Raw genomic sequence first — 57,671 nt, 5'->3', positions numbered from 1 at the left:
TCACCTTGATGCCCAGCGGGGCGACCTCGGCGGCGAGGGATTCGGACAGGCCCTCCACGGCGAACTTGGTGGCGTGGTAGTAGCCGGTGGCGCCGAAGGCGGCCAGGCCGCCGAGGGAGGAGATGTTCACGATGTGGCCGGCGCGGCGGGCGCGCATGCCCGGCAGCACCGCCCGGGTGACGTCCACCAGGCCGAAGACATTGGTGTCGAACAGGGCCCGGACCTCCTCGTCCTCACCCTCCTCGAGCGCGGCGAGGTAGCCGTAGCCCGCGTTGTTGACGAGCACGTCGACGCGGCCGAAGGCGGTTTCCGCCTCCTGCACCGCCTCCGCCACCCGGTCCTTGTCGGTGACGTCGAGCGCGAGGGCCAGCGCGCGCTCCCCGTGCCCGGCGACGATGTCGGCCACCTGTCGGGGGTCGCGGGCGGTGACCACCGCGCGGTGGCCGTGGCCGAGGACAGCGGTGGCCAGTGCCCGGCCCAGACCGGTGGAACAGCCGGTGATGAACCAGACGGGCGAGTCGTTGAGGGTCATGCGGAAGAGTCCTTCGTCGTGGTGCTCATGGAGTCGTGGGGCGCCTCCACCACATCGGCGGTGAGGCTGCCCAGCAGGGCCAGCGCCTGCTCGGACGGGCTGCCCGGCTCGGCCTGGTAGACGATGAGCTGCTGACCGGGGGCGCTGTTCACGGTCAGGGCCTCGTACTCGAGCGTCAGCTCACCGACCAGGCGGTGCCGGAAGCGCTTGGTCTCGTGGGTTTTCTGGCGGATGTCATGGCGGGCCCACAGCCGCCGGAACGTCTCGCTCTTGAGCGACAACTCACCGACGACGGCGATCAGTTCGGGGTCCTCCGCGTCGATTCCGGCCGCCGCGCGGAGCCCGGCGACGGTGTTGACCGCCACCCGGTCCCAGTCGGGGTAGAACTCCCGCGCGTCCGGGTCGAGGAAAACCAGCCGCACCAGATCCCGGCTGTGGGTGTGCCCGTCGAACAGGGCCCCGCCCAGGGTGTTGTGGGCCAGTACGGTCAGACAGCGCCCCAGGACCACGGCCGGGGTCCGCGGCCAGCCCTCCATCATCCGCAGCAGGGTCGGGCTCACCCGCTCCCGCCGCGCGGCCGGGCGGCGCCGGCCGGGGGTCGGACGGGCCAGCCGGTGCAGATGGGCGACCGCGTCCTCCTCCAGCACCAGCGCCCGGGCCAGCGCCTCGACCACCTGCGCCGAGGGATGCCGCTCCCGGCCCTGCTCCAGCCGTACGTAGTAGTCGGAGCTGACACCGGCCAGCAGGGCGACCTCCTCGCGGCGCAGCCCCGCCACCCGGCGCCGGCCGGCGGGCAGGATGTCCACGTCCTCGGGCCGCACCCGTTCACGGCGGGCGCGCAGAAAGCGCCCCAGAGGGTTCTCGCTGTCCATGAATGCAAGCGTAGGCCGGGGAAAGCACGGTCAGGGCCTCGTAAGGTGGCCGCGCTACTCCTAGTCTGGGCCGGGAGGTGCCCATGGACCACTACGGGGAGCGCAGGGTCGACCGGGGACCGGACGGAGGCGGCTGCCCGGTGCGGCGGGGGCCCGACGGGGTCTGGCAGGTGTCCGGCTACGTGGAGGCCCGCGCCGTGCTGCGCGCCACCGCCACCGTGCAGGCCGGGCTCGGCGTCGAGACGGTGGAGAAGCTGCCGTCCCGGTTCCGGCGCCCGGTGCTCTACCGGGACGGTCCGGAACACCGCGAGGACCGGCGGCAGACCGCCCGGTTCTTCACCCCGCGCCGGGTCGACGAGCACTATCGCGAGGTGATGGTCAGGGTGGCGGAGGCACAGCTCGACACGGTCCGGGAGACCGGCCGTGGCCACCTCGCCTGCTTGAGTTTCCATCTGGCCATCGAGGTGGCCGGCGCCGTGATCGGCCTGACGGAGAGCCGGCCCGGGATCCGGGGGCGGCTGGAGCGCTTCTTCCCCGAGAAGTTCGGCACGCCGGGGCTGACCAGCCTCGATGGGATCCGCTGGCTGGTGCGGCAGAACGCCAACTGGCTGCGGGTCTACTGGGGCGATGTCCGCCCGGCCGTACGGGCCCGGCGGCGACGGCGGCGCGACGACCTGATCTCCCATCTGCTGGACGAGGGGTGTTCGTCCGGCGAGATCCTGGGGGAATGCCTCACCTTCGCCGCCGCGGGCATGGTCACCACCCGGGAGTTCGTGAATGTGGCCGCGTGGCATCTGTTCGGCGACGCCGCCCTGCTGGCGCGGTACAGGGCCGCCGACGAGCCCGGCCGGATCGCGATCCTCCAGGAGATCCTCCGGCTCGAACCGGTCATCGGCCGGCTCCGCCGCCGTACCACCGCACCGCTCCGGCTGCCCGGCGGCGGGCAGGACCCGGACGCTGAAGTGACGGTCCCGGCCGGGGAGTTGGTCGATGTCCTGCTGCACCGCGCCAATCTCGACGCCCGTACGGTGGGCGAGCGGCCGGAGCGGCTGTGCCCGGGCCGCCCGATGGCCGCGGGCGCGGGGGCGCCGGGGCTGTCGTTCGGGGACGGTGCGCACAAATGCCCCGGGGCCACCATCGCGCTCCTGGAGACGGATGTCTTCCTCAGCCGTCTGTTCGCCCTGCCCGGCATCCGTATGGCGGCCCCGCCCAGGGTCGGCTTCAAGGACGGAATCGACGGCTATGAGCTGCGCGGCTGCACGGTCGAGCTCACCGGCCGGGCGTGACCGGACCGTGCCGGGCGCGGGTCAGCGCGGGTACAGCCGCCGCCGTGCCGTGGTGAAGCGAGCCAGGGCGTCCGGGAGCGGGTCGATGCCGATGCCGGGCGCGGTGGGCACCGGGAGGTGGCCGTCCTGGAGGACGAACGGCTCGGTGATGTCCTCGGCGAAGTACCGGCCGGAGGCCGAGGTGTCACCGGGCAGGGTGCAGCCGGGCAGGGCGGCGAGGGCCAGGTTGGGGGCGCGGCCGATACCGGTCTCCAGCATGCCCCCGCACCACACCGGGACGCCGTGGGCGGCGGCGAGGTCGTGGATGCGGCGGGCCTCCGGATAGCCGCCGACCCGGGCCGGTTTGATGTTGATGACCCGGCAGGCGTCCATCGCGATCGCGGACGCGGCGTCGCGCGCGTTGTGGATGGACTCGTCCAGGCAGACCGGGGTGGTCAGCCGCCGCTGCAGCCGGGCGTGGGCGTGGAGGTTGTTCTCCTCCAGCGGCTCCTCGATCAGCAGCAGCCCGAACTCGTCGAGTTTCCTCAGGTGTTCGGCGTCGGCGAGGGTGTACGCGGTGTTGGCGTCGACCTGGAGCGGCAGCGCCGCGCCGAACCGTTCCCGTACGGCACGCACCGGCTCGACGTCCCAGCCCGGCTCGATCTTCAGCTTGATGCGCACATAGCCCTCGGCGAGATAGCGCTCGACGTCGTCGATCAGCTCGGGGAGGGAGTCCTTGATGCCCACGGACACCCCGGCGGGCACCCGCTCGTAGACCGAGCCGAGGAAGGTGGCGAGCGGCATGCCGTGGGCGCGGAGTTCGGCGTCGAGCAGCGCGGTCTCCAGGGCCGCCTTGGCCAGCTCATGGCCCTTGACGGCGGCCATGGCGGGGGCGAGGGCCGCGGTCGTGGGCGTGCGGAGGGCGGCCACCCGGGGCAGCAGGAAGTCGCGGATCACGATCTCGGCGCCGGCGATGAACTCCGCGCAGTACAGCGGCTCCGGGTCGGCGGCGAACTCCGACCAGCCCTCTGCCTGATCGGTGACGATATGCAGCAGAAAGGTGTCCTTGCTGGTCATCGTCCCGAAGGAGGTGCGGAAGGGGGTGATCAGCGGAAGGGCGACATGGAGCAGTTCGGCGCGTTCGAGCCTCATGGCCGCGGGTCCTCTCCGGGGGTGGTCGGGGTGGGGTTCCGGATGAGCCGGTACCAGCCGTCGCGGGACATCCCGGTCGCCCGGAAGCCCTCGGCGTACGCCTCGGTGAAGACCTCGCGCACGGCGTGTCGCCAGCGCAGTGCCAGGGCCGGGTCGGCGGTGCGCAGCGCGACGATGTCCCCGGGCACCCTGCACCACAGCCGGTCCGCGTGGCGGGCGGCGAGCGGGCCGCCGTCGGGGGCGTGGCGGACGACCGGGGCGGCTGCCCGGTCCTCGGTGTCATCGGCGGGTGCGGGTGCGGGTGCCGGTGCGGGTCGCGCGAGGAGGTCCCAGCGGGCGGTGAGCCGGTCGCTCTCGTCGCCGTCGTTCACCCCGTCGTTCATGGGGCCGTAGAGGTCGACCAGGTACTCGGCCCCGACGGCACCCAGTTTGACCAGGTTGAAGCGGGCGTTACGGGCGACCAGCGGGTCGAAGGTCCAGCGCATGGTGTGGGCCCCGCGCGCCAGGGCCCAGCCGCGCTGGGCCTGTTTGACGGCGTGGCCGACGCCCCGGTCGGAGGCGGTGGCGGCGGCCACGAGCGAGTACACCTCACGGTCGGCCGGCGGGCCGAAGACCGCGACCGCGGCGCCGGAGAGCCGCTCGCCGCCGGGCCCGGTCGAGTACGCGGCGTGCACCGCGCCGCCCGCGTGGACGATGCTGTGCAGCACTTCGGCCGGGTAGGGCGGGTTGGTGCGCGGCAGCCGCCACACCTCGGCGAAGAAGTCGGCCACCGCCTGGACACCGGCCACGTCGTGGACGGTGCGGACGGCGACCCCGGCGGCGCGGGCGGCGGCGGTGGCCAGCGCCTCGGCGTCCATCGTCACTGATGTCATGGGTCCGAGTCTCCCGGCGGGTGCTCGCGCTCGGCTTGTCCGGACGCACAAGCACGGCCTAGGGTCCTGTTGCGATCAGCCAATCGCCGCGCGCGTCAGCCCCCCTGGAAGGCCCGGTACCACCCATGGACACCCGCACCCTCGGGGAGCTTCTGGACACCCTGGGCGAGCCCGCGCTGCGGCTGCTCACCGCCCCGTCCGGGCTCACCACACCCGTCACCGAGGTGCTGCTGTACGACGCCCACGCCCCGTTCCCGGACCGGGCGCCCGGCGCCCTGCTGCTGGCGGTCGGGGTGCGGGCGGACGCGGCCGGGGCGCTGGTGGACGAGGCGGCGGCCGCGCGGATGGCCGGTCTCGTCGTACGCGGCGGGGACGGGCCCTCATCCGGACAGGGACCCTCGTCCGGGCGGGGATCCTCATCCGGGCACGGGCTCGCGTCCGGGCACGGGCTCGCGGACGCCGTCGCCCGGGCGCGGGAGCGGGGGCTGGCCCTGCTCACCGTGGACGAGGACGCCGCCTGGCACCATGTCCATCTGCTGCTGGCCGGGGCGGTCGGGGCCCGGCCCTCCCCCGCGGGCGACGCCGCGCTCGGCGATCTGTTCTCGCTCGCGGGCGCCGTGGCCACGGCCGTGGGCGGCGCCACCGTGATCGAGGATCCGCGCCAGCGCGTCCTCGCCCACTCCACCATCCCCGGGCAGCCCGTGGACGAGCCCCGGCGCCAGGGCATCCTGGGCCGTCAGGTGCCGGGCAGCCCGGAGAACACCGAGCAGTACCGGGTGCTGTTCGCGTCCCAAGGCCCGGTGCGCCTGCCCGCCCTCAGCGCCGAGGAACTGCCGCGGCTGGCCGTCGCCGTACGGGCGGGCGGTGAGACCCTCGGCTCGCTGTGGGTCGTCGACGACGGGACCCTCGCGCCGGACGCCGAGGAGGCGCTGGCCCAGGGCGCCTCCACGGCCGCCCTGCTCCTGTTGCGGGCGCGGGCGGCGCAGGAGCTGTCCCGCCATATGACCGGCGATCTGCTGCGCCGCCTCCTGGACGGCACCGCCGAGCCCGCCACCGCCGCCGAGCGCCTCGGGCTCGCCCCCGGCACACCGGTGCGGGTGGCCGCCTTCGCGCTGGAGGGCGCGGCGGGCGCGCCGGACGGGGAGCAGGCCGCACTGCGGCTGCTGGATCTCGTACGGCTGCAGTGCGAGGCGCGGTACGGGCGGCATGCCTGTGTGCTGGTCGACGGGGTGGTGTACGCACTGCTGCCGGGGACGTACGGGCGGGCCGGGGAGCGGCAGCGACGGCTCGCCGAGGACATCGTGCGCCGCGCAGGTCAGGCGCTGCGGGTGCCGGTGCGGGCCGGTCTCGGCGATGTGGTGCCGGAGGTGGCGGAGGTCCGCGGGTCACGGGAGGACGCCGATCTGGTGCTGCGGGTGCTCGGCCCGGACGAGACAGTGGCCGTCATGGAGGAGGTCCGGGCCCGCGCCGTGCTGCTCCGGCTCACCGAACTCCTCAGCGAGCGGCGGGAGTTGGCGGCCGGGGCCTGGCGGGACGTCGTGGCGTACGACGCCGGGCACGGCACGGACTACGCCCGGACGCTGGTGTGCTGGCTGGACGCCGGATGCGATATGGCGCGGGCGGCCCGGCTGCTGGCCGTCCACCCCAACACCTGCCGCTACCGGCTGCGGCAGGCGCGGACGCAGTTGGGCATCGACCTGGACGACCCGGACGAGCGGCTGGTGCTCTGGCTCCAGTTGCGCACGCTCGCCGGGCTGCGGGGCGCGGGCGCCTGAGCGCTCCGCTGGAAGTGCCCCGACCTGCCGTCGATCGTCCGCGGCGCCGTCGCGGCCTGGGGGGTGTCCTGTTGGATTCAGCCGAGCCAGCCCATGAGCCGCGCCTCGCACTCCCGCAACTGCTCCACCGGCACGTACTCGCCCGCGGTGTGGGCGAGGGACGGGTCACCGGGGCCGTAGTTGAGCGCCGGTGTGCCGAGCGCGGCGAAGCGGGCGACATCGGTCCAGCCCAGTTTGGGGCGGGGAGCGGTGCCGAGGTACGCCACGAGCGAGGCGGCCGCTTCCTGGTCCAGGCCGGGGAGGGCGCCCGGGATGTTCTCGGTGATCTCGACCTCGTACTCGGGGAAGAGGCCGCGTACGTACGCCTCGGCCTCCTGGGGTGAACGGCTGGGCGCGAACCGCAGGTTGACCGTGATCACGCACAGGTCGGGCACCACATTGTCGGCCACGCCCGCGCGCACGGCCACGGCGCTCAGCCCCTCGCGGTACTCCAGCCCGTCGATGGTGATCCGCTCGGCGGTGTGGTCGTCCAGGCGCCGCAGGACGGCGGCGGCGCGGTGGGCGGCGTTGACGCCCTTCCAGGCGCGGGCGGTGTGCGCCCGCTCGCCGCGTACGGCGATGTCCGCCATCAGCACGCCCTGGCACCCCGCCTCGACACCGGCGTCCGAGGGTTCCATGAGGATCGCCAGATCGGCCCCGATCAGCTCCGGGCGTTCCGCGGCGATCCTGGCCAGGCCATTGCGGTCGCCCGCCACTTCCTCGCATTCGTAGAAGACGTAGGTGATGTCGTGCGTGGGGGCGGGGAGTGCCGCCGCGAGCCGGAGGGCGACCGCGACACCGCCCTTCATGTCGCAGGCCCCGAGGCCGTACAGCAGTCCCCCGTCCAGCCGGGAGGGGAGGTTGTCCGCGGCCGGGACGGTGTCCAGGTGTCCGGCGATGACCACCCTCCGGTCGCGGCCCAGGTGGGTGCGGGCCACGACGGAGTGGCCGATCCGCTCGACGGTCAGCCATGGCAGGGCGCGCAGCGCGCTCTCGACGGCGTCGGCGAGCGGGGCCTCATGGCCGCTTTCCGAGGGGATGTCGACCAGGGCGCGGGTGAGCGCGAGCACATCGGCGGCGGGATCGAGCGGGGTCATGGGGTGATCTCCGGTTCGGGGGTGGGGCGGTTGAGGGTGGAGTGCCGGATGCCGTAGAGCCCGTAGATCACGAGTCCGACCGCCATCCAGGATCCGAAGGCGATCCAGGTGTCGGCCCCCAGCCCGTACATCACATACCCGCAGCAGGCCACTCCCAGCAGGGGTGTCACGGGCGCGAGCGGCACCCGGAAGCTGCGTGGCGCGTCCGGCTTGCGCCGGCGCAGGATCAGCACGGCCAGGTTGACCAGGGCGAAGGCGAAGAGAGTACCGATGCTGGTGGCGTCGGCGAGGTCGCCGAGCGGGACGAGCGCGGCGAGGACGGCCACGAAGGCGGAGACGATGACGGTGCCCGCGCGCGGCACCCCGGTGCGCCGGTGGACCCTGGAGAAGAGGCCGGGGACGAGCCCGTCGCGGGACATCGAGAACAGGATGCGGATCTGCCCGTACTGCACGGTGAGGACCACGCTGGTGGTGGCGACGACCGCGCCGATGGACAGCAGGATCGGCCACAGCTCGCCACCTCCGACAGAGCGGACGAGGACCTCGCTGAGCGTGGCCTCGGTGCCCTCGAACCGCTGCCAGGGCATCGCGCCGACCGCCGCCAGCGCGACCGCGCAGTACAGGGCGGTGACCAGACCGAGCGAGAGGACGATGGCGCGCGGCAGATCGCGCTGTGGGTGCTTGGCCTCCTCCCCCGCCGTGGAGGCGGCGTCGAACCCGATGTAGGAGAAGAAGAGCGAGGAGGCGCCCGCGGTCATCCCGGCCGCGCCGAGGGGGAAGAGCGGCCGGAAGTTCCCGGCGCGGAAGGCGGTGAAGGCCACCGCGCAGAAGATGACGAGCGCGGCCAGCTTCACCGCCACCATCACCGTGTTGACCACGGCGCTCTCCCGGGCGCCGCGCAGCAGCACCACCATGGCGAGGACGACGATGGCGGCGGCGGGGACGTTCAGCACCCCGCCGTCGCCCGGCGGGGCGGCGAGCGCGTCGGGCAGGGTCCGGCCGACGGTCAGCTGGAGCAGTTCATTGACGTACTGGCCCCAGCCGACCGCGACCGCGGCCACGGAGACGCCGTACTCGAGGATCAGACACCAGCCGCACACCCAGGCCACCAGCTCGCCCAAGGTGGCGTAGGTGTAGCTGTACGAGGACCCGGCGCCCGGGATCATGCCCGCGAGCTCGGCGTAGGACAGGGCGGAGAACAGCGCGGTGACCCCGGCGAGGACGAAGGAGAGCACCACCGCCGGGCCCGCCTGCGGCACCGCCTCGCCGAGCACCACGAAGATCCCGGTGCCGAGGGTGGCACCGACGCTGAGCAGGGTGAGCTGGGTCAGCCCCAGGGTGCGGCGGAGCGGACCGCCACCGGCCTCGGCGACGAGCTCCGCCACCTCCCGGCGGCGGGTCAGTCTGCCGACCGGGCCGGTGGCCTGTCCCGGGGCCCGCCGGCCGTGCGGTTGTGTTCGCACACCGTTCACATTGCCTCCCTTGTCCGCGCCGCCGCGCTGTACGGCCCCTGATGATGCGGAAGTGAGCGGGTGAGGAGGTGCACACATCGGCCAAAGACCCGTCCGTGGCTTTGACCGTTCGGCCAAGGCCCGGCGGTGGCTATGCCGTCCGCGAGCGGTTCAGCAGCGCCAGGGAGCAGATGAGGGACACGGCCACCAGCACCATCTGGTAGATGACGACCGGCACGATCGATCCGCCGGTCGAGTGCAGCAGCCACTCGCCGACCAGGGGTGCCGTGCCGCCGATGAGCGCCGAGCACAGCTGGTAGGAGAGGGAGATACCGGTGTAGCGCACCGAGATCGGGAAGGCGGCGGCGAGCAGTCCGGCCAGGATCGCGTAGTTCATCGCGCCGGTGATGCCCAGCAGACAGATGCCGAGCCCCACGACGACCGGCTGGGTCGTCGAGACGCAGGCGTACATCACCGGCACGAAGAGGAAGTTGAGGCCCAGCAGGGCCGCCACGGTGCGGCGTGGGCCGAACCGGCCGGCCAGCACCACTCCGAAGGGCTGGGTGACGAACTGCAGGACGCTGTAGACGAGCAGCACGTTCAGCATGGTGGAGCGCTCCATGCCGAGGCTGTCGGTGGACCAGGACAGGACGAAGGTGGTGATGAAGTAGGTGGCGGCGATGCCGATGGAGCTGGCGAGCACGCCGAGCACGAGGGATCCGGAGTGACCGGTGACCAGCTCCCGCAGGGGCACCTTCGCGACCCGCTTCTCGTCGCGCAGCCGGGCGAACTCCGGGGACTCCTCGACCTTGAGCCGCACCACCAGGCCGATGACCACCATCACGGCGGAGAAGAGGAACGGCACGCGCCAGCCCCAGGCGTCGAAGTCGTCGTCCGGAAGCTGGGTGAGCAGCGCGAACATCCCGGTGGCCAGGATCGATCCGGCCGGGGACCCCTGCTGGGCGAAGGCGCCGAAGGACAGCGCCTTCTCCTTGGGGGCGTGTTCGCTGGCGATGAGGACGGCGCCACCCCATTCGCCGCCGACCGCGATGCCCTGCACCATGCGCAGCAGCACCAGCGCGATGGGCGCGGCGACGCCGACCTCGTCGTAGCCGGGGAGCAGCCCGATCAGGGTGGTGGCGATGCCCATCATCAGCAACGTGGTGACCAGGGTCTTCTTCCGGCCGATCCGGTCGCCGAGGTGGCCGAAGACGATGCCGCCGATGGGCCGGGCGAGGAAGCCGAGCCAGAGGCTGCCGAACGCCTCCAGCGCGCCGGTGGTGTCACCGCCGCCGCCGAAGAAGATCTTGCCGAGGACGAGCGCGGAGGCGGTGGAGTAGATGTAGAAGTCGTACCACTCGACGGTGGTGCCGATGAACGAGGCGAGACCGGCCTTGCGGGCGGTCCGCTCGCGGTCGGTGGCCGGGGCGTGGTCCGTGGCCGCGGCGGTGGCGGTGGGCTTGCTCATGGTCAGCGTCCAGATATGCGATCGGCGAGACGGGCGATGGGCGATGTGGTGGTGCGGCCGGAGGACTCCGAACGGTCGGCGGCGCGGTACGCGGCGTACATGCCGTGCACCCCGATCCACCGGAACGGTTCGGGCTCCCAGCGCCGGGTGCGGTGGCCGACCCAGGGCAGCGCGGTCAGCTCGGTGGAGTGGCCGAGCAGCAGATCGCGCAGGGTGCGTCCGGCGAGGTTGGTGGCGGCCACGCCATGGCCGACGTATCCCCCGGCGAAGCCGACACCGGTGGCGGGGTCGTAGCCGATCGAGGCGCACCAGTCGCGGGGCACGGCCAGCACCCCCGACCAGGCGTGGTCGATGGCGGTCTCGGCGGTGTCCGGGAAGAGTCCGGTGAGGATCCGCCGCAGGGCGCGCACGGTGTCCGCGCTGGTCTGCCCCGCCCGGTCGGTGCGGGAGCCGAACTTGTAGGGCACTCCGCGGCCGCCGATGGCGATCCGGCCGTCCGCGGTGCGCTGTCCGTAGGTGTAGGCGTGGGTGGCGTCGCTGAGGAGTTCCTGCCCCTCCCAGCCGAGCCGCTTCCACAGCTCGTCGGGGAGCGGCTCGGTGACGATCATCGAGGAGTTCATCGGCAGCCAGGTGCGCCGCTCGCCCTCGATACCACTGGTGAAGCCCTCGGTGGCGCGGACGATCCGGCCCGCGCGGATGGTGCCGAACGGGGTGCTGACCCGGCCGGGGGCGATGGCGGTGACCGGGGTGGACTCCAGGATCCGCACGCCCCGCGCCTCCACCGCGCCGGCCAGGCCGCGCACCAGCTTGGCCGGGTGGACCCGGGCGCAGTGCGGATTGTGGTAGCCGGCCAGCGCCCCGTCCAGGCGCAGCCGCTCGGCGAGCCGGGGTGCGCTCAGCCACTCCAGGTCCTGTCCGCCCCAGTGCCGCAACTGGTCGTACGCGGCGCGCAGCCGGGGCAGTTGGGCGGCGCCGTGGGCGACGGTGAGATAGCCGCTCTTGACGATGTCGGCCTCGATGCCCTCGGTACGGGCCACCGAGATCACCTCGTCCACGGTGTGGATCATCTCCCGCTGGAGGGCGAGCACGGCCTCGCGCCCGCGCTTCCTCGCATAGGTCCCGGCCGATCCGGCGATCTTGCAGCTGAGCCAGCCGGCGTTCCGCCCCGAGGCGCCGAACCCGGCGAACTCCCGCTCCACGACGGTGATGTCGAGATCGGGGGCGGCCTGTTTGAGGTAGTACGCGGTCCACAGCCCGGTGAAGCCGCCGCCCACGACGCACACATCGGTGGCGAGGTCGCCGTCGAGCGGTGGACGCCGTTCGGGGAAGCCGGTCTGGCGGTACCAGAAGGACACATTTCCGTTCAGCACTGCGGAACTCAGCCAATCGTGGTCGAACGGCCGCTGGTCGGGCGGCCTGGGATGGCCCCGGTTTCGTCGCGGATGAGGAGAAGGCGGGTGGTGTGAGGTGGGGCGGGTCAGTAGCTGGGCGGGCTGATCACCCACAGCACCCGGGCGGCCGCCCCGGCCGTCTCCCTCAGCCGGTGCGGTACGGCCGAGGAGTAGCGGATGCTGTCCCCGGCGCCGAGGGTGAAGGAGCGCTCGCCGAGCTGGAGTCCGACCGTGCCCTCGAGGACATACAGGAACTCCTCCGAGTCGCCGTGGCTGTAGAGGGTCTCTCCCGTGGAGCCATGGGCGTCGAACTCCCCCAGGAACACCTCGAGATGGTGCTGTGGCCCCGGGGTCAGCCGGAACTTGCGCCCGCCGAGCACCCCGAGGGCGAGCCGGGGTGCCTCCTCGGCGCGCAGCACGCTCGGGCCGCTGGTGAAGTCGTCGCCGAACAGGTCGGCCACCTTCAGGCCAAGCGCGGCGGCGACCTGCTGGAGGGTGGCGATGCTGGGATTGGCCTGCCCGCGCTCTATCTGGCTGAGATAGCCCTCACTGATCCCGGCGGCCTCGGCGACGGTCCGCAGCGTCAGCCGGCGCGCCTTGCGCAGCGCGCGCAGCCGGTCGCCCACGGACTCGTCGCCGGTTCCCGCGGCTTGCTCCGTGGGGTGTTCGTTCTCCATGGCCGCACACGCTAAGAGCGCCGAGCGGGTGACCACAAGAGTCTGAACTGAAAACTCAGAAATCTTTACTGACTGGATCCGGCGCTGAGCCCGTCCAGGGTGAGGTCGAGGAGGCGGTCGGCCCGCTCCCGCTGTTCGGGCTTCCCCGAGGCGAGGGCGATGCCGGTGAGAGCGGCGAACATGTCGGTGGCACTGATGTCCGACCGGATCACACCGGCCGTGACGGCGGCGTCCATCAGCCGCGAGAGCGCGTCCTGGATCATCTCGTGGCTCTGGGCGTACGGATTGACGCCCGACGCGACCACGCCCCGCAGCGCGTCCGCCATGCCCAGCTTGGCGTTGGCGTAGTCCATGAAGCGGCCCAGCCACACCCGCAGGGCCTCGCGCGGGGGCAGGGCCGCCAGCAGCTCGGGGGCGGCGTCGCAGAGCCGGGCCAGCTCATTGCGGTAGGCGGCCTCGATCAGCAACTCGCGGGTCGGGAAGTTCCGGTAGAGGGTGCCGGTGCCCACGCCCGCCTCCTTGGCGATGCGCTCCAGGTGGGCGTCCAGCCCTTCCTCGGCGAACACCCGCACCGCGGCGGAGAGGATCTTCTCCCGGTTGCGCTGTGCGTCGGCCCGCAGCGGGCGCCCTGGATCCCTGGCCATCGACGGCTCCCCTCATTCCCCGGTTGCTAAGTGGAGGCGCACCCACTTAGTGTGGGGTGAAGTGGCGGCGCCTCCACTTCTCACTGTAGGCCATCGCCGCCCCTCCCTTTCCCCTGCCCTCTCGCAACGTTTCCCTGGAAGGAACCCCCATGACATCGGGTATCGAAGGCAAGGTCGTCGCCATTACGGGCGCGAGCAGCGGTATCGGCGAGGCGACCGCGCTGCTGCTGGCCGAGCGCGGCGCCAAGGTCGTCCTCGCGGCGCGGCGGTCGGACCGCATCGAGGCACTGGCGGCCCGGATCGCCGGGGCGGGCGGCGAGGCCGTCGCCGTCGTCACGGATGTGACGCGGCGCGCGGATCTGTCCCGTCTGGTCGCGACGGCACGCGAGCGGTACGGCACGCTCGATGCGCTGGTCAGCAACGCTGGTATCAGCCCGATCTCCGCCCTCGACGATCTGCGCGTCGAGGACTGGGAGGCGATGGTCGACGTCAACATCAAGGGGGTGCTGTACGGCATCGCCGAGGCCCTGCCCGTCTTCCGGGAGCAGGGCTCCGGGCATTTCGTGCACACCCTCTCTACCGCCGGGCTGACCATCGTCCCGACGATGTCGGTCTACGCCGGCACCAAGAACGCCGTGCGCGCCATCTCCGAAGGGCTGCGCCAGGAGGCCGGCGAGACGCTGCGGGTGACCACCGTCTCGCCGGGGTTCACCCGGACGGAGCTCGCGGGTTCCATCACCGACCCGGACGCGAGGAGCGCGATCGAGGACGGCATGGACAAGATCGCGATGCCGCCGGAGGCCATCGCCCGCGCGATCGCGTTCGCCATCGAGCAGCCGGCCGGTGTCGACGTCGGCGAGATCGTGGTCCGCCCCACCGCGCAGAGCTGAGCTCCGCGCCCGGGGATCAACCGGCGGGTGTGCGGCCGGTGTCCAGGAGCGCGGCATGGACGGCCGCGGTGAGCACCACCGCCGCGAGTGTCCAGGAGATCCAGTCCCCCGGGTCCGGCAGCCACTGCCGTCCGAGCGCGACCGGATAGATGGCCACCGCGTATCCGGCGGGTACGGTACGCGGCACGATCCCCTTTCGGGCGGCGCCGAGGAATAACAGCGGCGCCAGCAGCCCGGCCGAAAACACCACGCCCACCACCCACAGCACCCGGTGCCGCCGACTGCCGTACAGAGCGGGCCGCGCGAATGTTCCGGTGGAATATTCGTTCACGATCACCTTTCGTTCGGTGCGGAGTGCAGACGATTGAGTGCGTGACGTACGCTCACGGCACCGATACCGTCCAGATCACGAAGCTGGCGCGCGGAGAAACCGGATAGTAGTTCGAGATTATCGATACCGGCCCTGAGTAATGCATTGGCCAAACGATGTCCGATTCTGTCGTGTCCGAGGGCATCGAAGAGTTCGCCTCCCTCACAGGAACCGCAGCGCCGTCCCGGCGCGCTCGGCGCCATTTCCCGGGCGCCGCACCCACCGCAGATATCGATCACCCGGCCATCCCATCGCGCCCTCGACCATCTCATTTGGACGATGACTTCGCGGAGCGCGCCGACGCTGTCGGCCGCTGAGGAGGAATGAGTGGCGCCACAGATGTCACATCGAATGGTGATCGAATGGCTCATGTGAGCATGATGGCAGAGAGCCTTCCCACGAGCCTTCCCCGTCATCGCTTTGCGGCCGCTCGGCCGCCCATGGGGACATGCGTTTCTCACAGCCGCTTGATGACAAATGCGACTGTTATACCGCCCGGAGTGGTGAAAGCGTGAGCTAACAGTGGACAGCGAAGAGTCCGGGGGGAGTCCGCGCGAGCCGTTGTCAGCGGCTTGAATCCCATCCGCACGACGGGGAACGCACCAGCGACAATCCGGTATCCGGCCGAGTGCTGTCACCGCGAGCCCCACCGGGCTCACTTGACCGACAACGGGAACGGCTGGGTGATGACAGACAACGCGACGGACAAGGGTGCGGCCGATACCAGGGGGCGGCGTCACCGGAGATGGCGCGTATCCGCGGCGCTGGGTCTGACGGCGGTGCTGGCGGGCGGCGGGATCGCCGCCCTCCGGACGGCCGGATCGCCCGCGTCCGATGCCTCGGAGCCCGCGGCCGTCGTCGCCTCACACTCCGGCCGGCTGACATCCGAGGAATCGCGCGAGGCGTCCCGCATCGCCATCGACGCCGCCACCCGGCCCGGGGCCGCGAAGGACCGTCGGAAGGCGGAGAAAGACACCGGTGGCGGGGAGCGGAACGCCGCGGGCGGCTCCGGCGCCGAGCCGCTGGACACCCGCCGTGCGCCCCGGGCCAAGTCGGCGTCCTCCGCCACCGACAGCCGGGCCGAGGTCCAGCTCTACGACTACGCCTCGGACACCCTCATCACCAGGGTGGTCGATCTGCGCTCCAAGAAGGTCCTCGACTCCGCCCGCCGGCACGGCGTCCAGCCGCCTCCCACCCTGGCCGAGGCCCGCGAGGCGGTGAAGGTCGTCCTCGCCGACCGCCGGCTCGGCCCGGGACTGCGCGAGTCCTACGCCTCGCAGACCGGGAAGCGGCTGACCTCGCCCACCCAACTGCGCCTCCAGAGCATGTCGTTCCTCGGCTCCCGGGCCGAGGGGGTGGACGGGGCCCGGAAGGTGTCCCGGTGCGGTGAGCACCGGTGTGTGCAGCTGTTCGTGCGCATTCCGGGTGGCAAGTGGATCGACACCAGCCGGATCGTCATCGATCTGTCGGCCAGGCGCGCCGCCGTCATCGGCCTGTGAGGGGAGCCTTGTCCGTGTCCAGTCTGTTTCGGCGTGCCCGTGTGTCCCGGCGTGCGTTTCGGCACAGCCATGTGCTGATCGCCGTGGTGGGATTGCTGGCCCTGTGGGTGCCGGGCCCGGCCTCCGCCGCGCCCGCGGGGGCCGCGGCGGCCCCGTCCTGCCCCGCCGCGGATCGCATCGACACGACCCTCAAGAACGGTGCCCGGTGGCAGATGTGCTGGGACATCGACCGCGACACCGGTGCGGTCCTGAGCGATGTGACCTACACCCCGCACCGCGGCGCCCCCACCCGGGTCCTCAAGAGCGCCTCGCTGGCCGAGGTGCACGTGCCCTACGACAGCGGTCAGCCGCGCTTCTACGATGTCTCGGCGATCGGCTTCGGCGATCTGGAGCAGGGCACGCTCACCCGGCTCAGCGCCAAGGACTGCCCCGACGGGCGGCTGCGCGACTTCCGTGACACCCCGGTGCTCTGCGTCGAGGAGCAGCCCCGGCCGTTCGCCTACAAGAGCGCCGTGGAGAAGGGCGTGCTGCACGGCACCGATCTGGTCGTCTTCTCGGTCTCCGAGATCGGCTGGTACGACTACATCACCGAGTGGCGCTTCTCGGACGACGGCTCCATCACCCCCCGGTCGGGCGCCACCGGAAGCCTCTCGCCGTTCCAGTTCTCCGACGCGAGCAGCGGCTGGCCGACCGGGGTGGGCTCCACCCGGTTCAGCGAGAACCACTCGCACAACATCTTCTGGCGGCTGGACTTCGACGTCGACGGACAGTCGAAGAACACCGTGGAGCAGTACGACTACCTGGGCAGCGGTACGGCCACGCGCACCACCAAGCGCACGGTCCTCTCCCGTGAGACCGCGGCGGACCTCGCGCCCACCCGCTTCTGGCGGGTGGTGAACCCCGCCGCCGAGAACTCCGACGGCCACGCCAAGTCCTGGGAGATCGACAACCACCACAGCGATCAGTACCGGGGGCCGCGCGAGACCGAGGAGTTCACCCACCACGACATGTACTTCACGCAGTACCGGGAGTGCGAGCGGCTGGCCTACGGCAACACCGCCCCGGACTGCGCCACCTCGGTCGACAAGTACACCGGCGGCGAGAAGCTCACCGACCCGGTCGCCTGGGTCAGTGTCGACTTCCACCATGTGCCCAGGGACGAGGACCAGGACCCCATGCCCACCCACTGGCAGGGCTTCACGATCGTGCCCCGGGACGTCACGGCCACGAGCCAGCTGCCATGACCCGGCCCCCGTCGCCCGTCCCGTCCCCCGGCAAGGAGTGCACCGTGTTACGTCCGACCCCGCCCCCGTCCGTCGAGGAACGGTCGAAGATACGCCGCGTCCTCGAGGACCGGCTGACCGCCCTGGCCCGCGCCCATCAGGTGCCCGGAGCCCAACTCGCCGTGCACGGCGGCGGAATGACCCTCGCCGTGGAGACCGGCGTCCTGGACGCGGACACCGGCGAGCCGTGCACCGCCGACGCGGCGGTGCCCATCGGCTCCATCACCAAGGCGTACACCGCGACCGTGGTGATGCTCCTGGCGGCGGACGGCGATGTGGAGCTGGACGACCGGCTCGGCGACCATGTGCCGGAGCTGCGCCGGGCCGGTCCGCCGTGCACGGTGCGCCAGGTGCTCAGCCACACCGCGGGGCTTCCGTCCGGACCCGACTCCGACCAGGTGGCCTCGGTGACCGCCGCCCGCTATCTGCTGGACCACTGCACCGACCGCACCCTGGTGATGCCCCCGGGGACGGACTTCTCCTACTCCAACGCGGGCTATGTGGCCGCGGGCCGGCTGATCGAGACGGTCACCGGGATGAGCTGGCAGGAGGCCGTGCGGTCCGTTCTGCTCGATCCGCTGGGCACCGTGCCGTCCTTCATCGGCACGGCCGGCGCCCCGCACCGGCCCACGGCGCGCGGCCACTCGGCCAACAAGGCCACGGGCCGAACGCGGCCGGTGCGGCAAAACCTCGCCCCCGCCGAGGCCGCGGCAGGCGCTCTGCGGGCCAGTGCCCTCGATCTGGTGGCGCTGGGCCGGGCCCATCTCGGCGACGGGGCCGCGGAGTTGCTGCCCCGCGAGCTCGCGGAGGAGATGCGCCGCCCGGTGCCCGGCGCCGACCCCGGTGTGCTGGCCGACGGCTGGGGCCTGGGCTGGGGGCTCTTCCGGCACGGCGACACCCTGTGGTTCGGGCACGACGGCAACGCCCAGGGCACCTCCTGCTTCCTGCGGGCCGATCCCGCCACCGGGGCGGTGGTCGGCTTCACCGCCAACGCGGGCACCGGCACCGAGCTGTGGAACGAACTGACCGATGTCCTCGGCGAGATCACCGGCGTCCGGGTGCCCGCCGCACCCACCCCACGGCGCCTGGCCACCCCCATGGCCGCGACCTCGCAGTGCACCGGGATCTACCTCAACGGCGACATCGAGTACCAGGTGACCATCAGCGACGGCGGCGGCCTCGCCCTGTCCGTGGACGGCGACCTCCCCGCGCCGCTGGTCTGCCACGAGGACCTCACCTGCGATCTGGTGGACCCCTCCTCCGGGCGCCGGCTCCCCGGCGGGCGCTTCGTCCGCGATCCGCGGACCGGTGCCGTGGACCGGATCCAGCTCTCGGGCCGGATGGCCCGTAAGAGCGCCCTGGTCTGAGGTCCCCACCGCCCCGCACACGGCCGTTCTCCCCACATCTCCCCCGGCCGGGCGCGGGCGCCCCGGCTCGGCGCCGGCCGGCCCGAGCCGCCCCCCCCATCCGCCCGTTCAACCGCTCTGAAGGGCCACACCCCACCATGACGGACCACTACGAGACCTCATCGGTGTCCGCACCCCAACCCGTCCCGGACCCGCCTCCGGAGGCGTGGAACGCCACGGACCGCGCCGTCTCCCGCGCACCGCTCGGCGAGCTCTTCGCCGTCTGGGCGGAGCGCACTCCCAAGGCGCCGGCCCTGGTGGCGGACGGGCGCGAGTGGTCCTTCGGGGAGGTCGAGCGCTGGGCGAACCGGCTGGCCCACCACCTCATCGGGCAGGGCGTGGGACCGGAGCGCGTGGTGGCGCTGGTGCTGCCCCGCTCGGCGGAACTGGTGGTGGCCGAGCTGGCGGTGGCGAAGGCCGGCGGCGCGTACCTCCCGATCGACCCCGCGCATCCCGAGGAGCGCCGGGCCATGATGCTGGCCGACGCCCGGCCGGTGGCCGTGCTGGACGACCCGGCGCGGATCCGGGAGGTGGGGGCCGGGGCGGGCCCGGATCACGCACCCGGCCGCGGGGAGCTGCTCGGCCCGCTGCGCCCCGAGCATCCCGCGTATGTCATCTACACCTCCGGCTCCACGGGCGTGCCCAAGGGCGTGCTGGTGCCGCACGCCGGTCTGGGGAACTTCTCGGCCGCGACGGCGGCGCACTACCGGGTCCGGCCGGGCGACCGGGTGCTGCAGTTCTCCTCGCCGAGCTTCGACGCCTCCGTCCTGGAGCTGTGCTCCTCCCTGCTGGCCGGGGCGGCCCTGGTGGTCCCCCCGGAGGGGCCCCTGCTGGGCGCCGAGCTGGCCTCGGTCCTGCGGGAGCGGCGGGTGACCCATGCCCTGATCCCTCCGGCGGCGCTCGCCACCGTGCCCCCGGAGGAGCTCCACGACGGGCTGCCCGACTTCCGCACCCTGATCGTGGGCGCGGAGGCGTGCCCCGCCGATCTGGTGGACCTGTGGGCGCCCGGGCGGCGGATGGTGAACTCCTACGGCCCGACGGAGGCCACCGTCGTTGCCTCCTGGACCGACGCCCTGGCGGCGGGCTCCGGCGCCCCGCCGATCGGCCGTCCGCTGCCGGGCACCCGGGTGTTCGTGGTGGACGAGGCCGCGCGGCAGGTGCCGGTGGGCGTCACGGGAGAGCTGTGCATCAGCGGCGCGGGCCTGGCCCGCGGCTATCTCGGCCGGCCGGGGCTGACCGCCGAGCGGTTCACCGCCTGCCCCTTCGGCCCGCCCGGCTCGCGGATGTACCGCACCGGTGACCTGGTCCGCTGGAACGCCGACGGTGAACTGGAATTCCTCGGCCGGGCCGACCACCAGGTGAAGATCCGCGGCTTCCGCATCGAACTGGGCGAGGTGGAGGCCGCGGTGGCCCGCCACCCCCGGGTGGGATCCGCCGTGGTCACCGTGCGGGAGGACGAGCCCGGGAGGAAGCGGCTGGTCGCCTACGTGGTGCCGCCGAGCGGCGGGACCCCGCCGAAGGCCGCGGAGGTGCGCGCCGCGGTGGCCCGGGTGCTGCCGGCGCATATGGTGCCGTCCGCCTACGTCGTACTGGACGCGTTCCCCCTCACCCCGCACCGCAAGATCGACCGGCAGGCGCTGCCCGCCCCGCGCTCCGCGCCGGACGGCGACGCGCGCCACACCGCCCCGCGCACCCCCGCCGAGGAGGCCCTGGCCCGCATCTGGTCCGAGGTGCTCCCGGTGGACACCGTGGGCGTGGAGGACGACTTCCTGGGCCTGGGCGGCGACTCCATCCTCGGAGTGCGGCTGCTGACCCGGATCCGGGCCGAACTGGGCGTGGAGCTCTCGCTGCGCGATCTGCTCGACGCCAGGACGGTGGCGCGGCTGGCCGGCAAGCTGCCCGCCGAGGCGGCCGACACGCCCGAGGCGCCGATCCCGCCCGCGCCGCGCGACCGTCCGCTGCCGCTGTCCTCCGCCCAGCGGCGGCTGTGGTTCCTGGACGATCTGACCTCCGGCGGAACCGAGTACAACACCGGGGCCGGGCTGCGGCTCGACGGCCCGCTGGACGCGGCCGCGCTGGGCCGGGCGCTGGACCGGCTCGCCGCCCGCCACGACGCCCTGCGCACCACCTTCGCCACCGTGGACGGGCACGGGGTGCAGCAGGTGGCCGCGCACGGGACCGTAACCCTCGATCGGCTCGACCTCGGCGGGCATCCGGCGCGGCGGCGCGCCGAGGCGCTCGACGCCACGCTGACCGCCGAGCTGAACCGCCCCTACGACCTGAGACGGGGCCCGCTGACCAGGGCGCTGCTGATCCGGCTCGCCGACGAGGAGCACATCCTGCTGCTGGCGCAGCACCACATCGTCACCGACGGCTGGTCGGTCGGGCTGCTGGTGCGCGAACTGGCCGCGCTCTACGCCGCCGAGGTGTCCGGCACCGAGGCCGCGCTCCCCGAACCGGCGTTGCAGTACCCGGACTTCGCGCTGTGGGAGCGGAGCCGTCCCGCCACCGCCGGTGAGGACGCCGATCTGGAGTACTGGCGGGGCCGGCTGGCCGGGATGCGGACGCTGGAGCTGCCCACCGACCGCCCGCGCCCGCCGGTGCGCACCACGGCGGGCGCGGTGCACCGCCGTGAGCTGCCCGCCGAGCTGGTGGCGGGGCTGGCCCGGCTCGGCAGGGAGCGGGACACCACGCAGTTCACGCTGCTCGCGGCCGCCGTCGCGGTGCTGTTCTCCCGCTACTCGGGCCAGCGGGACATCGCCTTCGGCACCGTCACCGCCGGACGCCACCGCAAGGAGCTGGAGTCGGTCGCCGGGTTCTTCGTCAACACCCTGGTGCTGCGCGCCGACGTGGACGGGGACAGCACGGTCGAGCGGTTCCTGGACGCGATGCGCGAGACGGTGCTGGACGCCTTCAGCCATGACCGGCTGCCGTTCGAGCGGGTCGTCGAGGAGCTGGCGCCGCGCCGCGACCCCAGCCGCAATCCGCTGGTGCAGGCGCTGGTCGTCCAGCAGAGCGCCATGGTGCCCGGTCAGGAGGCGGGGGGTGTGCGGATCACCGAGCACTCCCTGCCGCGCCCGGCCGCGCGGTTCGATCTGGTACTGGAGTTCCTGCCCCGCGACGACGGCTCGCTGGGGCTGACCGTGGAGTTCAACTCCGATCTGTTCGACGCGGCCACGATCGAGCGGATGGCCGGGCATCTGCACCGGCTGCTGACCGCCATGGTGGCCGACCCGGGCGCCACCCTGATCTGCTTGCGGATGCTGGCCGACGCCGAGTGGCATGCGATGCTCGACGCCTGGAACGGGCCGGAGCGGCCCGCGGTCGAGGCCACCCTGCCCGATCTCTTCGCCGCCCAGGTGGCGCAGTGGCCCACGGCCACCGCCGTGACCTGCGGGGACACCAGCCTCTCCTACGACGAGGTGAACCGGCGCGCCAACCGGCTGGCGCGGCTGCTCATCGCCGGAGGCGCCGGTCCCGAGCGGCTGGTGGCCCTCGCCCTGCCCCGCTCGGCCGAGCTCGTCGTCGTCCTGCTGGCGGTGCTCAAGGCGGGCGCCGGATATCTGCCGGTGGACCCCGAATACCCCGCCGAGCGCATCGCGTTCATGCTGGACGACGCCGCGCCCGGGGCCGTCCTCACCACCACCGGGGCGGCCGGCTGCCTGCCCCCGGACGCCGCACCGCTGGTGCTGGACGACCCGGGGATACGCGCCCGGCTGGACGGGCTCGCGGACGGCGACATCACCGACGCCGAGCGGCGCCGGCCGCTGGTCCCGGCCCATCCCGCCTACGTCATCTACACCTCCGGATCCACCGGCCGGCCCAAGGGCGTGGTGGTCACCCACCGCAGTGTGGCGGGGCTCGCGGCCTGGGCCGCGGCGGAGCTGGGACGGGAGCGGCTGACCGACGTGGTCGCCTCGACCTCGCTCAACTTCGATGTGTCGGTCTTCGAGATCCTCTGCCCGCTGCTGGCCGGCGGCAGCGTCGAGGTGGTGCGGGATCTGCTCGCCCTCACCGATCCCGAGGGGCGGCCGCGGGCGACGGGGCTGCTCAGCGGGGTGCCCTCGGTGTTCTCCCGGCTGCTGGGCGAGGGTCGCCCGGCGGACCGGGCCCGCACCGTCGTGCTGGCGGGCGAGGCGCTGCCCGCCCAGACCGTACGCGACATCCGGGAGGCCATGCCGTCCTGCCGGATCGCCAATCTGTACGGGCCGACCGAGGCCACGGTGTACGCCACCGGCTGGTTCTGCGACGGCCAGGCGCCACCGCAGGCCCCGCCGATCGGCCGCCCGGTCGCGGGCACCCGCGCGTACGTCCTGGATCCGACGCTGCGGCTGGTGCCGCCCGGGGTGACCGGGGAGCTGTACCTGGGCGGGCAGGGCCTGGCCCGGGGCTATCTGCGGCGGCCCGGGCTGACCGCCCACCGCTTCCTCGCGGACCCCTTCGGGCCGCCCGGCAGCCGGATGTACCGCACCGGTGACCTGGTCCGCTGGAACGGCGAGGGCCTGCTGGAGTACGTCGGCAGGGCCGATGACCAGGTGAAGATCCGCGGCTTCCGCATCGAGCTGGGCGAGGTGGAGACGGCGCTGCTGCGCCACCCCGACATCGCCGAGGCGGCGGCCGTCGCCCGGGAGACGGACGGCCACCAGCGGCTGATCGCCTATGTGGTGGCCGCCGCGGGCGCGGAGCCCGACCCGGCGGGGCTGCGGCGGTTCCTGCGGCGCTCGCTGCCCGACTACATGGTGCCCGCCTCGGTCGTCGTCCTGGCGCGGATGCCGCTCAACCCCAACGGCAAGCTGGACCGCGGCCGGCTCCCCGAGCCGGACTGGGCCGAGGCCGCGGCACCGGGCTATGTGGCGCCCCGGACCGCCACCGAGCGGACCCTGGCGACGGTCTGGGCCCGGATCCTGCGGGTGGAGCGCGTGGGGATGGAGGACAACTTCTTCTCCCTCGGCGGCGATTCGATCCTCAGCATCCAACTGGTCTCCCAGGCACGGCAGGCCGGGCTCGCCGTCACCTCGCGCGATGTCTACCGCCATCAGACGATCGCCGCGCTGGCCCTGCACCTGGACACCACCACGGCCCCGGCCGACCCCACCTCCGAGGGGGACGAGACGGCCACCGGGGAGCTGCCGCTGACCCCCATTCAGCACTGGCTGTTCACCGCCGACCCCGAGCGGGCCGGCCACTTCAACCAGACCATCTCCCTGGTGCTGCCCGAGGACGTGGACGAGGAAGCGCTGCGGCACGCCCTGGACGCGCTGGTGGACCACCATGACGCCCTGCGCTCCCGCTTCCACCGCCGGGACGGCGGCTGGTACCAGCGGATCGAGGACGCGGCGGCCGTCCGCGTACCGCTCGAGACCACCGGCGCCGGGCATCTGGGCCGCTTCGACCTGGCCGAGGGGCCGCTGATGCGGGCGGTGCTCGACCGGGACGCCGGGCCGCGCCCGGTCCTCCACCTCACCGTCCATCACGCGGTGGTGGACGGGGTGTCCTGGCGCGTCGTCCTGGAGGATCTCGACAGCGCCTACCGGCGGGCGGCCCGGGACGAGGGCGCCGGGCTTCCCGCGAAGTCCTCCCCGCTGCGCCGCTGGGCGCTGCGGCTCAACACGCACGCCGGGGAAGGCGGGTTCGCCGACGAGGAGGCGTACTGGACCGGTCTGACCGGGGCCTGCGACCCCTCGCTGCCGACGGACCTGAACGGGGAGGATGGAGCGAACGGGGCGGACGAGGTGAACACCTACGCCTCGGCCCGGTCGGTCACCGTCCGGCTCGGCCCGGAGGAGACCGCCGCACTCCTCCACACGCTCCCCGAGGTCTACCGCACACAGGTCAATGACGTGCTGCTGAGCGCGCTGACCCGGGTGCTGCGCCGCTGGACCGGACGCGCCCGGGTGCCGGTGGACGTGGAGGGCCACGGTCGCGAGGAGCTCTTCGCGGACCTGGACCTGTCCCGTACGGTCGGCTGGTTCACCACCCGCTTCCCGGTGGCGCTCGACCTTCCGGACGGCGGCTGGGGCGAGGTCCTCAAGTCCGTCAAGGAGCAGATGCGGGCCGTACCGCGGCGTGGTCTGGGGTACGGGGTGCGGCGCCATCTGCTCGATGGCGCCGGCCTCCCCGACGGTCCCACGGCCGGGATCAGCTTCAACTACCTCGGCCGGTTCGAGGCGCCGGGCGGCGGCGACGGGCTCTTCCGCGGTCTGCACCGGGAGCTGGCCCTGGACGCCGACCCCACCTCGCCGCGCCCGCATCCGCTGGAGGTGGTGGGCCGGGTCTGGGGGGACGACCTGGAGTTCACCTGGTTCTACTCCACGCGTCTGCACCGGGAGGAGACGGTCGCCCGGCTCGCCGGGGAGTTCCGCGAGGCGCTGTGCGAGATCGCCCGGCACGGCAGCGCGCCCGGCGCGGGTGGCCGCACCCCGTCCGACTTCCCGCTCGCCGCCCTCGACCAGGCCGCCGTGGACCGGCTGGCCGGGAACGGCGGCACGGTGGAGGACATCTACCCGCTCACCCCCACCCAGGCGGGCATGCTCTTCCACGCGCTGGCGCAGGGCGACCGGCGGGCCTACTTCCAGCAGCTCACCTTCGTCCTCGACGGGGTGCCGGAGCCGGCGGCGCTGGCCGCGGCCTGGCAGCGGGTCGCCGACCGCACCCAGGTGTTACGCGCCCGCGCGGTGTGGGAGGGGGTACCCGAGCCGGTCCAGGTGGTGGAGCGCGGGGTCCGGATCCCGGTGACCCTGCTCGACTGGCGTCATCTGTCCGGCCCGGACGAGCGCCGGGAGGAGCTGCGGAGGTTCCTCGCCGAGGACCGGGAGCGCGGGCTCGACCTGGCCGCCGCCCCGCTGACCCGGCTGGCGCTGGCCCGGCTGTCGGAGACCGAGGTCCAGGTGGTGTGGACGTTCCACCATCTGATCCTGGACGGCTGGAGCCTGTTCCAGGTGCTCTCCGACGTCTTCCACTGCCACGCACGGGCGCGCGACGGGGCGTCCGGCGCGGCCATGGCGGCCGGGCTGCCCGGCCGCCGCCCGTTCGGCGACTACGTGGCCTGGCTGCGGGAGCGCGACGGGGCGCCGGCCGAGGAGCACTGGCGGGCCCGGCTGGGCGATCTCACCGAGCCCACCCCGCTGCCGTACGACCGGGAGCCCACCGAGACCCATCACGCCGAGTCCACCGAGGACCTCCGCGTGACCCTGCCCGCCGCCACCACCCAGCGGCTCCAGGCCCTGGCCCGTGACGAGGGGCTCACCCTGAACACCGTGGTCCAGGGCGCCTGGGCGCTGCTGCTGGCCCGCCAGTCCGGCCGCGAGGACGTGGTCTTCGGGACCACGGTGTCCGGTCGGCCGCCGGAGCTGCCGGGCGTGGAGACGATGAACGGGCTGTTCATCACCACCGTGCCGACCCGCCTGACGGTGCCGTCCGGCTCCACCCTGCTGTCCTGGCTCAGCGCGGTGCAGTCCGGGCAGACCGAGGACCGGCGGTTCGACTTCGTGCCGCTCACCCGGCTGCGGTCCTGGACCGGGCTGCCCGAGCGGGTGAACCTCTTCGACTCCATCGTGGTCTTCGAGAACTATCCGATCGGCGGCGACCTCGCCGCCGCGCACGGCCTCGCCCTCCGCGAGCTGAACGGCGTCGAGACCACCAACTACCCGCTGTCCCTGGTGGTCTACCCCGGCGAGGAACTGGCGCTGCGGCTCGGCTACGACCCGGCGCTGTTCGACGAGGCCACCGCCCGGCGGATGGCGGAGTACCTGACGGTGCTGCTGACGGCCATGGCCGACACCCCGGACCGGGCGCCCGCACACCTTCCGATGCTCACCGCCGCCCGCCGCCACCAGGTGCTCCGGGAGTGGAACGACACCGCGGTCCCGCTTCCCGAGTCCACGGTGGCCGGGCTGTTCGCCGAGCGGGTGCGGTGTGCGCCGGACGCGACGGCCCTGGACGGCGAGGCGGGCCCGGTGAGCTACCGGGAGCTGGACACCCGCGCCGACCGGCTGGCCCACCGGCTCATCGGCCACGGCGTCGGCCCGGAGCGACCGGTGGCCGTCCTGATGGACCGATCGGTGGAGCTGGTGGTGGCGCTGCTGGCGGTCGTCAAGGCGGGCGGGGTGTACGTACCGCTGGACACCCGCGCCCCCGGGGACCGGCTGCGGAGCGTGCTGGCGGAGGCGGGCGCGGAGGTGCTGCTGACCGACCGCGCCTGGGAGCGCACGGCGGCGGACATCTCGGACACCGCGCGGACCCTGCTCGTGGCGCCCGGGCCCGGCGACGGCCACGACGGCCCGTGGGAGCCGCCGAACGTGGCGCTCTCCCCGGACAACGCCCTGTATCTGATGTTCACTTCGGGCTCCACCGGGCGGCCCAAGGGCGTGGCGGTGCGCCACCGCGATGTGACCGCCCTCGTCGCGGACCGCGCCTTCGCGGACCACGACCGGGTGCTGGTGCACTCGCCCCAGGCGTTCGACGCCTCGACCTACGAGCTGTGGGTGCCGCTGCTGCGCGGCGGCCGGGCCGTGCTGGCGCCCGCCGGGGACGTGGACGCGGACACCGTGCGCCGGGCGATCGCCGAGCACGGGGTGAACTGCCTGTGGCTGACCGCCGGGCTGTTCCGGCTGCTGGCGCAGGAGGCGCCGGAGTGTCTGCGCGGCGCCCGGGAGGTGTGGACCGGCGGTGAGGCGGTGCCCCCGGGCGCGGTGCGCCGGGTGCTCGCGGCCTGCCCGGATCTGACGGTGATGGACGGCTACGGGCCCACCGAGACCACGACCTTCGCCACTCGGCGCCCCTTCCGCGCCGGGGAGGAGCTGCCGCGCTCGCTGCCCATCGGACGGCCGCTGGACAACACCCGGACATACGTCCTCGACGGCGCCCTCCAGCCGCAACCGCCCGGCGTTCCGGGGGAGTTGTACATCGCGGGCGCCGGGGTGGCCCGTGGCTACCACGGCCGCCCCGGTGCCACCGCGGAGCGGTACCTCGCCGACCCGTTCGGGCCGTCCGGCTCCCGGATGTACCGCACCGGAGACATCGTGGCCTGGACCGACGACGGTGAACTGCGCTTCGTGGGCCGCGCCGACGACCAGTTGAAGGTCCGGGGCTTCCGCATCGAGCCGGGCGAGATCGAGGCCGCGCTGAGCCGCCACGGGGCCGTGGCGGAGGCGGTCGTCACCCTCTCCCGCGTGGGCGACCGCACGCTGCTGACCGGCTACGCGGTGCCGGCCGACGGGGCCGAGGTGCCGGACGCCGGGGAGCTGCGGTCCTTCCTGGGCGGCCTGCTGCCCGACTACATGGTGCCCTCGGCGTTCGTCGCCCTCGACGCGCTGCCGCTCACCCGCAACGGCAAGGTGGACCGCCGCCGGCTGCCCGCGCCCGACCCGGCGGCGGCCGGGACGGCCGGGTACGTGGCGCCCCGTACCGACACCGAGCGGGCCCTCGCGGAGATCTGGGGCACCCTGCTGGGCCGGGAGCGGATCGGCGCGGAGGACAACTTCTTCCATCTGGGCGGGGATTCGATCCTCAGCATCCAGGTGGCCTCCCGCGCCCGGCAGGCGGGGCTGGCCTTCACCCCCCGCGAGCTCTTCCGGCACCCGACCATCGCCGCGCTCGCCGGCGTCACCACGCCCACCGCCACGCCCGCCGCCGACACCGGACCGGTGACCGGTGAGGTGCCGCTCACCCCGATCCAGCACTGGTTCTTCGGGATGCGGACCGCCCGGCCCGGCCACTTCAACCAGTCCGTGGTCGTGGAGCTCCAGCGGGAACCGGACCTCCGCGCGCTGCGCGCGGCGCTCGACGCGCTGCTGGTCCACCATGACGCGCTGCGCATGCGGTTCGAGCCCGTCGCCGACGGAGGTCCGCGGCAGTACTGCCCGCAGCCGGACCTGACGGCCCCGGCACCCCTGCGGGAGCACGACCTGTCGGGGCTCGACGCGGACCAGTGCCGGGCCGCCGAGGACGCGGCGATGGCGGAGGCGCAGGCCGGGTTCGACCTGGCGCGGGGCCCGCTGCTGGCCGCGCGGCTGTTCCACCGCGGCGACGGGCAGCGGCCGACGCTCTTCCTGACCGCCCACCACCTCGTGGTGGACGGCGTCTCCTGGCGGGTGCTGCTGGAGGATCTGAACACCGCGTACCAGCGGCTGCTCGCGAGCGGGCGGGCCGACCTCGGCCCGCGCACCACCTCCGTACGGGACTGGTCCCGCAAGCTGACCGAGCACACCGCCGCCGGTGGTTTCGACGCCGAACTCCCCCACTGGCGGGCGGTGACCGCGGAGTGCGCCGCGGGGCTGCCCGTGGACGGCGAGGGGGACAACACGGTGGCGTCCATGGCCTCGGTCACCGTCCGGCTGGACCGGGAGCGCACCGAGGCGCTGCTGCGGCAGGTCCCCGAGGTCTACCGCACCCGCGTGGACGACGTACTGCTCGCGGCGCTGGGCCGGGTGCTCGGCGACTGGACCGGGCGGCGCCGGATCGCCGTGGACCTGGAGGGCCACGGCCGGGAGGAGCATCTGCTGGACGGGGTGGACCTGTCCCGCACCGTCGGCTGGTTCACCAGCCTCTATCCGGTCGCCCTGGACGTCCCGGGCGGTGGCTGGGGCGAGACGCTCAAGTCCGTCAAGGAGCAGCTGCGGGCGGTGCCCGCACATGGCATCGGCTACGGCGCGCTGCGCCACCTCTCCCCCGACTCCGGACTCCGGGGCGCTGCCGAGCCCGGCATCAGTTTCAACTACCTCGGGCAGTTCGACTGGTCGGCGGCGGATGACGACACCGGTCTCGTCCGCACCGTACGGGACGGTCTTGGCGGTGACGCCGCGCCCGACACGGTCCGGGCGCATCTGCTGGACGTCGTGGGCCGGGTGGAGCGCCGGTGCCTGGAGATCACCTGGTACTACGGCTCGGGGACGCACGCCGAGGAGACGGTGGCCGGGCTGGCGCGGGGGATGCTCCGCGCGCTGGAGGAGATCATCGGCCACTGCGCCGACCCCGCGGCGGGCGGCCGCACCCCGTCGGACTTCCCGCTGGCCCGGCTCGACCAGGCCGCGGTGGACCGGATCGCCGCCGACGGCCGGGCGGTGGAGGACATCTATCCGCTGACCCCGACCCAGGCCGGGATGCTGTTCCACGGGCTGATGGATCCGGCGTCGGACGCGTATGTCAACCAGGTCCAGCTGACGCTGACCGGGGTGGGCGAGCCACAAGCGCTGGCCACCGCGTGGCGGCGGACGGTGGACGCCAATCCGATCCTGCGCACCCATCTGGTGTGGGCGGACACCCCGGAGCCGCTCCAGGTCGTGACGCACCGGGCGGCGCTCCGGATCGTCCACCACGACTGGACGCGGCGGCCCGAGGAGTGGCGCGAGGCCGAGCTGCTCCGGATGCTCGACGAGGACCGGGCCGAGGGGATCGACCTGGCCACGGCGCCGCTGATGCGGCTGGCGCTGATCCGGCTGTCCGCCGACGAGGTCCGGATCGTCTGGACCTTCCACCATGTGCTGCTCGACGGCTGGAGCGCGGCCCAGGTCTTCGACGAGGTCTGCGAGCGGTACGCGGCGCTGACGGCGGGACGGGCGCCCGTGGTGCCCGCCCGCCGGCCGTTCCGTGAGTACCTGGGCTGGCTCGGCGAGCAGGACACGGCGGAGGCCGAGCGGTACTGGCGTACGGCGCTGGCGGGGTTCACCTCGCCCACCGAACTGCCACGGGACCGGCCCGCGTCGGAGGCGCACCGCAGCGCCTCCTCGGGCTCGCACCGGGTCACGCTGGGCGCCGAGGAGTCCGCCCGGCTCCGTACGACCGCGCAGCGGGGCGGGCTGACCATGAACACGGTGGTGCAGGGCGCCTGGGCGCTGCTGCTGTCCCGGTACAGCGGGGCCGGTGACCTGTGCTTCGGCACCACCGTCTCGGGGCGGCCGGCGGCGCTGCCGGGTGTCGAGTCCATGGTCGGGGTGTTCATCAACACCATCCCCACCCGGGTCCGGGTGACCGGGGGGAGCAGGCTGCTGGACTGGCTGCGGGAGCTGCAGTCGGCGCAGTCGGAGTCCCGGCTCTTCGAGTTCGTGTCCCTGGCGCAGCTCGGGAGCTGGAGCGAGGTGCCCGGCGGGGTGAGCCTCTTCGACTCGATCGTGGTCTTCGAGAACTACCCGTTCGACAGCGAGGCCATCGCGGCCCACGGCCTGGGCATCCGGCAGGAGCGGGATGTGGAGCCCACCAACTACGCGCTCAGCGTGGTGGTGGCGCCCGAGGAGCGGCTGTCGATCTGCCTGGACTACGACCCCGGCGCGTTCGATGCCACGACGATCGAGCGGCTGGGCGGATGTCTGCGGAATCTGCTGGTGGAGATGGCGACCGATCCGGAGCGACGGCTGGACGAACTGCCGCTGATCGGCGAGGCCGAGACGCGCGGCATCCTCGACCGCTTCAGCGGCCCGGTCTCCGCCGCGCCGGACGCGGTGCTGCCCGCGCTCTTCGAGGCGCGGGCGGCCCGTACCCCGGACGCGGTGGCCGTGCTGGGCGACGGCGGACCGCTGACCTACCGGGAGCTGAACGAGCGCGCCAACCGGCTGGCCCGGCTGCTGATCGCCTCGGGCGCCGGGCCGGAACACTTCGTGGCCCTGGCGCTGCCGCGCACACCGGAGCTGGTGGTGGCCGTGCTGGCGGTGCTCAAGAGCGGGGCGGCCTATCTCCCGGTCGACCCGGCGTATCCGGCGGAGCGGATCGCCTTCATGCTCGGCGACATCGCCCCGGACACGGTGGTGACCACCGGGGAGGTGGCGGACCGGATCCCCGCCGGGGCGAGCGGCGGCCGGATCCTGCTGGACGACGCGGAGTTCCGGGGGCGGCTGGCGCGACTGCCCGCCCAGGACGTCGGCGACGCCGAGCGGCGCGGCCCGCTGCTCCCCGGCCATCCGGCGTACGCCATCCACACCTCGGGGTCGACCGGTACGCCCAAGGGCGTGGTGGTCACCCATGAGAGCGTGGCCGCGCTGGCCGCGTGGGCGCGGGAGGAGTTCGGCGCCCAGGGGCTCTCCCATGTGGTGGCCTCGACCTCCCTCAACTTCGATGTGTCGGTCTTCGAAATCCTCTGCCCGCTGCTGGCCGGTGGCGCCATCGAGATCGTCCGCGATCTGCTCACCCTGGCCGAGCGGACGGAAGGCTGGACGGCGAGCCTGATCAGCGCCGTGCCGTCGGCGCTCGGGCAGGTGCTCGGCAAGGGGTCGGTCTCGGTGACGGCGGGCACCGTGGTGCTGGCGGGCGAGGGGCTCGCCGCCCGCACCGTCAAGGAGGTCCGGGCGGCCATCCCCGGCTGCCGGGTGGCCAACATCTACGGGCCCACCGAGGCGACCGTCTACGCCACCGCCTGGACCTGCGACCCCGCCGATCCGGACCGCACCCCGCCCATCGGCGCCCCGGTGGCCGCCACCCGGGCCTACGCGCTGGACGCGCGGATGCGGCCGGTGCCGGTCGGGGTGCCGGGAGAGCTCTATCTGGCCGGGCCGGGCCTGGCCCGGGGGTACTTCGGCCGGCCGGGGCTGACCGCGCAGCGGTTCACGGCCGATCCGTTCGGCCCGGCGGGCGGCCGGATGTACCGCACCGGCGACCTGGTCCGCTGGGACGAGCGGGGGCAGCTGGAGTACCTGGGCAGAACCGACGATCAGGTCAAGGTGCGCGGGTTCCGTATCGAGCTGGGCGAGGTCGAGGCGGCGCTGGCGCGCCATCCCGGTGTCGCCGAGGCGGCCGCGGCCGTCGTCGACACCGGCGGTCACAAGCGGCTGGCCGGCTATGTGGTGCGGGCCCCGGGCTCCCCGCCGGTGGACACCGCCGCGATCCGCGCCTTCCTCGCCACGAGCCTGCCGGACCATATGGTCCCCTCGGCCGTGGTCGTCCTGGACCGGCTGCCGCTGGGGTCCAGCGGCAAGCTGGACCGGCGTGCGCTGCCCGCGCCCGTCTGGGCGGCCCGCGCCACCGGTCATGTGGAGCCGCGCACGGAGACCGAGAAGGCCCTCGCCGCCATCTGGGCGGAGGTGCTGGGGGTCGAGCGGATCGGCGTGGAGGACAACTACTTCGCCCTCGGCGGCGATTCCATCCTCAGCATCCAGATCGTCTCCGCCGCCCGGCGGGCCGGTATCGAGCTGACCCCGCGCCATCTCTTCGTCCACCAGACCGTGGCGGACCTGGCGGCGGCCGCGCGGGAAGCCCCGGCCACGACGGCCGGGAGCGAGCGGGGTCCGGTGGTCGGCGAGGTGCCGCTGACCCCGATCCAGCACTGGCTCTTCGACCAACTCGGCGCCACGGCCGGGCACTTCACCCAGTCGGTCTCGGCCGAGCTGACCGCGCCGGTGGACGAGAGCGCGCTGCGCTCCGCCCTGTCCACGGTGCTGACCCACCATGACGCCCTGCGGCTGCGCTTCGAGCGGACCGAGGAGGGCGTCGTGCGCCAGCACAACGCCCCGCCGGGCGCGGAGCCGGCTTGGGACGTCCACGACCTGTCCGCCGTGGCGCCGGAGCGGCGGGACGCGGTGATGCGGGAGACGGCGCGGCGGATCCGGTCCGGGTTCGACCTGGCCCGGGGGCCGCTGCTGCGCGCCGTGCTCTTCACCCGGGGCGAGGGGATACGGCCCGTCCTGCTGCTGACGGCCCACCATCTGGTGGTGGACGCCGTCTCCTGGCGCATCGTGCTGGAGGACCTGGACACCGCCTACCGGCAGATCGTCGCGGGCCGGACGCCGGAGCCGGGCCCCAAGACCACGTCGTTCCGCACCTGGGCGCTGCGCCTGACCGAGCACACCGCCGCCGGGGGCTTCGACGCCGAGCGCGACCACTGGGCGGCCTCCCACGGCGGCACCGACCTCCCCACGGACGGCGAGGGCCCGGGCACCGCCGCCTCGGAGGAGGAGGTGACCGTCCGGCTCGACGCCGAGGAGACCCGGCTGCTGCTGCAGGAGGTGCCGGGCGCGTACCGGACCCGGGTCAACGACGTGCTGCTGTGCGCCCTGGGACGGGTGCTGGCCCGCTGGACCGGCCGGGACACGGTGGCGGTGGCCCTGGAGGGGCACGGCCGGGAGGAGATCTTCGACGGGGTCGATCTGTCCCGTACGGTCGGCTGGTTCACCAGCATGTTCCCCGTCGCGCTGGAGGCCCCCGCCGATTGGGGGCTGGAGCGGACGCTGAAGGCCGTCAAGGAGCGGCTGCGGGCGGTCCCCGGGAACGGCCTCGGCCACGGCGCGCTGCGCCATCTGTCCGGCACGGCCGCCTCCGGGCTCCCCGCCGCCCCGAAGATCAGCTTCAACTACCTGGGCCAGCAGGACTGGGAGCCCCCGGCGGGTGGTCTGCTGCACGCCCTGGCCGGTGGGCTGGAGGGCGATATGAGCCCGGAGGCGCCCCGGCCGCATCTGCTCGATGTGATCGGTCGGGTGGCGGACCGGCGGCTCGAGCTGAGCTGGTCCTACTCCCGGTCGCTGCACCAACGCGCCACGGTGCGCCGGCTCGCCGAGGAGATGGCCGAGGAGCTGCGGGCGATCGTCCGGCTGTGCACCCGCCCGGACGCGGGCGGGCGGACGCCGTCGGACTTCCCGCTGGCCGGGCTCGATCAGGAGACCGTCGACCGGCTGGCGGGCGACGGCCGGGACGTGGCCGATATCCACCCGCTCACCCCGACCCAGTCCGGGCTGGTCTTCCATGCCCTCGCCCAGCGGGACCAAGGGCTCTATGTGGAGCAGGCGACCTTCGTCCTGGACGGGGTCCGCGACTCCGGAGTACTGGCCGCCGCCTGGCAGCATGTCGTGGACCGGACCCCGGTGCTGCGGGGCCAGGTGGTGCTGCACGATGTGCCCGAGCCGCTGATGATCGTACGCCGCACCGCGGCCGTACCGGTCGAGGAGCTCGACTGGAGCGGCCTCGCGGAGGACGAACGCACGGCCGAGCTGGAGCGGCTGCTGGACCGGGACCGCGCCCGCGGGATCGATCTCACCGCGGCCCCGCTGCTCCGCGTCACCCTGGCCCGGCTCTCCCCGGGTGAGGTGCGGGTGCTGTGGACCTTCCACCATGCGCTGCTGGACGGATGGAGCGTCTTCCAGGTGCTCGGCGATGTCTTCGCCGCCCATGCCGCCCTGGCCGCCGGTGAGCAGCCGAGGCTGCCTGCCCGCAGGCCGTTCGCCGACTATGTGGCCTGGCTCGCCCGTCAGGACCGCACGCATGCCGAGGCACACTGGCGGCAGGCCCTGGAGGGCTTCACCTCTCCCACTCCCCTCCCCTATGACCGCAGACCGACACCGGAGATCGCCACCCGGTCCTCGCGCTGGCTGTCGCACCGGCTCGGTGAGCGGGACACCGCCGCCCTCCAGGACTTCGCACGGCGGCACCGGCTCACGCTGAATACGATCGTGCAGGGTGCTTGGGCCTTACTCGTATCTCGCTTGAGCGGTGAGTCGGACGTCTGCTTCGGGACGACGGTCTCCGGGCGGCCCGCGGAGCTGCCCGGCGCGGACGACATCACCGGCATCTTCATCAACACCCTCCCGGTGCGGTGCGCGGTGGAAGGCACCGCCGGTACCGCCGCCTGGCTGCGCGAGCTCCAGGCCGAGCAGGCGGACGCGCGCGGCTTCGGCCATGTGCCGCAGGCCCAGCTCCGGGGCTGGAGCGAACTGCCCGCCGGGGTGGACCTCTTCGAGAGTCTGGTGGTGTTCGAGAACTACCCCATCAACAGCTCCGCCGCGGCCGAGCACGGGCTGCGGGTGCGCGATCTGAACGCCCTGGAGTCCACCAACTACGCGCTGACCGTGGTGGTCTCGCCCGGATCCGAACTGTCCGTGGAACTCGGCTACGACCCGCGGCTGTTCGAGGAGTCCACCGCCGGGGCACTGGCCGACCGGCTCACCCATCTCCTCGGCGCGCTGGCCGCAGCCCCCGACGAGCTGCCGCTGGACCGGATCGACATCCTCCCGGCCGCCGAGCGCCGCCGGCTCCTGGTGGACTGGAACGACACCGCCCGGCAGGTGCCCCGGGCGACCTGGGCGGAGCTCGTCGAGGCGGCGGCGGACCGTCGGCCCGACGCGACGGCGGTGGACTCCCCCGGCCTCCGGCTGACCTACGCGGAGCTGGACGGCTGGGCCAACCGCCTCGCCCACCGCCTCATCGGGCAGGGCGTGGGCCCCGGCCGGATCGTCGCGCTGGTGCTGCCCCGCTCGGTGGAGTCCGTCGTGGCCCGGCTCGCGGTGGCCAAGGCCGGGGGCGCCTATCTGCCCATCGACCCCGGCTACCCGGCCGAGCGCATCGAGCTGATGCTCAAGGACTCCGCCCCCCATCTGGTGATCGAGCGGACCGCCGAGGTCCAGGCCCCGGACGGCCCGGCGCACCGCCCCACGGACGAGGACCGGCTCACCACCGTCCACCCGGACGACCCCGCCTATGTGATCTATACCTCCGGGTCCACCGGAACACCCAAGGGAGTGGTGGTCACCCACCGCGGGATCGCCGGGTTCGCCGCCGCCGAGGCCGAGCACCTCCAGGTGCGGCCGGGCGACCGGGTGCTGCGGTTCTCCTCGCCCGGTTTCGACGCCTCCGTGCTGGAGCTGTGCATGGCGCTGCCGTCCGGGGCCACGCTGGTGGTGCCCGAGCCCGGCCCGCTGCTGGGCGACCACCTCGCGGACGTCCTGCGGCGGCAGCGGATCACCCACACCCTCATCCCGCCCGCCGCCCTCGCGACACTTCCCGCGGGCACCGAGCGGGAGCTGCCCGAGCTGCGGACGCTGATCGTGGGAGGGGACGCCTGCGGCGCGGAGCTCGCGGCCCGCTGGGCACCGCACCACCGCATGATCAACGCGTACGGGCCGACCGAGACCACCGTGGTGGCCACCTGGTCCGAGCCGCTCGCTCCCGAGGGCACCCCGCCGCCGATCGGGCGGCCCCTCCCCAACACCCGGATCCATCTGCTCGACGCGCGGCTGCGCCCGGTGCCGGTGGGGGTGGTCGGCGAGCTGTGGGTCAGCGGTCCGTCGCTCGCCCGCGGCTACCTGGGCCGCGCCGGGCTGACCGCCGCCCGCTTCGTCGCCGACCCGTTCGGGCCGCCCGGCTCCCGGATGTACCGCACCGGCGACCTCGCCCGCTACGACGCGGAAGGCCGCCTGCACCATCTGGGGCGCGGCGACCACCAGCTCAAGCTGCACGGCCATCGCATCGAGGCCGGTGAGGTGGAGACCGCGCTGTGCGGCCACCCCGCCGTCGCGGAGGCCGTGGTGACGGTGCGGGAGGACGAGCCCGGGGTGCGCCGGCTGGTGGCCCATCTGGTCCTCGCGCCCGGGGCCGGTGCCCCGGCCGACACCGAGCTGCGCACCCATCTGGGCCGGACGCTTCCGGGCCCGATGGTCCCGTCGGCGTTCGCCGTGCTGGACCGGTTGCCGCTCACGAAGAACGGCAAGACCGACCGCGCGGCGCTGCCCGCGCCCGGCCCCGCCACCACCATCGCCGCACCGGCCGCCCACATCGCCCCGCGCACCCCCACCGAGGAGGTCATCGCGGAGATCTGGTCGGAGGTGCTGGAGGTGTCGCCGGTCGGCGCGGAGGACGAGTTCTTCGCCCTGGGCGGTGACTCGGTCCGCAGTCTGCTGATCGCCTCCCGCGCCAAGGAGGCGTTCGCCGTCGATCTGACCCCGCGGGACATTCTGACCGCGCGCACCGTCTCCGCCCTCGCCGACCTGGTCGAGGAGCACATCCTGCGCGAACTCGAAGACGCCGCTTCCGGCGGCAGCGACCACGACGACCGGTGAGGAAGGACGACATGACGTCTTCGAGGAAGCATCGCGTTTCCGCCCTGCCCGAGGAGCTGCGGGAGGCGCTGCGCCGCCGCCTCGCGGGCAGGGCCGGGCGCGCCGACACCATCCCCCGCGCGGACCGGGCGCGGCCGCTGCCGCTGTCCTTCGCCCAGGAGCGGCTGTGGTTCCTGCACACGCTCCAGCCGGAGGAGGCGGGGTACAACAGCGCGCTGGCGCTGCGGCTGACCGGCGCGCTGGACGTGGCGGCCCTCTCCCGGGCGCTGGATGCCCTGGTGGAGCGCCATGAGGCGCTGCGGACCACGTTCGACGACCTCGACGGCCGGCCCGCCCAGGTGGTGCGCCCGGCCGCGCCCGTCCCGCTGCCGGTGACCGACCTCACCGACGAGGACGGGGACGCCGAGGCGCTGGACCAGCTGCTGCTGGCCGAGTACGCCCGGCCGTTCGATCTGCGGACCGGTCCGGCGCTGCGGGCGCTGCTGATCCGCCTGGCCGAGGACGCGCACGTGCTGCTGCTCACGGCCCATCACATCGTCACCGACGGCTGGTCGATGGGGGTGCTGCAGGACGAGCTGTGCGCGCTGTACGGCGCCGGGCCCGGCGCGGACCCGCTGCCGCCGGTGCCGGTGCAGTACCCGGACTTCGCCGTGTGGCAGCGGGAGCGGCTCTCGGGGGCCGCCCTGGACCGCCAGCTCGACTACTGGAAGGAGCGGCTGGACGGCGTCGTCCCGCTGGAGCTGCCGGCCGACCGGCCCCGGCCCGCCGCGCCCACCTCGGCGGGTGCGATCCACGAGTTCACCGTGGGCCGCGCCACCGCGGACCGGCTGCGCGCGCTCGCGGCGCACGAGCGGACCACGCTGTTCACGGCGCTGGTCGCCGCCTGCCAGGGGCTGTTCGCCCGCTGGTCGGGGCAGGACGACATCGCCATCGGCACCGTCACCTCCGGCCGTGGCCGCACCGAACTCGAGCGCGCCGTCGGCTTCTTCGTCAACACGGTGGTACTGCGCTCCGCGGTGGACACGGCCCGTTCCTACCGCGAGCTGCTGGCCGACGCCGGGGCCACGGTGCTGGACGCCTTCGCCCATGACGAGGCGCCGTACCAGCGGCTGGTGGACGCCGTGGGGGCGCGCCGGGAGGCGGGCCGCAACCCGCTGTTCGATGTGATGGTGCTGCTGCACAGCGCCCCGAGGAGCGCCCCCCGGCTGTCCGGGCTGGCCGCGACGGGCGTGGCCGTGCCCCGCCGGTCGGCCACCTTCGACCTCAGCGTCGAATTCGTCGAGGACGGGGAGGAGCTGCGGGGGCTGCTGGAGTACAGCACCGAGCTGTTCGATCAGGCGACCGCCGAGCGGATGGCGGGACATCTGCTGGTGCTGCTCGACGGGGTGGCCGCCGAACCGGACCGGCCGGTGCGCGAGCTGCCCCTGCTCACCGACGCGGAGCGGCGGCGGATGACGGCCGCCGGGCACGGCCCGGCGCTCGCGGTCGAACCGGCCACGTTCCCGGCGGTGTTCGAGGCGGCGGCGGCCCGTGCCCCGGAAGCCACCGCGCTGGTGGCCTCCGACGCCACCTACGACTTCGCGGGGCTGAACGCGGCCGCCAACCGGCTGGCCCACCATCTGATCGCCCAGGGCGTCGGCCCGGAGCGCGTGGTCGGGGTGAAGCTGCCCCGGACCTCCGACATGATCGTGGCGATCCTGGGGGTGCTCAAGGCGGGCGGGGTCTATCTGCCTCTCGATGCCGAACTCCCCGCCGAGCGCATCGCGTTCCTCCTGTCCGACGCCGAGCCCGCGCTGGTGCTCGACGAGGCCGCGCTGCGCGCCGTCCCCGCCACGCTGCCGGTGGCGAATCCCACGGACGCGGACCGGACCGCCGCACTGCACCCCGAGGGCGCCGCCTACGTCCTGTACACCTCGGGCTCCACCGGCCGCCCCAAGGGGGTGGCCGTGGAGCACCGGTCGCTGGTCAATCTGCTGGTCGGCCACCGCGAGGGCTTTGTGGCCGAGGCGGGCGGGGGTCCGCTGCGCGTGGCGCTGACCGCGTCGTTCTCCTTCGACACCTCGCTGGAGGGGTTGCTGCTGCTGGCCGACGGCCATGAGCTGCACCTCATCGACGAGGCCACCCGGCTCGACCCGGCCGCGCTCGTGGCGCGCGTCGCCGAGCACCGCGTCGACTTCCTCGACCTCACCCCCTCGTATCTGCGGCAACTCCTTCCGGCCGGGCTGCTGGACCACCCCCGGCACCGCCCGCGGGTGCTGATGCTGGGCGGTGAGGCCATCGGGTCGTCGCTGTGGCGGCGGCTGGCGGACACGCCGGGGACGACGGCGTACAACTTCTACGGTCCGACCGAGTGCACCATCGACGCGCTCGCCGCCCGGATCGGCGGCGCGGGGCGTCCGGTGGTGGGCCGCCCGCTGGGCAATCTGCGCGCCTGCGTACTGGACTCCCGGCTCCAGCCGGTGCCGGTGGGGGTGGCCGGTGAGCTGTATCTGGCGGGTGAGCAGGTGGCCCGGGGGTACCGGGGCCGTCCGGGGCTGACCGCGTCCCGCTTCGTGGCCGATCCGTACGGGCCCGCCGGGAGCCGGATGTACCGCACCGGGGACCTGGCCCGCTGGACCGCGGACGGGGAGCTGGACTACCTCGGCCGGGCCGACGACCAGGTGAAGGTCCGGGGCCACCGGATCGAACCGGGCGAGATCGAGGCGGCGTTGCTCGATCTGCCGGCCGTCGCCGAGGCGGCCGTCGTCGCCGTGACCGACGACCGCGGCCACACCCGGCTGGCCGCCTACTACGTGCCCGCCCCCGGCGGTGAGCCGCCCGCCTCCGGTGAGTTGCGCGCGGCCCTCGGGCGCACCCTGCCCGGCCATATGGTCCCCGGTGCCTTCGTCGCCCTCGACGCCATGCCGCTGGGCACCAGCGGCAAGCTGGACCGCCGGGCGCTGCCCGCCCCACGGCTCGACGCGGACCGGCCGGAGCGGGACGCCACCGCGCCGCGCACCGAGGCGGAGCGGGAGCTCGCGCGGATCTGGGCGGAGGTGCTGGGCGCCCGGACGGTGGGGGTGAACGACAACTTCTTCGAGTTGGGCGGCGATTCGATCCTCGGCATCCAGATCGTCTCCCGGGCCCGCCAGGCCGGACTCGCGCTCACCTCGCGGGATGTCTTCCTGCACCAGACCATCGCCGAACTGGCCGCCGCGGCACCGCGCAGCGCGCCCGAAGCCGCGCGGGACGAGCCGTCGGAGGTGGCGGGCCCGGCGCCGCTCACGCCGATCCAGCACTGGTTCTTCGCCACCCACGGCCCGCTGCGCCACTTCACCATGTCGATGGTCCTCGACCTGCCGCACGAGCTGGACGAGGGCGCGCTGGAGGCCGCGCTGGACGCCGTGGTCGCGCACCACCCGGCCCTGCGCACCCGGTTCGTCCAGGGCGACGACGGCGGGTGGCGGCAGCTCGTGGACGGCGCGCCGGGCGGGCCGGTGCTGCGCCGTCACGATCTGTCCGGGCTCGGCGGCGCCGAGGAGACGGCCGCGGCCGAGGCGGCCGCCGAGGCCGCCCGCGCCGAACTCGACCTGACCACGGGTGCGTTGCTCCGGGGCGTCCTGCTCCGGCGCGGGACGGGGGCCCGGCCGCGGCTGTTCCTCACCGTGCACCACCTCGCCGTGGACAGCGTCTCGTGGCGCATTCTGCTGGGCGATCTGGAGAGCGCCTACCGGCAGGCCGCCGCCGGGGAGCCGGTGCGCCTGGAGCCCGCCTCCACCCCCTTCACCACCTGGGCCCATCGGCTGGGCGAACGGGTGCGGGAGGGTGAGCTGGACGGCGCCCTGCCGTACTGGGAGGGCGTACGGCGGGCGGGCGGCGCGGACCTTCCGGTGGACCGCCCCGGCACGGCCACCGCCGGGTCCACCCACACCGTGCGCGTGACGCTCGACCGCGAGGTCACCGACGGGCTGCTGCGCCGGGTGCCCGGGGTGTACCGGACGCAGATCAACGATGTGCTCCTCGGCGCCCTGGGGCGGGTGCTCGCCGGGTGGACGGGCGAGGACAGGGTGCTGGTGGCCATGGAGGGCCATGGCCGCGAGGAGCTGGACGCGGCCGTCGATCTGTCCCGGACCGTGGGCTGGTTCACCACGCAGTACCCGGTGGCGCTGACGCTGCCCGGCGACGGCTGGGGCGCGCTGCTGAAGTCGGTGAAGGAGCAGTTGCGCGCGGTGCCGCACCGGGGGCTGAGCCATGAGGCGCTGGCGTATCTGAGCGCCCCGGACTCCCCCGCGCGGGCGCTCGCCGACGCGCCGCTGCCGGGCATCTGCTTCAACTACCACGGCCAGTGGGACTCGGCCGGGGACGGCGGCGCGTTCACGCTCACCGGGGAGAGCCTGGGGCGGGATCTGGCCGCCGACGAGCCGTCGGTGTATCCGCTCGATGTGTCCGCCGTGGTGGCGGACGGTGAGCTGGAGCTGACCTGGCTGTACTCCGACCGGGTCCACGACGTGGCCACGGTGCGGGGGCTCGCGGAGGGCATGCTCAGGGCGCTGCGGGAGATCGTGGCGCACTGCGACGGACCGGGCGCGGGCGGCCGGACCCCCTCCGACTTCCCGCTGGCCCGGCTGGACCAGGCCGCCGTCGACCGGCTGGTGGGCGACGGGCGCCAGGTCGAGGACGTCTATCCGCTGACGCCGCTTCAGGAGGGCATGCTCTTCCACCGGCTGGTCGGCGCCGCGGAGGACGTCTACCTCGACCAGGCCACGCTGGTCCTGGACGGGGTGGGCGACCCGGAGGCGTTCGCCCGGGCCTGGCAGGAGACGGTGGACCGCACACCGGTGCTCCGTACCGGCGTCGTCTGGGAGGGCGTCGAGCGGCCACTGCAGATCGTCCGCCACCGGGCCGAGGTGCCCGTGACCCAGCTGGACTGGCGCGGGCTGCCGGAGGAGCGGCGCGAGGCCGAGCTGGAGCGGTTCCGGGCCGAGGACCTGGCCCTGGGCATCGATCTGGCCGCGCCGCCGCTGATGCGGCTGGCCATCGCCCGGCTGACCGACGCCCGGGTGGCGCTGATCTGGACCTCGCACCATCTGGTCCTGGACGGCTGGAGCCTGGCGCAGGTGTTCACCGAGGTGTGCGAGCGGTACACCGCGGCCGCCCAGGGCCGTGCTCCGGCGCTCCCCGTCCGCCGCCCGTTCCGCGACTATCTGCGGTGGCTGGAGGGGCGGGACGGGCAGGAGGCCGAGCGCCACTGGCGGGACGCGCTCGCCGGTTTCACCGCGCCGACCCCGCTCCCCGCCGACCGCAAGGCCGTGGAGTCCCACCGGGCCCGGTCCTCGGCGACCGTGGCGGTGTCGCTCACCCCCGAGGTGTCGGAGGAGCTGCGCCGTACGGCCCGGAGCGGCGGCCTGACCGTCAACACGATCGTGCAGGGCGCCTGGGCGCTGCTGCTGTCCCGGTACGGCGGTGAGGAGGACGTGGTCTTCGGCACCACCGTCTCGGGCCGTCCGGCGGAGCTGGCCGGGGTCGAGTCGATGGTCGGGATGTTCATCAACACCCTGCCGACCCGGGTGCGGGTGGACGCCGCCCGGAACACCGGGGACTGGCTGCGCGACCTCCAGATGGCGCAGTCCGCGGCCCGGCGCCACGAATCCGTCTCGCTGGCGCAGGTGGCGGGCTGGAGCGAGATACCGGCCGGGACCTCGCTCTTCGATTCGATGGTGGCGTTCGAGAACTACCCCTTTGACGACTCCTCGGCGCGCGAGGCGGGCCTGCGGATCATCGAGGTCCGCTCCATCGACGCCACCAACTTCGGCCTGAGTCTGCGGGCCCATCTCTCCGACCGGCTGGGCCTCGACCTCGGCTATGACCCGGGGCTGTTCGACGCCCGGACCGCGGCCGCGCTCGCCGACCGGCTGTGTCTGCTGCTCACCGCGATCGCGGCCGACCCCGACCGTCCGCTGCGGGCGCTTCCGTGGACCACCGCGGAGGAGCGGCGGCGGATCCTGGTGGAGTGGGGCGGCGACACGGCCCCTGAGACGCCGGAGCGGACGCTGGTGGACCTGTTCGAGGAGCAGGCCGCCCGCGCCCCCGGGGCGATCGCCGTCTCGTGTGCCGGGGTGTCGCTGTCGTACGCCGAACTCGACGCGCGGGCGGGCCGGTTGGCGCATCGGCTGATCGACGAGGGCGCCGGGCGGGAGCGGTATGTGGCGCTGGCGCTGCCCCGTTCACCGGAGATGATCGTGGCGATCGTGGCGGTGCTGAAGACGGGGGCGGCCTATCTGCCCCTCGACCCGGACCAGCCCTCCGGCCGGATCGCCCGGATGCTCGCCGACGCCGAACCGGTGGCCCTGCTGACCACCACCGGCCTGGAGACGCGGCTCGCCGAGGACGAGGACACCGCCGAGCGCGCCGCCGTGGCCCGGCTGTGCCTGGACGACCCCGCCCTGATCGCCGATCTGGAGCGCCGCCCCGCCGCCCTCCCGGCCGGTTCCGGGCCGCTGCCGGAGAGCCCCGCCTACGCCATCTACACCTCCGGGTCCACGGGCGTGCCCAAGGGGGTGGTGATCCCGCACTCCAATGTGGTCCGGCTGTTCTCCCGGACCCGGGAGTGGTTCGCGTACGACGCGAGCGATGTGTGGACGCTGTTCCACGCTTACGCCTTCGACTTCTCCGTCTGGGAGATCTGGGGGCCGCTGCTGCACGGCGGCCGGCTCGTGGTCGTCCCGTACGCCGTCTCCCGCTCCCCCGAGGAGTTCCTGCGGCTGCTGGCGGAGGAGCGGGTGACGGTGCTGAGCCAGACGCCGTCCGCCTTCCAGGGGCTGATGCGCGCCGACGAGGAGCACCCCGGAGCCCAACTCGCCCTGCGCCGGGTGGTGTTCGGCGGTGAGGCGCTCGACGCGCGGCGGCTGGCGGGCTGGTACGCACGGCATCCGGACACCTCGCCGGTGCTGGTCAACATGTACGGGATCACCGAGACCACCGTGCATGTCACCTACGCCCCGCTGGACCGCGCGGCCACGTCCGTCGCGGCGAGCGCCATCGGCACCGGCATCCCCGATCTGCGGGTGTATGTGCTGGACGAGGCGCTTCAGCCGGTGCCGCCGGGGGCGGTCGGCGAACTTCATGTGGCGGGGGCCGGGCTCGCCCGGGGCTATCTGCGCCGCCCGGGCCTGACCGCGTCCCGTTTCGTGGCCGATCCGTACGGGCCCGCCGGGAGCCGGATGTACCGCACCGGCGACCGGGCCCGGTGGAGCGCGGACGGGGAGCTGGAGTATCTGGGCCGCGCCGACGACCAGGTGAAGATCCGTGGTTTCCGGATCGAGCCCGGGGAGATCGAGGCCGCGCTGGCCGCCCATCCGCGGGTCGGCGGCGCGGTGGTGACCGTGCGGGAGGACCAGCCCGGGGTGCGGCGGCTGGTGGCCTATGTGGTGGCCGCCGGTTCGGCCGCGCCACCGCCGGCCGGTGAGTTGCGGGAGTTCCTCCAGCGGTCGCTGCCCGCGCAGATGATCCCGGCGGCGTTCGTGGCGCTGGACGCGCTGCCGCTGACCGCCAACGGCAAGCTGGACCGCCGCGCGCTGCCCGCGCCCGGCCCCGACGGCTTCGCGGCCGGCGCCGAGCGGATCGCGCCGCGCACCGAGGCCGAACGCACGGTGGCGCGGGTGTGGGCCGAGGTGCTCCCGGTCGAGGAGGCCGGGGCGACGGACGACTTCTTCGCCCTGGGCGGCGATTCGATCCTGGCCATCCGGGTGGCCTCCCGGCTGCGGACGGCCTTCGGCACGGAGGTCACCCCCCGCGCGCTGTTCACCCACACCACCGTGGCCGAGCTCGCCGCCGCGCTGGGCGCGCCGGAGGACGGCGGGGCGGCGGACGCCATCCCGGCCGTGCCACGGGACGGGGAGCTGCCGCTGTCGTATCCACAGGCGCGCCTGTGGTTCCTGGACTCCTTCGACGGCGGCGGCACGGAGTATGTGACGCCGTTCGCGCTGCGGCTGCGCGGCCGCCTGGACACCGCCGCGCTGCGCACCGCCCTGGACGCCCTGGTGGCCCGGCACGAGCCGCTGCGCACCACCTTCGCCGAGGTGGACGGCCGTGGAGTGCAGCGGGTGCACGACCCGTACCCGGTGGCGCTGCCGGTGCACGACCTCACGGCCCGTCCCGTGGCCGAGCGCGAGCGGGAACTGGAGCGGCTGCTGGAGCGGGAGGGCGCCACCCCCTTCGACCTGCGCACCGGGCCGCCGCTGCGGGCGTCCCTGATCCGGCTGGACGGCGAGGAGCACGTCCTCACCCTGACGATGCACCACATCGTCACGGACGGCTGGTCCACGGCCGTCATCAGCGCCGATCTGAGCGAGCTGTACGGCGCGGCGGTCATGGCGCGGCGGCCCGCGCTCGCCCCGCTGCCGCTGGGCTACGCCGACTACGCGGCGTGGCAACGCGATCCGCTCGGTGGCGCGGCGCGGATGGAGCCGGAGCTGGAGTACTGGCGGGCGCGGCTGGCGGATCTGGCGCCGCTGGAGCTGCCGACCGACCGTCCGCGGCCGGCCGTGCGGACCGGATGCGGGGCGCTGCTGGAGTTCACCCTGCCCGCCGGGCTGGTGGAACGGCTGCGCGCGGCCGGGCGGCGCCGCGACGGCACCCTCTTCATGACGCTCCTCGCCACCTGCCAGGTGCTGCTGGCCCGCTGGTCGGGGCAGGAGGACATCGCGGTGGGCACCGTGACCTCCGGACGGGAGCGGCCCGAACTGGAGCAGCTGGTCGGGATGTTCGTGAACACGCTGGTGCTGCGCACCCGGGTGGACGCCGGCGACTCGTTCGAGAAGCTGCTCACCCGGGTGCGGGCCACCGTGCTGGACGCCTTCGCCCACCAGGACGTGCCCTTCGAGCGGATCGTGGACGCGCTCCAGCCGGAGCGGGACACCAGCCGCACCCCGCTCTTCCAGGTCATGGTGGCGCTGCACAACCTGGGCGCCGAAGTGCCCGATCTGCCCGGTCTCACCGTGGAGGCCGTCCGCGTGCCGGGCCGGACCGCCGGTTTCGACCTGAGCTTCGACTTCGTGGCGGGTCCCGGCGGCCTGACCGGCTTCGTGGAGTACGACACCGATCTGTTCGACGCGGACACCGTGGAGCGGATGGCCCGTCAGCTGCGGCTGCTGCTGGAAGCGGTGGCCGAGGACCCCGGGCTCCGGGTGGGCGAACTGCCGCTGCTGACCGCCGGGGAGCGGCGGACGGTACTGGAGGAGTGGAACGACACCGCGCTCGCCGTGCCGGACACCACCTTCCCCCGGCTCTTCGAGGAGCGGGCCGCCCGCACTCCGGGCGCCACCGCGCTGGTGGCCTCCGACGCCACCTACGACTTCGCGGGGCTGAACGCGGCCGCCAACCGGCTGGCCCGCCATCTGATCGCCCAGGGCGTGGGCCCGGAGAAGGTGGTCGCGGTCAGGCTTCCGCGCACCGCCGATTCTGTGGTGGCCCTGCTCGCGGTCCTCAAGGCGGGGGGTACCCACCTGTACGTGGACCCGGGGCTGCCCGCGGAACGCGCGCGGTTCGTGCTGGAAGACGCGGCGCCCGAGGTGGTCCTCACCCCCGATGTCCTGCGGGACGCGCCCCTCGACGGGCTGCCGGACACCGATCCCACCGACGCGGACCGGCTGTGCCCGCTGCTGCCCGGGCACACCGCGTACATCACCTACACCTCGGGGTCCACCGGCCGCCCCAAGGGTGTCGCCGTCGAGCACCGCCAGCTGGTCAACCTCTGCCTCGACCACCGGGCCGGGCTCATCGCCCTGCACCAGGCCGAGGCGGGCCGTCCGCTGCGCTCGGCGCTGACCGCCGCGTTCTCCTTCGACACCTCCTGGGAGGGCGCGGTGTTCCTGGCCTCGGGCCAGGAGGTGCATCTGGTGGACGACGCGGTACGGCTGGACCCGGCCGCGCTCGTGGCGCTGGTCGACGCCCGTGGACTGGACTTCCTCGACGTCACCCCGTCGTACCTCCACGAGCTGATGGCCGCCGGGCTGTTCGCCGGGGACCGCCACCGCCCACGGATCGTCATGGTGGGCGGCGAGGCCCTCGGGGCGGCGCTGTGGCGGGAGCTGCGCGCGGTGCCGGGCGTGGCGGCGTACAACTTCTACGGGCCCACCGAATGCGCCGTGGACGCGGTCTACGGCGACCTGGCCGGTCTCGGCGACCGTCCGCTGATCGGGCGGCCCGGCCGCAATCTGCGGGCGTACGTCCTGGACGGCGCGCTGCGGCCGGTGCCGCCCGGCGTCCCCGGTGAACTCCATCTGGCCGGGGCGCAGGTCGCCCGCGGCTATCTGCGCCGCCCCGGGCTCACCGCGGCGCATTTCGTCGCCGATCCGTACGGCCCGCCCGGCAGCCGGATGTACCGCACCGGCGACCGGGCGCGCTGGACGGCGGAGGGGGCGCTGGAGTTCCTGGGCCGCGCCGACGAACAGCTCAAGATCCGTGGGTTCCGCATCGAGCCCGGCGAGATCGAGTCCGCGCTGCTGGGGCATCCGGCGGTCCGGGAAGCGGTGGTGGTGGCCCGCGAGGACACCGGCCACCGGCGGCTGGTGGCCTACCTGGTGACCTGTTCCGACGACTCGGCCGACGCCCCCGACCCGGTGGAGCTGCGCGCCCTGCTCAAGCACACCCTGCCCGACTACATGGTCCCGGCCGCCTTCGTGACGCTGGACCGGATGCCCCGCACCGACAGCGGCAAGGTGGACCGGCGCGCACTGCCCGCTCCCCCCGACCGGCCGGAGCAGGGCTCGCCGTACGTGGCGCCCCGGACCCCCGCCGAGACGGTGCTGGCGGGCGTGTGGGCCGAGGTGCTGGGCGTCCCCGCGGTGGGCGTGGAGGACAACTTCTTCGCCCTGGGCGGCGATTCGATCCTCAGCATCCAGATCGTCTCCCGCGCCCGCCAGGCCGGGCTGACGCTCACCTCCAAGGACGTCTTCCGCCACCAGACCGTCGCGGAGCTCGCGCTGGGCGTCGAGTCCGCCCGGCGGCAGCCGCTCGCCGAACCGGCCGGGGCGGTGGCCGGACCGGCGCCGCTGACCCCCATCCAGCACTGGTACCTGGACGGGCGGCGGCCCGGCGACCGGCACCACTTCACCATGAGCCACCGGCTGGAGCTCACCGGCGACCTCGACGAGGCCGCCCTGCGGCAGGCGGTGGACGCCCTGGTGGCGCACCACGCGGCGCTGCGCACCCGCTTCCTGGCCGTCGACGGGCAGTGGCGCCAGGAGGTCCTGCCCACCGCCCCCGGCGGTGTCCTGGAGCGGCACGACCTGTCCGGTCTGGACGACGCGGCACGCGCCGAAGCCGTACGGGAGGCCACGGTCGCGGCCCAGACGGGGCTGGACATCGCCGAGGGTGCCGTGCTGCGGGCGCTGCTGTTCACCTTCGGCCCCGGACAGGCGCCGGAGTTGCTGCTCACCGCCCACCATCTGGTGGTGGACGGCGTCTCCTGGCGGGTCCTGCTCGGCGATCTGGAGACCGCCTACCGCGGCGCCGCCGCCGGTGGCGCGCCCACCCTGCCCCCGGCGAGCAGCTCCTTCACCCAGTGGGCGGCCCGGCTGGCGGACCATGTGCGCTCCGGCGGGCTCGACGGCGACCTGGCGTACTGGACGGGCGTGGCGCGCTCCGCGCCCGCCGCCCTCCCCGTCGACCGCGAGGGCCCCAACACCCATGGGACGGCGGCCACGGTGACCACGGTCCTCGGCCGTGCCGAGACCGAGGCGCTGCTGCGCCGGGTCCCCGGCGTCTACCGGACACGGATCGACGATGTGCTGCTCGCCGCGCTCGGCCGGAGCCTGGCGCGCTGGACCGGCGGGGACACCGTGCTGATCGGCGTGGAGGGACACGGCCGCGAGGACCTCTTCGAGGACCTGGATCTTTCCCGTACGGTCGGCTGGTTCACCGCCGAGTACCCGCTCGCGCTGGCCGTCGACGCCGGGACGGGGTGGCGCGACACCCTCCGATCCGTCAAGGAGCAGCTGCGGGCCGTTCCGCACCACGGGCTCGGCCACGGAGCGCTGCGCCATCTGGCCCCCGAGGACTCCCCGGCCGCGGAGCTGCGGGGCGGTCCGTCGCCGCGGATCGTCTTCAACTACCACGGCCAGTGGGACGTGGCGGCGGACGACGAGGGCGCGGCCCCGGGCCTGTACCGCGCCGCCCTCCCCGTGACCGGCCAGGACGCCGCACCCGGGGAGACCCGCCCGTGCCTGCTGGAGGTCACAGGGGCGGTCCAGGACGGCCGTCTTGAGCTGGGCTGGAGCTATCCGGCCCGGATGTACGACGAGGCCACCGTGCGCGGGGTCGCGGAGGACTGTCTGGCCGCGCTGAAGGAGATCGTCGCCCACTGCGCCGAGCCCGGCGCGGGCGGGCGCACCCCGTCCGACTTCCCGCTCGCCCGGCTCGACCAGCGCCAGGTGGATCTGATCGCCGGTGACGGCGGGGCGGTGGAGGACGTGTATCCGCTGACCCCGCTCCAGGCGGGCATGCTCTTCCATGGCCTGGTGGACAGCGCTCCCGCCGGTGGCGCCTACTTCGACCAGATCGCCCTCCGGATCGGCGGGATCGCCGACCCGGACGCGTTCGCGGCCGCCTGGCAGCGGGTGGTGGACCGTACGCCGGGCTTACGCAGCTCGGTCCGCTGGGAGGGGCTCGCCGAGCCGGTCCAGGTCGTCCACCGCCGGGCCGGCCTGCCCACCGTCCGGCTGGACTGGCGGGAGTTGACGCCGTCCGCGCGGGAGGAGGCGCTGCGGCGGCTGCTGGCCGAGGACCGCGCCGCCGGGATGGAGCTCACCGCGGCCCCGCTGAGCCGGATCGCGGTGGCCGGGCTGCCCGATGACGAGGTCATGCTGGTGTGGACCTCGCACCATCTGATGCTCGACGGCTGGAGCACCGGTCAGGTCTTCGCCGAGGTGTGCGAGACCTACGCGGCCCTCGTGGCCGGGCGTTCACCCCGGCCGCCCGCCCGCCGGGCCTTCCGGGACTTCCTGCGCTGGCTGCGTGAGCAGGACCAGGAGCGGGCGGAGGGCTATTGGCGCGAGGTGCTGGCGGGGTTCGGCACCCGCACACCGCTGCCGTACGACCGGTCGCCGCGGGAGGCGCATCGCACCACCTCGACCGCGCTGACCCGGCTGGAGCTGACCGAGGAGGTGTCCGCCCGGCTGCGGGAGACCGCGCGCGGCGGCGGGCTGACGGTCAACACGGTGGTGCAGGGCGCGTGGGCGCTGCTGCTGTCGCGGTACGGCGGGGTGCGCGACGTGGTGTTCGGCACCACCGTCTCGGGCCGTCCGGAGGGGCTGCCGGGCGTGGAGACGATGGTCGGCATGTTCATCAACACGGTCCCCACCCGGGCCGTGGCAGAGGGCGGCCGTGAGGTCGTGGCGTGGCTGCGGGAGCTCCAGGAGCAGCAGAGCGAGTCCCGCCGCTTCGACTTCGTCGCCCTCTCCCGGATCCAGGCCCTCAGCGCGGTCCCGGCCGGTGAGGCGCTCTTCGACAGCATGGTGGTGTTCGAGAACTACCCCTTCGACGAGGCGTCGGCGGCCGGTGCCGGGGTCCGGGTGCGGGAGGTGCGGGCCGAGGACTCCACCAGTTTCCCGCTGTGTCTGCGCGCCTATCTCGGCGACCGGCTGGGCTTCGACCTCGCCTACGACCCGGCGCTGTTCGACGCTTCCACGGTGGAGCGGGCGGCGGCCCATCTGGAGACGCTGCTGACCGGGATCGCCGACGGCGCCGGGCGGTCGCTGGACGAGCTGCCGCTGCTGACGGAGGCGGAGCGCCTGAAGGCGGCCGGCGAGTGGAACGCCACCGCCCGGCCGCTGCCGGAGGGCTCGCTGGCCGAGTTGTTCGCCGAGCGGGTCCGCCGCGCCCCGGACGCCGTCGCCGTCACCGACGGCGCCACCTCGCTCAGCTACGCCCGACTCGACGAGTGGGCGGGCCGGTTGGCCGGTCATCTGCTGCGGTCCGGGGTGCGTCCCGAGGACCGGGTGGCGCTGCTCATGGACCGGTCGGTGGAGCTGGTCGTGGCCCAGCTCGCGGTGGTCAGGGCCGGTGGGGTGTACGTACCGGTGGACGCCCGCGCCCCGCGCGATCGGCGGCGCACGCTGCTGGACCAGGCGGGCGCCGCGGTCGTGCTGACGCCGGAGGAGGTGGCCGCCGCCCGGGAGGGCGAGCCGGTGGCGCCTGCGGTGCCGGTGCACCGGGACCGGCTTGCGTATGTGATGTTCACCTCCGGGTCGACCGGTGTGCCGAAGGCCGTGGGCGTGCGCCATCGCGATGTGGCGGCGCTCGCCCTCGACCGTGCCTTCGCCGGTGGCGGGCATGAGCGGGTGCCGCTGCACTCGCCGGTGGCGTTCGACGCCGCCACCTACGAGACGTGGGTGCCGCTGCTGAACGGTGGCCGGGTGGTGGTGACATCGGACGAGCTGGACGCCGCCGCGGTGCGCCGCCTGGTGGCCGAGCACGCGGTGACGGGGCTCTGGCTGACCGCCGGGCTGTTCCGGCTGCTGGCCAGGGACGCGCCGGACTGCTTCACGGGGCTGCGCGAGGTGTGGACCGGTGGCGATGTGGTGCCCGCGGCCTCGGTGCGCCGGGTGCTGGAGCGCTGCCCCGGGCTGACCGTGGTGGACGGCTACGGGCCGACCGAGACCACCACCTTCGCCACCTGCTTCCCGATGTCCCGCGCCGACGAGGTGCCCGAGGTGGTGCCGATCGGCCGGCCGCTGGACAACACGCGGGTCCATGTCCTGGACTCCAGGATGCGGATCGTGCCGCCGGGCGTGGTCGGCGAGCTCTTCGTCGCCGGGGAGGGGGTGGCCCGTGGCTACCTCGGCCGTCCCGGTCCGACCGCGGCGGCGTTCCTCCCCGATCCGTACGGGCCCGCCGGGGAGCGGATGTACCGCACCGGCGATCTGGCGCGCCGACGGCCGGACGGCACCGTGGAGTTCCTCGGCCGCGCCGATGACCAGGTCAAGGTCCGTGGCTTCCGGATCGAGCCGGGCGAGGTGGAGGGTGTGCTGGCCGGGCATCCGGAGGTGGCGGATGTCGCGGTGGTGGCCCGCGAGGACGGTCCCGGTGGCAAGCGGCTGGTGGCCTATGTGGTGGCCGCCCGCGATACCCCGGTGGAGGGTGACCTGCTGCGGGCGTACGCGGCCGAGCGGCTGCCGGACTACATGGTGCCGTCCGCCGTCGTCCCGCTGGCGGCGCTGCCGCTCGGCCCCACCGGGAAGCTGGACCGCGCGGCGCTGCCCGCCCCGGGCCCGGACACCCGCCGCACGCCCTACCGGGCGCCGCGTGAGGGGGCCGAACGGGCCGTGGCGGCGGTCTGGGCCGAGGTGCTGGAGGTGGAACGCGTCGGCGCCGGGGACAACTTCTTCGAGCTCGGCGGCGACTCGATCCTCTCCATCCGGCTCACCTCACGGCTGCGGGAGGTGCTCGGGGTGGAGCCGTCACCCCGCCTGGTGTTCACCCATCCGACCGTCGCGGCCCTGGCCGAGGCGCTCGGTGGCGCGGACGGCCGCGGCGCGGACCGGTCCGCCCCGATCACACCGGTGGCCCGGGACGGCGAGCTGCCGCTGTCCTATCCGCAGCAGCGTCTGTGGTTCCTGGACTCCTTCGCCCCCGACAGCGCCGAGTACATCACCCCGCTGGCGCTGCGGATACGGGGGGCCCTCGATGTGGACGCGCTCGGTGCGGCGCTGACCGCGCTGGTGGCCCGGCACGAGTCGCTGCGGACCACCTTCGACGCGGTGGACGGCCGCGGGGTGCAGATCGTGCACGACCCCCGGGAGATCCGGCTCGACCCGTACGACCTGTCCCATCTCCCCACCGCCGAACGGGAGGCGGAGCTGCGGGAGCTGCTGGGGCACGAACGGGCGCGCCCCTTCGATCTGCGGCGCGGCCCGCTGCTGCGCACCGGGCTGATCCGGCTCGGCGCCCAGGAGCACATACTGAGTCTGACGCTGCATCACATCATCACGGACGGCTGGTCCACCGGTGTGCTCACCGGCGATCTGCGGGAGCTGTACCGGGCGGCGCTGAGCGGTGAGCCCGCGGCGCTGCCCCCGCTCCCGGTGAGTTACGCGGACTTCGCCGCCTGGCAGCGGGCCGAACTCACCGCCCCCCGCGCCGATGAGGAACTGGCCTACTGGACACGGCAGTTGGTCGGGGTGCCGCCGCTGGAGATGCCCACCGACCGGCCCCGACCGGCGGTGCGGACGAAGAACGGCGCCACCGTGGAGTTCACGGTGCCCGCCGGGGTGAGCTCGCGCCTCAAGGAGTTCGGGCAGACGCGGGGCACCACTCTGTTCATGACGCTGGTGGCGGCGGCCCAGATCCTGCTGGCCCGGCTGTCCGGCGGGCGGGACATCGCGGTGGGCACCGTCACCTCGGGGCGGGAGCGCCCCGAGGTGGAGCGGCTGATCGGCTTCTTCGTCAACACCCTGGTGCTGCGCTCCACCGTCGATCCGCACGCCCGCTTCGGCGACTTCCTGGCCGAGGTGCGCGGCACCGTCCTGGACGCCTTCGCCCATCAGGCGGTGCCGTTCGAGCGGGTGGTGGACGAGGTGCGGCCGGTGCGGGACACCAGCCGGACACCGCTGTTCCAGGCGATGGTGGTGCTGCAGAACGCCCCGGGCCGGGCGCTGGAGCTGCCCGGTCTGGAGCTGGCGGACGTGGAGCTCGACACGCAGACCGCCGCCTTCGACCTCACCTTCGAGTTCGCCGAGGCCGAGGGGGGTGTGCTGCGCGGGCTGATCGGCTACAGCACCGATCTGTTCGACGCCTCGACGGTGGAACGGATGGGCACGGCCCTGCGGGCGCTGCTCGCCGGGATCGCCGAGGATCCGGAGCGTCCGGTGGGCGCGCTGCCGCTGACCACACAGGCCGAGCTGCGGCGCACCCTGGTCGAGTGGAACGACACCCGACTGGAGGTGGACCGGGCCACGCTGCGCGAGCTGTTCGAGCGGCGGGTGGCCGTTTCGCCGGACGCCACGGCCGTGCGGTACGGGAAGGGCGATCTCACCTTCGCCGAGCTGGAGGTGGCCGCGAACCGGCTGGCGCACCGGCTGATCGGCCGGGGCGTGGGGCCGGAGCGGCTGGTGGCGCTGGTGCTGCCGCGTTCGGTGGAGATGCTGGTGGCGCAGCTCGCCGTGGCGAAGGCGGGCGGTGCGTTCGTGCCGGTCGACCCCGGCTACCCCAAGGAGCGGGTGGCGTTCATGCTGCGCGACGCCGCGCCCTCGGTGGTGCTCGACGACGCGGCCTCGGTGTGGGCCGAGGAGGGCCCCGACGGGCCACCGCCCCTCCGCGGCCTGACGCCGGACCATCCGGCGTATGTCATCTACACCTCCGGCTCCACGGGTGTGCCCAAGGCGGTCGTGGTCACCCATGCCGGGCTGGCCAGTTTCTCGGCCGCCGCGGCCGCGCACTACGACGTGCGGGCCGGGGACCGGGTGCTGCAGTTCTCCTCGCCCAGCTTCGACGCCTCCGTCCTGGAGCTGTGTGTCTCGCTGCCCCGTGGCGCGGCGCTGGTGATCGGCGACGAGGGCCCGCTGCTGGGCGAGCGGCTGGCCGAGGTGCTCGGCGGGCAGCGGATCACCCATGCGCTGATCCCCCCGGCCGCGCTGGCGACCGTGCCGGAGGCGGATCGGCGCACGGGGCTGCCGGATCTGCGGACCCTCATCGTCGGCGCCGACGCCTGCTCCGCCGAGTTGGTGGACCGCTGGGCGCCGGGCCGGCGGATGGTCAACTCCTACGGCCCGACCGAGGCCACGGTGGTGAGCACCTGGTCCGGGCCGCTGACCGCCGGGTCGGGGGTGCCGCCCATCGGCCGGCCGATCCCGAACACCCGGGTCTACGTACTGGACGAGACGCTGCGCCAGGTGCCGGTGGGCGTGGCCGGGGAGCTGTATGTGGCGGGCACGGGTCTGGCGCGGGGCTATCTGGGCCGTCCGGGGCTGACCGCCGCACGGTTCGTGGCCGATCCGTTCGGCCCGGCGGGCGGGCGGATGTACCGCACCGGCGATGTGGTGCGGTGGACCGGCGACGGTGAGCTCGCGTTCCTGGGCCGGACCGACGACCAGGTCAAGGTGCGGGGCTTCCGGATCGAACTCGGCGAGGTGGAGAGCGCGCTGCGGCGCAGCCCGGAGGTGCGGGACGCGGTGGTCGCCGTACGGGAGACCGCCCCGGCCCCGGAGCAGCCCTCCGGCGGGAAGCGCCTGGTGGGCTATGTCGTCCCGGCGCCGGGTACCTCGCCGACCGCCGCCTCGCTGCGCGACGTCCTGGGCCGGACCCTTCCGTCTCATATGGTGCCGTCGGCGTTCGCCACCCTGGACGCCCTTCCGCTCACGGCCAACGGCAAGGTGGACCGCCGGGCGCTGCCCGATCCGGACCCGGTGCCCGTCACCTCCGGTGCGGGACATGTCGCCCCACGCACCCCGATGGAGCGCCGGATCGCGGACATCTGGGCCGATGTGCTCGGTCTGGAACGGGTGGGCGTGGAGGACAACTTCTTCGAGCTGGGCGGGGATTCCATCCTCAGCATCCAGGTGGTCTCCCGCGCCCGCCAGGCCGGGCTGCGGCTGACCACCAGGGACCTGTTCACCCATCAGTCGGTGGCGGCGCTCGCCACCGTGGCCACGGCCGAGCGGGACGAGGGCCGTGCGGAGCCGGTGACCGGGTCGCTTCCGCTCACCCCGATCCAGCGCTGGTTCTTCGCCACCCACACCGTGAATCCGCGCCACTTCAACCAGTCCACCCTGCTGGAGCTGCACCAGGAGCCGGACGAGAAGGCGCTGGAGGCGGCGCTGGCCGCGCTCCTGGTCCACCATGACGCGCTGCGCACCCGGTTCACCGAGGACGGCGGCGAGTGGCGCGGCCACGTCCCGGAACCGGATGGCGACAGCGCCGTCCTGGACCGCCACGACCTGTCCGGTCTGCCGGCGCGGGAGGCGGACGCGGCGATGGAGAAGGCGGCCGACGCCCTCCACGCGGGCTTCGACCTGGGCCGGGGGCCGCTGCTGCGGGCCGCGCTGTTCCGCTTCGGCGAGGCCCGGCGGCCGTTCCTCTTCCTGACCGCGCACCACCTGGTCATCGACGGGGTGTCCTGGCGGATCCTGCTGGACGACCTGGACATCGCCTATCAGCAGGGCGTGCGGGGCGAACCGGTGGACCTCGGCACCAAGTCCACCGCCTTCCGCGACTGGGCGCGGCGGCTCGCGGAGCATGTCGCCGAGGGTGCCCTGGACCACGAGGCCGACCACTGGTGCGAGGCCCTCGACGCCCGGCCGCTGCCGGTCGACCATCAGGTGGCCGCGCCGGGGGCCGAGATCGGTACGGTGCCGGTCGAGCTCGACGAGCGGGACACCGAGGCGCTGCTGCGCTCGGCGCCCACCGCCTATCGCACCCGGATCAACGATGTGCTGCTCGCCGCCCTGGCGCTGGCACTGTCCCGCTGGACGGGCCAGGAGCGGGTGTCGGTGGAGCTGGAGGGCCATGGGCGCGAGGACATCCTGGACGGCGTCGATCTCTCCCGTACGGTCGGCTGGTTCACCACCATGTATCCGGTCTCCTTCGAGCTGCCGGACATCCCCGACGGCGGGCCGGCCGACTGGCGAGGGCTGGTGAAGTCGGTGCGGCGGCGGCTGCGGACCGTCCCCGGCAACGGCTTCGGCTTCGGGGCGCTGCGCGCCTTCGGCCCGCCCGAGCTGCGCGAGCGGCTGTCCCGGCACGGCGCCGGGCCGCAGATCGTGTTCAACTACCTCGGCCAGTGGGACGCCCGGTCGGCCGAGTCCCAGGGCGGTCTGGTCCACGCCGAGCACGGCTCGTTCGGCCAGGACCACGATCCGCGCGAGGGCGGCTCCCATCTGCTGGAGGTGGTGGGCGCGGTGCAGGACGGCCGGCTCGGCTTCACCTGGCGCTACCGCCCCGATGTGCACGAGAGGCGGACCGTGGAGGCGGTGGCCGGGGACTTCGCGGAGGCGCTGCGCCGGATCGCCGGGGACTGCCGGGGCGCCGTATGACCGCGGCCCCGCCGGTCTCGCCGCCGGTTCCGCTGTCGCGCAACCGGGACTACCGGCTGCTGTGGGGCGGTCAGGCGCTCTCGGAATTCGGCTTCCACACGGCGCTGATCGCGTTTCCGCTGCTGGTCCTCGCGCTCACCGGCTCGGGTGCCGCCTCCGGTCTGGTCATGGGCACCATCGCCGCCGCGCAGATGGTGGCCGGGCTCCCGGCGGGTGTCCTGGTGGACTCTTACGAC

General features: G+C 74.0%; 21 protein-coding genes (2 of these 21 cut by a window edge). 9 read left to right on the top strand and 12 right to left on the bottom strand.

Going from position 1 to position 57,671, the window contains the following annotated elements; all coding sequences use genetic code 11:
- Nucleotides 1–532: the 5' portion of an oxidoreductase gene (locus ACZ6TD_RS43360; RefSeq protein WP_471347095.1), read on the bottom strand. It extends 326 nt beyond the left edge of the window; 532 of the gene's 858 nt are visible here — the first part of the coding sequence; the start codon lies at nt 530–532; the stop codon falls past the left edge of the window.
- Complete coding sequence (locus ACZ6TD_RS43355) at nt 529–1,404, bottom strand: helix-turn-helix transcriptional regulator (RefSeq protein ID WP_471347093.1); 876 nt, start codon at nt 1,402–1,404, stop codon at nt 529–531. The genes ACZ6TD_RS43360 and ACZ6TD_RS43355 overlap by 4 nt, the downstream gene beginning before the upstream one ends.
- Before the next feature lie 83 nt (nt 1,405–1,487).
- Here ACZ6TD_RS43355 and ACZ6TD_RS43350 point away from each other — a divergent pair, with 83 nt between their 5' ends.
- Nucleotides 1,488–2,690, top strand: a complete 1,203-nt coding sequence (locus ACZ6TD_RS43350; RefSeq protein WP_471347091.1) for a cytochrome P450 — start codon at nt 1,488–1,490, stop codon at nt 2,688–2,690.
- Nucleotides 2,691–2,711: 21 nt separating this feature from the next.
- Here the strand turns inward: ACZ6TD_RS43350 and menC are convergent, their stop codons facing one another.
- Together menC and ACZ6TD_RS43340 are read right to left on the bottom strand one after the other, a co-directional pair.
- Nucleotides 2,712–3,821 (bottom strand): o-succinylbenzoate synthase, encoded by a 1,110-nt coding sequence (gene menC, locus ACZ6TD_RS43345; RefSeq protein WP_471347089.1) that lies wholly within the window; start codon nt 3,819–3,821, stop codon nt 2,712–2,714.
- Nucleotides 3,818–4,693 (bottom strand): chorismate synthase, encoded by an 876-nt coding sequence (locus ACZ6TD_RS43340; protein ID WP_471347087.1) that lies wholly within the window; start codon nt 4,691–4,693, stop codon nt 3,818–3,820. Before ACZ6TD_RS43340 ends, menC begins: the two co-directional genes overlap by 4 nt.
- A 125-nt stretch (nt 4,694–4,818) precedes the next feature.
- On the opposite strand from ACZ6TD_RS43340, the gene ACZ6TD_RS43335 reads away from it, so the two are divergent.
- On the top strand, nt 4,819–6,468 hold the full coding sequence (locus ACZ6TD_RS43335) for a PucR family transcriptional regulator (protein ID WP_471347085.1): 1,650 nt from the start codon (nt 4,819–4,821) through the stop codon (nt 6,466–6,468).
- Between the two features lie 77 nt (nt 6,469–6,545).
- Here ACZ6TD_RS43335 and dapE read toward each other — a convergent pair whose 3' ends face one another.
- The 6 genes from dapE to ACZ6TD_RS43305 form a co-directional block, all read right to left on the bottom strand.
- Complete coding sequence (dapE, locus tag ACZ6TD_RS43330; RefSeq protein WP_471347083.1) at nt 6,546–7,604, bottom strand: succinyl-diaminopimelate desuccinylase; 1,059 nt, start codon at nt 7,602–7,604, stop codon at nt 6,546–6,548.
- Nucleotides 7,601–9,154: an amino acid permease gene (locus ACZ6TD_RS43325; protein ID WP_471347081.1), complete on the bottom strand. Its 1,554-nt coding sequence runs from the start codon at nt 9,152–9,154 to the stop codon at nt 7,601–7,603. The genes dapE and ACZ6TD_RS43325 overlap by 4 nt, the downstream gene beginning before the upstream one ends.
- A gap of 52 nt (nt 9,155–9,206) precedes the next feature.
- Nucleotides 9,207–10,523: an MFS transporter gene (locus tag ACZ6TD_RS43320; RefSeq protein ID WP_471347079.1), complete on the bottom strand. Its 1,317-nt coding sequence runs from the start codon at nt 10,521–10,523 to the stop codon at nt 9,207–9,209.
- A 2-nt stretch (nt 10,524–10,525) separates the two neighbouring features.
- On the bottom strand, nt 10,526–11,890 hold the full coding sequence (locus ACZ6TD_RS43315) for an NAD(P)/FAD-dependent oxidoreductase (protein ID WP_471358575.1): 1,365 nt from the start codon (nt 11,888–11,890) through the stop codon (nt 10,526–10,528).
- A gap of 110 nt (nt 11,891–12,000) precedes the next feature.
- Nucleotides 12,001–12,591, bottom strand: a complete 591-nt coding sequence (locus ACZ6TD_RS43310; protein WP_471347077.1) for a helix-turn-helix domain-containing protein — start codon at nt 12,589–12,591, stop codon at nt 12,001–12,003.
- Between the two features lie 65 nt (nt 12,592–12,656).
- On the bottom strand, nt 12,657–13,235 hold the full coding sequence (locus ACZ6TD_RS43305; protein WP_471347075.1) for a TetR/AcrR family transcriptional regulator: 579 nt from the start codon (nt 13,233–13,235) through the stop codon (nt 12,657–12,659).
- Nucleotides 13,236–13,384: 149 nt separating this feature from the next.
- Here ACZ6TD_RS43305 and ACZ6TD_RS43300 point away from each other — a divergent pair, with 149 nt between their 5' ends.
- Nucleotides 13,385–14,125 (top strand): SDR family oxidoreductase, encoded by a 741-nt coding sequence (locus tag ACZ6TD_RS43300; protein WP_471347073.1) that lies wholly within the window; start codon nt 13,385–13,387, stop codon nt 14,123–14,125.
- Nucleotides 14,126–14,141: 16 nt separating this feature from the next.
- Here the strand turns inward: ACZ6TD_RS43300 and ACZ6TD_RS43295 are convergent, their stop codons facing one another.
- Together ACZ6TD_RS43295 and ACZ6TD_RS43290 are read right to left on the bottom strand one after the other, a co-directional pair.
- Nucleotides 14,142–14,456: a hypothetical protein gene (locus ACZ6TD_RS43295; protein WP_471347071.1), complete on the bottom strand. Its 315-nt coding sequence runs from the start codon at nt 14,454–14,456 to the stop codon at nt 14,142–14,144.
- A 2-nt stretch (nt 14,457–14,458) separates the two neighbouring features.
- Nucleotides 14,459–14,866 carry a hypothetical protein gene (locus tag ACZ6TD_RS43290; RefSeq protein ID WP_471347069.1) on the bottom strand — a complete coding sequence of 136 codons (408 nt, stop codon included), beginning with the start codon at nt 14,864–14,866 and terminating at the stop codon, nt 14,459–14,461.
- 315 nt (nt 14,867–15,181) lie between these two features.
- On the opposite strand from ACZ6TD_RS43290, the gene ACZ6TD_RS43285 reads away from it, so the two are divergent.
- From ACZ6TD_RS43285 to ACZ6TD_RS43260, 6 genes are all read left to right on the top strand, one after another.
- On the top strand, nt 15,182–15,994 hold the full coding sequence (locus tag ACZ6TD_RS43285; RefSeq protein ID WP_471347067.1) for a hypothetical protein: 813 nt from the start codon (nt 15,182–15,184) through the stop codon (nt 15,992–15,994).
- Between the two features lie 14 nt (nt 15,995–16,008).
- Nucleotides 16,009–17,238 carry a copper amine oxidase gene (locus ACZ6TD_RS43280; RefSeq protein ID WP_471347065.1) on the top strand — a complete coding sequence of 410 codons (1,230 nt, stop codon included), beginning with the start codon at nt 16,009–16,011 and terminating at the stop codon, nt 17,236–17,238.
- Between the two features lie 44 nt (nt 17,239–17,282).
- On the top strand, nt 17,283–18,644 hold the full coding sequence (locus ACZ6TD_RS43275) for a serine hydrolase domain-containing protein (RefSeq protein WP_471347063.1): 1,362 nt from the start codon (nt 17,283–17,285) through the stop codon (nt 18,642–18,644).
- 137 nt (nt 18,645–18,781) lie between these two features.
- Nucleotides 18,782–37,429: a non-ribosomal peptide synthetase gene (locus ACZ6TD_RS43270; protein WP_471347061.1), complete on the top strand. Its 18,648-nt coding sequence runs from the start codon at nt 18,782–18,784 to the stop codon at nt 37,427–37,429.
- An 11-nt stretch (nt 37,430–37,440) separates the two neighbouring features.
- Entirely contained in the window at nt 37,441–57,435 is a 19,995-nt protein-coding gene (locus ACZ6TD_RS43265) for a non-ribosomal peptide synthase/polyketide synthase (protein ID WP_471347059.1), read from the top strand.
- Nucleotides 57,432–57,671: the 5' portion of an MFS transporter gene (locus tag ACZ6TD_RS43260; protein ID WP_471347057.1), read on the top strand. It continues 1,011 nt past the right edge of the window; the window shows 240 of its 1,251 coding nt (coding positions 1–240); the start codon lies at nt 57,432–57,434; its stop codon lies beyond the right edge, outside the window. Before ACZ6TD_RS43265 ends, ACZ6TD_RS43260 begins: the two co-directional genes overlap by 4 nt.

The sequence above is a fragment of the Streptomyces yongxingensis genome, from assembly GCF_055597465.1.
The sequence above is the reverse complement of the archived record's forward strand: the minus strand, read 5'-3'. Positions and strand labels throughout refer to the sequence as shown.

Excerpts from the sequence above, each read along its gene's own strand:
- ACZ6TD_RS43355 (WP_471347093.1), bottom strand. The coding sequence starts at position 1,404 with ATGGACAGCGAGAACCCTCTGGGGCGCTTTCTGCGCGCCCGCCGTGAA.
- ACZ6TD_RS43350 (WP_471347091.1), top strand. The coding sequence starts at position 1,488 with ATGGACCACTACGGGGAGCGCAGGGTCGACCGGGGACCGGACGGAGGC.
- menC (WP_471347089.1), bottom strand. The coding sequence starts at position 3,821 with ATGAGGCTCGAACGCGCCGAACTGCTCCATGTCGCCCTTCCGCTGATC.
- ACZ6TD_RS43340 (WP_471347087.1), bottom strand. The coding sequence starts at position 4,693 with ATGACATCAGTGACGATGGACGCCGAGGCGCTGGCCACCGCCGCCGCC.
- ACZ6TD_RS43335 (WP_471347085.1), top strand. The coding sequence starts at position 4,819 with ATGGACACCCGCACCCTCGGGGAGCTTCTGGACACCCTGGGCGAGCCC.
- dapE (WP_471347083.1), bottom strand. The coding sequence starts at position 7,604 with ATGACCCCGCTCGATCCCGCCGCCGATGTGCTCGCGCTCACCCGCGCC.
- ACZ6TD_RS43325 (WP_471347081.1), bottom strand. The coding sequence starts at position 9,154 with ATGTGTGCACCTCCTCACCCGCTCACTTCCGCATCATCAGGGGCCGTA.
- ACZ6TD_RS43320 (WP_471347079.1), bottom strand. The coding sequence starts at position 10,523 with ATGAGCAAGCCCACCGCCACCGCCGCGGCCACGGACCACGCCCCGGCC.
- ACZ6TD_RS43310 (WP_471347077.1), bottom strand. The coding sequence starts at position 12,591 with ATGGAGAACGAACACCCCACGGAGCAAGCCGCGGGAACCGGCGACGAG.
- ACZ6TD_RS43305 (WP_471347075.1), bottom strand. The coding sequence starts at position 13,235 with ATGGCCAGGGATCCAGGGCGCCCGCTGCGGGCCGACGCACAGCGCAAC.
- ACZ6TD_RS43300 (WP_471347073.1), top strand. The coding sequence starts at position 13,385 with ATGACATCGGGTATCGAAGGCAAGGTCGTCGCCATTACGGGCGCGAGC.
- ACZ6TD_RS43290 (WP_471347069.1), bottom strand. The coding sequence starts at position 14,866 with ATGAGCCATTCGATCACCATTCGATGTGACATCTGTGGCGCCACTCAT.
- ACZ6TD_RS43285 (WP_471347067.1), top strand. The coding sequence starts at position 15,182 with ATGACAGACAACGCGACGGACAAGGGTGCGGCCGATACCAGGGGGCGG.
- ACZ6TD_RS43270 (WP_471347061.1), top strand. The coding sequence starts at position 18,782 with ATGACGGACCACTACGAGACCTCATCGGTGTCCGCACCCCAACCCGTC.
- ACZ6TD_RS43265 (WP_471347059.1), top strand. The coding sequence starts at position 37,441 with ATGACGTCTTCGAGGAAGCATCGCGTTTCCGCCCTGCCCGAGGAGCTG.